This window comes from Pseudomonas sp. TE3910, from assembly GCF_056279025.1.
In genome coordinates this window covers 2227959-2282509 of record NZ_JBWBQN010000001.1, presented here as the reverse complement: position 1 = coordinate 2282509, position 54551 = coordinate 2227959, and the positions used below count along the sequence as shown (strand labels likewise).

General features: G+C 59.6%; 54 protein-coding genes and 2 pseudogenes (2 of these 56 cut by a window edge). 24 read left to right on the top strand and 32 right to left on the bottom strand.

Annotated elements, in window-relative coordinates; all coding sequences use genetic code 11:
* From ACZ9H3_RS10300 to metG, 6 genes and pseudogenes are all read right to left on the bottom strand, one after another.
* On the bottom strand, positions 1 to 442 hold the 5' portion of the coding sequence (locus ACZ9H3_RS10300; RefSeq protein ID WP_330523160.1) for an Rnf-Nqr domain containing protein. The gene continues 77 nt to the left of window position 1, outside the view; the window shows 442 of its 519 coding nt (coding positions 1–442); its start codon is at positions 440 to 442; the stop codon falls past the left edge of the window.
* Positions 435 to 1053: pseudogene (locus ACZ9H3_RS10295) on the bottom strand (RnfABCDGE type electron transport complex subunit G). Before ACZ9H3_RS10295 ends, ACZ9H3_RS10300 begins: the two are co-directional and overlap by 8 nt.
* On the bottom strand, positions 1050 to 2036 hold the full coding sequence (locus ACZ9H3_RS10290; RefSeq protein WP_476220635.1) for an RnfABCDGE type electron transport complex subunit D: 987 nt from the start codon (positions 2034 to 2036) through the stop codon (positions 1050 to 1052). Before ACZ9H3_RS10290 ends, ACZ9H3_RS10295 begins: the two are co-directional and overlap by 4 nt.
* 10 nt (positions 2037 to 2046) lie before the next feature.
* Positions 2047 to 2871: pseudogene (rsxB, locus tag ACZ9H3_RS10285) on the bottom strand (electron transport complex subunit RsxB); the annotation flags it as partial.
* Positions 2868 to 3452 carry an Rnf-Nqr domain containing protein gene (locus ACZ9H3_RS10280; RefSeq protein WP_476220633.1) on the bottom strand — a complete coding sequence of 195 codons (585 nt, stop codon included), beginning with the start codon at positions 3450 to 3452 and terminating at the stop codon, positions 2868 to 2870. The gene ACZ9H3_RS10280 and the pseudogene rsxB, both read right to left, overlap by 4 nt.
* 93 nt (positions 3453 to 3545) lie before the next feature.
* Positions 3546 to 5585 carry a methionine--tRNA ligase gene (metG, locus tag ACZ9H3_RS10275; RefSeq protein ID WP_102053390.1) on the bottom strand — a complete coding sequence of 680 codons (2040 nt, stop codon included), beginning with the start codon at positions 5583 to 5585 and terminating at the stop codon, positions 3546 to 3548.
* 152 nt (positions 5586 to 5737) lie between these two features.
* On the opposite strand from metG, the gene apbC reads away from it, so the two are divergent.
* Positions 5738 to 6832, top strand: a complete 1095-nt coding sequence (gene apbC / locus ACZ9H3_RS10270; protein WP_409278408.1) for an iron-sulfur cluster carrier protein ApbC — start codon at positions 5738 to 5740, stop codon at positions 6830 to 6832.
* 122 nt (positions 6833 to 6954) lie between these two features.
* Here apbC and ACZ9H3_RS10265 read toward each other — a convergent pair whose 3' ends face one another.
* The gene (locus ACZ9H3_RS10265) at positions 6955 to 7164 is read right to left on the bottom strand and encodes a cold-shock protein (RefSeq protein WP_009396490.1); all 210 of its coding nucleotides are present in this window, start codon (positions 7162 to 7164) and stop codon (positions 6955 to 6957) included.
* Between the two features lie 351 nt (positions 7165 to 7515).
* Between ACZ9H3_RS10265 and dcd the strand changes: the two genes are divergently transcribed.
* Together dcd and ACZ9H3_RS10255 are read left to right on the top strand one after the other, a co-directional pair.
* Positions 7516 to 8082 carry a dCTP deaminase gene (gene dcd, locus ACZ9H3_RS10260; RefSeq protein WP_065760448.1) on the top strand — a complete coding sequence of 189 codons (567 nt, stop codon included), beginning with the start codon at positions 7516 to 7518 and terminating at the stop codon, positions 8080 to 8082.
* Positions 8083 to 8175: 93 nt separating this feature from the next.
* Positions 8176 to 8403 (top strand): hypothetical protein, encoded by a 228-nt coding sequence (locus ACZ9H3_RS10255; protein ID WP_065760447.1) that lies wholly within the window; start codon positions 8176 to 8178, stop codon positions 8401 to 8403.
* A 22-nt stretch (positions 8404 to 8425) separates the two neighbouring features.
* On the opposite strand, the gene ACZ9H3_RS10250 is transcribed toward ACZ9H3_RS10255, so the two are convergent.
* From ACZ9H3_RS10250 to ACZ9H3_RS10200, 11 genes are all read right to left on the bottom strand, one after another.
* Positions 8426 to 9190 carry an ABC transporter ATP-binding protein gene (locus ACZ9H3_RS10250; protein WP_065760446.1) on the bottom strand — a complete coding sequence of 255 codons (765 nt, stop codon included), beginning with the start codon at positions 9188 to 9190 and terminating at the stop codon, positions 8426 to 8428.
* A 9-nt stretch (positions 9191 to 9199) separates the two neighbouring features.
* Positions 9200 to 10315 (bottom strand): succinylglutamate desuccinylase/aspartoacylase family protein, encoded by a 1116-nt coding sequence (locus tag ACZ9H3_RS10245; protein ID WP_330523157.1) that lies wholly within the window; start codon positions 10313 to 10315, stop codon positions 9200 to 9202.
* Between the two features lie 8 nt (positions 10316 to 10323).
* Entirely contained in the window at positions 10324 to 11034 is a 711-nt protein-coding gene (locus ACZ9H3_RS10240) for an ABC transporter permease (protein WP_065760444.1), read from the bottom strand.
* Positions 11031 to 11759: an ABC transporter permease gene (locus tag ACZ9H3_RS10235; protein WP_065760443.1), complete on the bottom strand. Its 729-nt coding sequence runs from the start codon at positions 11757 to 11759 to the stop codon at positions 11031 to 11033. Before ACZ9H3_RS10235 ends, ACZ9H3_RS10240 begins: the two co-directional genes overlap by 4 nt.
* Positions 11760 to 11890: 131 nt before the next feature.
* Positions 11891 to 12673: a transporter substrate-binding domain-containing protein gene (locus ACZ9H3_RS10230; RefSeq protein ID WP_102053386.1), complete on the bottom strand. Its 783-nt coding sequence runs from the start codon at positions 12671 to 12673 to the stop codon at positions 11891 to 11893.
* A 386-nt stretch (positions 12674 to 13059) separates the two neighbouring features.
* Positions 13060 to 15501, bottom strand: a complete 2442-nt coding sequence (locus ACZ9H3_RS10225; protein ID WP_476220626.1) for a penicillin acylase family protein — start codon at positions 15499 to 15501, stop codon at positions 13060 to 13062.
* A gap of 116 nt (positions 15502 to 15617) precedes the next feature.
* Positions 15618 to 16262 (bottom strand): glutathione binding-like protein, encoded by a 645-nt coding sequence (locus ACZ9H3_RS10220; RefSeq protein WP_330523154.1) that lies wholly within the window; start codon positions 16260 to 16262, stop codon positions 15618 to 15620.
* A 126-nt stretch (positions 16263 to 16388) separates the two neighbouring features.
* The gene (locus ACZ9H3_RS10215) at positions 16389 to 16592 is read right to left on the bottom strand and encodes an SEC-C metal-binding domain-containing protein (protein ID WP_083199829.1); all 204 of its coding nucleotides are present in this window, start codon (positions 16590 to 16592) and stop codon (positions 16389 to 16391) included.
* Between the two features lie 5 nt (positions 16593 to 16597).
* Positions 16598 to 17071, bottom strand: coding sequence for an LEA/WHy family protein (locus ACZ9H3_RS10210; protein WP_065760439.1), 474 nt, complete (start codon positions 17069 to 17071; stop codon positions 16598 to 16600).
* 4 nt (positions 17072 to 17075) lie between these two features.
* Positions 17076 to 17552: a YchJ family protein gene (locus tag ACZ9H3_RS10205; RefSeq protein ID WP_065760438.1), complete on the bottom strand. Its 477-nt coding sequence runs from the start codon at positions 17550 to 17552 to the stop codon at positions 17076 to 17078.
* A 4-nt stretch (positions 17553 to 17556) separates the two neighbouring features.
* Positions 17557 to 18051, bottom strand: a complete 495-nt coding sequence (locus ACZ9H3_RS10200; protein ID WP_065760437.1) for a DUF6231 family protein — start codon at positions 18049 to 18051, stop codon at positions 17557 to 17559.
* Positions 18052 to 18179: 128 nt separating this feature from the next.
* Between ACZ9H3_RS10200 and ACZ9H3_RS10195 the strand changes: the two genes are divergently transcribed.
* From ACZ9H3_RS10195 to ACZ9H3_RS10185, 3 genes are all read left to right on the top strand, one after another.
* Positions 18180 to 18866, top strand: a complete 687-nt coding sequence (locus ACZ9H3_RS10195; protein WP_102053383.1) for a PA1041 family peptidoglycan-binding anchor lipoprotein — start codon at positions 18180 to 18182, stop codon at positions 18864 to 18866.
* A 196-nt stretch (positions 18867 to 19062) separates the two neighbouring features.
* The gene (locus tag ACZ9H3_RS10190) at positions 19063 to 19338 is read left to right on the top strand and encodes a DUF1145 domain-containing protein (RefSeq protein WP_102053382.1); all 276 of its coding nucleotides are present in this window, start codon (positions 19063 to 19065) and stop codon (positions 19336 to 19338) included.
* Positions 19331 to 20089: a hypothetical protein gene (locus ACZ9H3_RS10185; protein WP_102053381.1), complete on the top strand. Its 759-nt coding sequence runs from the start codon at positions 19331 to 19333 to the stop codon at positions 20087 to 20089. The genes ACZ9H3_RS10190 and ACZ9H3_RS10185 overlap by 8 nt, the downstream gene beginning before the upstream one ends.
* 77 nt (positions 20090 to 20166) lie before the next feature.
* Here ACZ9H3_RS10185 and ACZ9H3_RS10180 read toward each other — a convergent pair whose 3' ends face one another.
* Positions 20167 to 20631 (bottom strand): CopD family protein, encoded by a 465-nt coding sequence (locus ACZ9H3_RS10180; protein ID WP_330523151.1) that lies wholly within the window; start codon positions 20629 to 20631, stop codon positions 20167 to 20169.
* 97 nt (positions 20632 to 20728) lie between these two features.
* Here ACZ9H3_RS10180 and dinG point away from each other — a divergent pair, with 97 nt between their 5' ends.
* The 5 genes from dinG to pdxH all read left to right on the top strand — a co-directional run bounded on the left by dinG (position 20729) and on the right by pdxH (position 28196).
* Positions 20729 to 22873 carry an ATP-dependent DNA helicase DinG gene (gene dinG / locus ACZ9H3_RS10175; RefSeq protein WP_065760432.1) on the top strand — a complete coding sequence of 715 codons (2145 nt, stop codon included), beginning with the start codon at positions 20729 to 20731 and terminating at the stop codon, positions 22871 to 22873.
* Between the two features lie 81 nt (positions 22874 to 22954).
* Positions 22955 to 25153: a beta-galactosidase gene (locus ACZ9H3_RS10170; protein WP_476220620.1), complete on the top strand. Its 2199-nt coding sequence runs from the start codon at positions 22955 to 22957 to the stop codon at positions 25151 to 25153.
* A 150-nt stretch (positions 25154 to 25303) separates the two neighbouring features.
* Entirely contained in the window at positions 25304 to 26449 is a 1146-nt protein-coding gene (locus tag ACZ9H3_RS10165) for a serine hydrolase domain-containing protein (protein ID WP_065760430.1), read from the top strand.
* Between the two features lie 100 nt (positions 26450 to 26549).
* Positions 26550 to 27530 carry an OmpA family protein gene (locus ACZ9H3_RS10160; RefSeq protein WP_330523148.1) on the top strand — a complete coding sequence of 327 codons (981 nt, stop codon included), beginning with the start codon at positions 26550 to 26552 and terminating at the stop codon, positions 27528 to 27530.
* An 18-nt stretch (positions 27531 to 27548) separates the two neighbouring features.
* Positions 27549 to 28196, top strand: a complete 648-nt coding sequence (gene pdxH / locus ACZ9H3_RS10155; RefSeq protein WP_065760428.1) for a pyridoxamine 5'-phosphate oxidase — start codon at positions 27549 to 27551, stop codon at positions 28194 to 28196.
* Here the strand turns inward: pdxH and ACZ9H3_RS10150 are convergent.
* Complete coding sequence (locus ACZ9H3_RS10150) at positions 28193 to 28429, bottom strand: hypothetical protein (RefSeq protein WP_065760427.1); 237 nt, start codon at positions 28427 to 28429, stop codon at positions 28193 to 28195. The two genes, pdxH and ACZ9H3_RS10150, sit on opposite strands and share 4 nt — an antisense overlap.
* A gap of 150 nt (positions 28430 to 28579) precedes the next feature.
* Here ACZ9H3_RS10150 and ACZ9H3_RS10145 point away from each other — a divergent pair, with 150 nt between their 5' ends.
* Positions 28580 to 29044 (top strand): outer membrane lipoprotein, encoded by a 465-nt coding sequence (locus ACZ9H3_RS10145; RefSeq protein ID WP_065760426.1) that lies wholly within the window; start codon positions 28580 to 28582, stop codon positions 29042 to 29044.
* A 70-nt stretch (positions 29045 to 29114) separates the two neighbouring features.
* Here ACZ9H3_RS10145 and nhaA read toward each other — a convergent pair whose 3' ends face one another.
* The gene (gene nhaA / locus ACZ9H3_RS10140; protein WP_330523147.1) at positions 29115 to 30296 is read right to left on the bottom strand and encodes a Na+/H+ antiporter NhaA; all 1182 of its coding nucleotides are present in this window, start codon (positions 30294 to 30296) and stop codon (positions 29115 to 29117) included.
* A gap of 225 nt (positions 30297 to 30521) precedes the next feature.
* Between nhaA and ACZ9H3_RS10135 the strand changes: the two genes are divergently transcribed.
* On the top strand, positions 30522 to 31616 hold the full coding sequence (locus ACZ9H3_RS10135; RefSeq protein ID WP_065760585.1) for a PLP-dependent cysteine synthase family protein: 1095 nt from the start codon (positions 30522 to 30524) through the stop codon (positions 31614 to 31616).
* 56 nt (positions 31617 to 31672) lie between these two features.
* Here ACZ9H3_RS10135 and ACZ9H3_RS10130 read toward each other — a convergent pair whose 3' ends face one another.
* From ACZ9H3_RS10130 to ACZ9H3_RS10120, 3 genes are all read right to left on the bottom strand, one after another.
* Positions 31673 to 33286: an NAD(P)/FAD-dependent oxidoreductase gene (locus ACZ9H3_RS10130; RefSeq protein WP_099775592.1), complete on the bottom strand. Its 1614-nt coding sequence runs from the start codon at positions 33284 to 33286 to the stop codon at positions 31673 to 31675.
* A gap of 103 nt (positions 33287 to 33389) precedes the next feature.
* Positions 33390 to 34055 carry a COG3650 family protein gene (locus tag ACZ9H3_RS10125; protein ID WP_065760583.1) on the bottom strand — a complete coding sequence of 222 codons (666 nt, stop codon included), beginning with the start codon at positions 34053 to 34055 and terminating at the stop codon, positions 33390 to 33392.
* Between the two features lie 70 nt (positions 34056 to 34125).
* On the bottom strand, positions 34126 to 34725 hold the full coding sequence (locus tag ACZ9H3_RS10120) for a short chain dehydrogenase (RefSeq protein ID WP_476220614.1): 600 nt from the start codon (positions 34723 to 34725) through the stop codon (positions 34126 to 34128).
* A gap of 98 nt (positions 34726 to 34823) precedes the next feature.
* Here ACZ9H3_RS10120 and ACZ9H3_RS10115 point away from each other — a divergent pair, with 98 nt between their 5' ends.
* A complete protein-coding gene (locus tag ACZ9H3_RS10115; RefSeq protein ID WP_065760581.1) occupies positions 34824 to 35732 on the top strand; it encodes a LysR family transcriptional regulator in 909 nt (302 codons plus the stop codon).
* A gap of 75 nt (positions 35733 to 35807) precedes the next feature.
* On the opposite strand, the gene ACZ9H3_RS10110 is transcribed toward ACZ9H3_RS10115, so the two are convergent.
* The 5 genes from ACZ9H3_RS10110 to ACZ9H3_RS10090 all read right to left on the bottom strand — a co-directional run bounded on the left by ACZ9H3_RS10110 (position 35808) and on the right by ACZ9H3_RS10090 (position 40806).
* Positions 35808 to 36509 carry an ABC transporter ATP-binding protein gene (locus ACZ9H3_RS10110; protein ID WP_065760577.1) on the bottom strand — a complete coding sequence of 234 codons (702 nt, stop codon included), beginning with the start codon at positions 36507 to 36509 and terminating at the stop codon, positions 35808 to 35810.
* Entirely contained in the window at positions 36510 to 37277 is a 768-nt protein-coding gene (gene livG / locus ACZ9H3_RS10105; RefSeq protein ID WP_065760576.1) for a high-affinity branched-chain amino acid ABC transporter ATP-binding protein LivG, read from the bottom strand.
* A complete protein-coding gene (locus tag ACZ9H3_RS10100) occupies positions 37274 to 38530 on the bottom strand; it encodes a high-affinity branched-chain amino acid ABC transporter permease LivM (RefSeq protein ID WP_065760575.1) in 1257 nt (418 codons plus the stop codon). Before ACZ9H3_RS10100 ends, livG begins: the two co-directional genes overlap by 4 nt.
* Positions 38527 to 39450, bottom strand: a complete 924-nt coding sequence (gene livH / locus ACZ9H3_RS10095) for a high-affinity branched-chain amino acid ABC transporter permease LivH (RefSeq protein ID WP_065760574.1) — start codon at positions 39448 to 39450, stop codon at positions 38527 to 38529. Before livH ends, ACZ9H3_RS10100 begins: the two co-directional genes overlap by 4 nt.
* A gap of 228 nt (positions 39451 to 39678) precedes the next feature.
* Positions 39679 to 40806: a branched-chain amino acid ABC transporter substrate-binding protein gene (locus tag ACZ9H3_RS10090; RefSeq protein ID WP_065760573.1), complete on the bottom strand. Its 1128-nt coding sequence runs from the start codon at positions 40804 to 40806 to the stop codon at positions 39679 to 39681.
* Positions 40807 to 41169: 363 nt separating this feature from the next.
* On the opposite strand from ACZ9H3_RS10090, the gene ACZ9H3_RS10085 reads away from it, so the two are divergent.
* Entirely contained in the window at positions 41170 to 41475 is a 306-nt protein-coding gene (locus ACZ9H3_RS10085) for a DUF2288 domain-containing protein (RefSeq protein ID WP_065760572.1), read from the top strand.
* A gap of 212 nt (positions 41476 to 41687) precedes the next feature.
* Here ACZ9H3_RS10085 and ACZ9H3_RS10080 read toward each other — a convergent pair whose 3' ends face one another.
* Positions 41688 to 43871 (bottom strand): hypothetical protein, encoded by a 2184-nt coding sequence (locus ACZ9H3_RS10080; RefSeq protein WP_454240043.1) that lies wholly within the window; start codon positions 43869 to 43871, stop codon positions 41688 to 41690.
* A 206-nt stretch (positions 43872 to 44077) separates the two neighbouring features.
* Between ACZ9H3_RS10080 and ACZ9H3_RS10075 the strand changes: the two genes are divergently transcribed.
* Positions 44078 to 44965 (top strand): NAD(P)-dependent oxidoreductase, encoded by an 888-nt coding sequence (locus ACZ9H3_RS10075; protein ID WP_476220607.1) that lies wholly within the window; start codon positions 44078 to 44080, stop codon positions 44963 to 44965.
* A 78-nt stretch (positions 44966 to 45043) separates the two neighbouring features.
* Here ACZ9H3_RS10075 and rapA read toward each other — a convergent pair whose 3' ends face one another.
* On the bottom strand, positions 45044 to 47890 hold the full coding sequence (rapA, locus tag ACZ9H3_RS10070) for an RNA polymerase-associated protein RapA (protein WP_102053369.1): 2847 nt from the start codon (positions 47888 to 47890) through the stop codon (positions 45044 to 45046).
* A 129-nt stretch (positions 47891 to 48019) separates the two neighbouring features.
* Here rapA and ACZ9H3_RS10065 point away from each other — a divergent pair, with 129 nt between their 5' ends.
* The 8 genes from ACZ9H3_RS10065 (at position 48020) to ACZ9H3_RS10030 (ending at position 53459) form a co-directional block, all read left to right on the top strand.
* The gene (locus ACZ9H3_RS10065) at positions 48020 to 48703 is read left to right on the top strand and encodes a M949_RS01915 family surface polysaccharide biosynthesis protein (protein ID WP_099776762.1); all 684 of its coding nucleotides are present in this window, start codon (positions 48020 to 48022) and stop codon (positions 48701 to 48703) included.
* A 123-nt stretch (positions 48704 to 48826) separates the two neighbouring features.
* A complete protein-coding gene (locus tag ACZ9H3_RS10060; protein ID WP_065760568.1) occupies positions 48827 to 49150 on the top strand; it encodes an aspartate-semialdehyde dehydrogenase in 324 nt (107 codons plus the stop codon).
* A gap of 78 nt (positions 49151 to 49228) precedes the next feature.
* A complete protein-coding gene (locus ACZ9H3_RS10055; RefSeq protein ID WP_099775586.1) occupies positions 49229 to 49387 on the top strand; it encodes a hypothetical protein in 159 nt (52 codons plus the stop codon).
* 136 nt (positions 49388 to 49523) lie between these two features.
* Positions 49524 to 49640, top strand: coding sequence for a cytochrome c oxidase subunit CcoM (ccoM, locus tag ACZ9H3_RS10050; RefSeq protein WP_281182074.1), 117 nt, complete (start codon positions 49524 to 49526; stop codon positions 49638 to 49640).
* 258 nt (positions 49641 to 49898) lie between these two features.
* Positions 49899 to 51887, top strand: a complete 1989-nt coding sequence (locus ACZ9H3_RS10045; RefSeq protein ID WP_476220602.1) for an FUSC family protein — start codon at positions 49899 to 49901, stop codon at positions 51885 to 51887.
* The gene (locus ACZ9H3_RS10040) at positions 51874 to 52080 is read left to right on the top strand and encodes a DUF1656 domain-containing protein (RefSeq protein ID WP_065760567.1); all 207 of its coding nucleotides are present in this window, start codon (positions 51874 to 51876) and stop codon (positions 52078 to 52080) included. Before ACZ9H3_RS10045 ends, ACZ9H3_RS10040 begins: the two co-directional genes overlap by 14 nt.
* An 11-nt stretch (positions 52081 to 52091) precedes the next feature.
* Positions 52092 to 52949: an efflux RND transporter periplasmic adaptor subunit gene (locus ACZ9H3_RS10035; protein ID WP_102053366.1), complete on the top strand. Its 858-nt coding sequence runs from the start codon at positions 52092 to 52094 to the stop codon at positions 52947 to 52949.
* A 186-nt stretch (positions 52950 to 53135) separates the two neighbouring features.
* Positions 53136 to 53459 carry a DUF2025 family protein gene (locus tag ACZ9H3_RS10030; protein WP_065760565.1) on the top strand — a complete coding sequence of 108 codons (324 nt, stop codon included), beginning with the start codon at positions 53136 to 53138 and terminating at the stop codon, positions 53457 to 53459.
* 82 nt (positions 53460 to 53541) lie between these two features.
* On the opposite strand, the gene ACZ9H3_RS10025 is transcribed toward ACZ9H3_RS10030, so the two are convergent.
* A protein-coding gene (locus ACZ9H3_RS10025) for a diguanylate cyclase (RefSeq protein WP_099775583.1) crosses the window boundary here: on the bottom strand, positions 53542 to 54551 show its 3' portion. The gene runs 55 nt beyond the window's last position; the window shows 1010 of its 1065 coding nt (coding positions 56–1065); its start codon lies off the right edge, out of view; the stop codon is at positions 53542 to 53544.

Below are 54551 nucleotides of genomic sequence, written 5' to 3'. Positions count from 1 at the left end.
GGAACAGGGCCCCAGGGGTGAGATGGGCCAGGCGCATACCGCTGCCCATCAGCTCACGAGCCACACCCAGGCTGATACAGAGTGCAGCGAACCCGAGTAACAGGCTCAGCGGGAGGCGCCAGCTTTTGGCGTGTCCCAGCGCATGCTCGAACAGCACGCACTGCAGCGCGATCAGTGCGGTGTAAAGGCCCAGGCTCTGGTAAAGCACCAAGGCGTAGGCGCGTAGGCTCAGTTCCAGGCAGGTGACGATTGTCGCAGCCAAAAGCATGCTGGCGACTTCTGCACCGATACCCGTCAGTAGCCGCCTCAGGGGCGTCATACCGAGGCGATGCAACAATATTGCCAGTAGGCTGAGCGCTGCTATCGAAGCGCCCTGCAGGAGCGTTTGCGTGGCGCCCAGCAGCGGTGCCAGGCTTAGGCCGGCAAGCCAGTGTCTATTCATCTGTGGCCCCTTCGAGTAGGTCTTTGGCATGCTCATCGAAGTAGCGCAGGGCGTCATGTAGCGGCCTGGATCACGGCGCGAGAGGTCACACTTGCGCCGGCCAGTTGGTCGAACTGGCCATTATCGCGTTTCAGTGCCCAGGCGGCATCGGGCGTAGTCGTGAGCCCATGGCCGATGAAGTGCTGCAGCCAGGTGTTACCGGGTTCTACAAGCTGCGCGCCAAGGCCCGGGGTTTCCTGTTGTTGCAGGACTTTCAGGCCCATCAGCCGGCCGCTGGGGTCTATGGCAATCAGTATGTCCAGCGCGCCGCCGTAGCCCTGCGTACGACTATGCAGTACCACGGCGCTCGGCTGCCCGCCAAGTAGCGCGCGGTAGCCTGCGCGCAGTGTGCTGTGTGCCAGGCGGGTATCGCTCAGGCGGATGGGGTGTTGCAAGGGGCTATTGTCATAGGACTCAGCGGGCAGCACGCTTAGCCATGTCTGTGCCTTGAGTTGTTCCTGTGCGACCCTGATCGGCGCGGCAGCGTAGTGATGCCAGGTCATGCTGACCGCGACTGCCAGTAACGCAAGGGCAGCCAGCAGCATGCCGCTGCGCAGTCCTGTACGCTTCATGTTGCCTCCCGTTCCCAGCGGCCGGCCCAACGTTCAATGGCTGGCACCGCAAGGTTCATCAGCAGCACTGCGAACGCTATGCCGTCGGGGTAGCTGCCCCATGTTCTGATCAGGTAGATCAATACCCCGACTCCCGCGCCGAACAGCAAGCGGGCCTTGGGGCTCCTGGGGCCGGACACCGGTTCTGTGACAATGAAGAACGCCGCGAACAGGGTTGAGCCGGATAACAGGTGCAGCAGTGGCGAGCCGTGGGAGTCGGAGCCCGAACCGTTCCAGCAGAACAAACTGATGATAAACAGACTGCTCAGCAGCCCTATGGGCGCATGCCAGCTGAATACCTTGCGCTGGAGCAGGAACACGCCGCCCAGCAAGAAGCCAAGGCTGGCCCACTCGGTACCTTTACCGCCGAAATGGCCAAATCCGGGGTGCTGGGCGAACAACTCATCCATGGTCAGGCTTCTGTTGTTGCGCAAGCCATCCAGTACGGTGGCTTGTACCCAAGCGTCGGGTTGTGTGCTGCTGGCGATACCAAACACCTGGTGCAGGCTGCTGCCAAGGTCCAGCGGTTGGGGGGCAGGCCACTGGGTCATCGCAACCGGGAACGACAGCAAGACCAGGGCATAGCCAAGCATGGCGGGATTGAATGGATTCTTGCCCACACCGCCGTACAGGTGTTTGCCTATCGCAATCGCGCTACTGGCGGCGATCATCGGCAACCACCAGGGCGCATAGGCGGGCAGTGCAATGGCCAGCAATGTCGCGGTGACCAGGGCGCTGCCGTCGCTTAACGCGACCCGAACAGGGCGCTGCATCAGCATGAGCAAGCCAGCCTCGGTTGCCAGCGCTCCGACGCTGGTCAGCAGCAGGTTGAGCAGCAAGCCCCAGCCGTGCAACCAGAGCAACGCCATAAGCCCTGGGGAGCAGGCCAGCAGCACCAGCCCCATGGTGGAGCGCAGACGCTCGCTGACATCAGCCGCGGCCATGCTCGCTCACTGCCTGGAGCGATTCAAGGTGCGCTTGCGCAGCCTGAGATTCGCGCTCCAGTTCCAGTAATTGGGCATGCTGGGCGTCGCTCGGGGTTTCACCGAACGCCGTACGGGCCTTGTTCAGCTGGGCGCGACTCATGGCTGCGGCGATCTTCGCCTGCTTCAGGGCCGCATCGGCTGCGGCGATCTTTTGAGCCTTGACGCGTTCGATAGCTGCCTTGATTGGGTCATCGGTTGCCGTTTCGGTCGTGGCATTGGCCGCTGGGCGTTGGCTGCGGGCAAGGCGTTCGGCTTGTTTGCGAGCCTCGTCACGCTGCAGGCGTGCATTGCGCTGTTCGTAACGTTGCCTGGAGTGGTCACGCTTGGCGGTTCGTGCAGCCCGTTGCTCGGCATCGGTTGCCAGCCCGCCAACGATGGGGATGATTGCGCTGTTCGCCGGTAAGGGCAGCAAGTCGATGCAGTCGACCGGACAGGGCGCAACACACAGGTCACAGCCGGTGCATTCGGTGCTGATGACCGTGTGCATCAGTTTGGCTGCGCCGACAATCGCATCCACCGGGCAGGCCTGGATGCATTTGGTGCAGCCGATACATTCCGCTTCCCTGATGTAGGCGACCTGAGCCGGTGCGCTGCCGCGCTCGGGGTCCAGCGCTAGAATCGGTACGTCAAGCAGCTCGGCCAGGGCGGCGATCGTTTCGTCGCCGCCTGGCGGGCATTTGTTGATGGCCTCGCCCTTGGCCAGGCCTTCTGCGTATGGGCGGCATCCGCCGTGGCCGCATTTGCCGCATTGGGTCTGTGGCAGCAGGGCGTCGATGCGTTGAATCAGACTCATGATGTAAACAATCCGTTGAGGCCGAGAAAGGCCATGGCCATGATACCGGCGCCAATCAGCTCCAGTGGCAGGCCGCGAAAGGACTCGGGTATGGCGTCGTTGTCGAGGGTACGCTGTCTAAGGTCGTCGAGCAGTATCAGTACCAGCCAAAAGCCCAGGCCGCTGCCTATGCTCAAGGCTATGACCTGCAGCACGTCGAGTTCAGGGCTACTGGCGGTGAGGCTCAGCGCCAGCACGCCGGCATTGCCAAGCAGCAGAGGCTTCAGACCCGTCTGCGACAGTTGGGGCTGCCAGCGACTGACAAGGGTAAGCAGTGGCGTGATCAGTACGATGCACAATGGCAGGAACACGAACAGGCGCAGATAGTCCAGCTGCAAGGGCAGGAGCAGGTAGCGATAGAGGAGCTGACCGATCAGGGTGCTGCTCAGCATCAGCAGGCCGGTGGTCAATCCCAGTGCATGGATCTTGTGTCGGTCTGCAGCGCCATCAATACGCAGGGCGGGATCAAGGGCCAACCCCTGGTGCAGGACGATGTTGTTGATCAATGCAGCGCCGATGAGCGTAACGATCAGTTCTGTCATTGGAGGGCCGAAAAATCAGGGCTGTCCGCCATTATCCGGCAACGACGAGGGGAAGAGAACGCCCCGGTCTGAGATGACCGGGGCGGATATCACTTATTTGATGCGTTGACCCGGTTTTGCACCGCTGTCCGGGCTCAACAGGTAGATCTCTTCACCGCCAGGGCCGGCAGCCATTACCATGCCTTCGGAGATGCCGAAGCGCATTTTGCGTGGTTTCAGGTTGGCGATCATCATGGTCAGCCGACCTTCCAGCTTGGCCGGATCCGGGTAGGCCGACTTGATGCCGGAGAACACGTTGCGCTGTTCGTCACCGATGTCCAAGGTCAGGCGCAGCAGTTTGTCGGCACCTTCCACTGCTTCGGCCTTGAGGATCAAGGCAACACGCAGGTCGACCGCCGCAAAGGCGTCGAAGTCGATCTCCGGCGACAGTGGATCCTTGGCCAACTCGCCGTTGCCAGTTGCTACGCTGGTCTGGGTCGCTTCCAGGTCTTCTTTGCTGGCAGCCGTCATGGCCTCGACCTTGAGCGGGTCGATACGGCTCATCAGGGCCTTGAACGGGTTCAACTTATGGTTGACGAGGCGGGTCTGATGGTCGGCCCAGGTCAGAGGGGCAACGTTCAGGAACGCTTCGGCATCGGCGGCCAGTACTGGCAGCACCGGCTTGAGGAAAATCACCAGTTGGCGGAACAGGTTAACGCCTTGGGCGCAGATCGCCTGGACTTCTTCCTGCTTGCCTTCCTGCTTGGCCAGTGACCAAGGTGCCTTGTCGGCAATCCAGGCGTTTGCGCGGTCGGCCAGGGCCATGATCTCGCGCATGGCGCGGGCGAAATCGCGGTTCTCGTAGGCTTCGGCAATGCCGGGTGCGGCGGCCAGGAAGGCTTCGGTCAGTTCCGGTGCTGCGTCGCCATCGACCATCACACCGTCGTTGCCCTTGTGGATGAAACCGGCGCAACGGCTGGCAATGTTCACCACCTTGCCAACCAGGTCGGAGTTGACCTTCTGTACGAAATCTTCGAGGTTCAGGTCGAGGTCGTCCACGCCGCGGCTGAGTTTGGCGGCGTAGTAGTAGCGCAGATATTCCGGCGACAGGTGATCCAGGTAGGTGCGGGCCTTGATGAAGGTGCCGCGCGACTTGGACATTTTCTGGCCGTTGACCGTCAGGTAGCCGTGGACGTTGATGCCGGTAGGCTTGCGATAGCCGGCACCTTCGAGCATGGCAGGCCAGAACAGGGCGTGGAAGTTGACGATGTCCTTGCCGATGAAGTGGTACAGCTCGGCTTTCGAGTCCTTGTTCCAGAACGCGTCGAAGTCGAGCTCCGGGCGGCGTTCGCAGAGGTTCTTGAAGCTGGCCATGTAACCGATCGGCGCATCCAGCCAGACGTAGAAGTATTTGCCTGGCTCGTCCGGGATCTCGAAGCCGAAGTACGGTGCGTCACGGGAGATGTCCCACTCCTGCAGGCCGGCATCGAGCCATTCGGCGATCTTGTTGGCTACCGCGTCCTGAAGGGTGCCGCTGCGGGTCCAGCTCTGCAGCATGGCCTGGAAGTCTGGCAGCTTGAAGAAAAAGTGCTGGGAGTCTTTCAGTACCGGTGTGGCGCCGGAGATTGCCGACTTGGGGTTCTTCAGTTCAGTTGGTGCGTAGGTGGCACCGCATTTCTCGCAGTTGTCGCCGTACTGGTCTTCTGCCGCGCATTTCGGGCAGGTGCCCTTGATGAAGCGGTCGGCCAGGAACATTTTCTTGTCCGGGTCGAAATACTGGGTGATCGAGCGGGTTGCAATGTGCCCGGCGTCGCGCAACTTCAGGTAGATATGGCTCGACAGCGCCCGGTTCTCTTCGGCGTGGGTCGAGTGGAAGTTGTCGAAGTCCACCAGGAAGTCAGCAAAGTCGCTGCTGTGCTCAGCTTGCACGCCGGCAATCAGTTGCTCGGGAGTGATGCCTTCTTTTTCGGCGCGCAGCATGATTGCCGAGCCGTGGGCATCGTCAGCGCATACATAGATGCACTGGTTACCGCGAAGCTTCTGGAAACGCACCCACATGTCGGTCTGGATGTATTCGAGCATGTGGCCAAGGTGAATGGAACCGTTGGCATAGGGGAGGGCGCTGGTGACTAGAATCTGGCGTGGCTCGGACATGGGGGCTCGGCTACTTTCGGCTACAAGAGATGAAACGAAGATCGGTCACTATAAAACGCCGGGAAATATATTTCACCCCGTGCACGTATCTGGGCGTGTTTCACGGGTTAGCATAGTGACCTGTTTTGCTCAGTCTTTTATCGGGAGTCTCCATGAGTGCCGTCACTCGCGCAGCCGTCGAATCCGTCCTTCGTCAATACACCGACCCTTACCTGAACCAGGATCCGGTCAGCGCTGGCTGTGTCCAGGCCATCGATATCCAGGGCGAGCGCGTCAGCGTGAAGCTGCAACTGGGCTATGCCGCCGGGCTGTTCAAGAAAGGGTGGGCGCAGGTGCTGCAGACCGCCATCGAAGGGATGGAGGGTGTCGCTGCGGCCACGGTCGAGATCGACTGCGTGATCGCCGCACACAAGGCCCAGGCGCAGATTCCGGGGTTGGCCAACGTCAAGAACATCGTTGCCGTAGCCTCCGGCAAGGGCGGCGTCGGCAAGTCGACAACAGCTGCCAATCTGGCGCTGGCGTTGGCCCGCGAGGGTGCTCGTGTGGGTATTCTGGATGCGGACATCTATGGTCCGAGCCAAGGTGTGATGTTTGGCATCCCCGAAGGCACCCGACCGAAGGTCAAGGACCAGAAGTGGTTCGTGCCACTTCAGGCTCACGGTGTTGAGGTCATGTCCATGGCATTCCTGACCGACGACAACACACCGATGGTGTGGCGCGGCCCGATGGTCTCTGGCGCCTTGCTGCAATTGGTGACACAGACCGCATGGGACAATCTGGATTACCTGGTGATCGACATGCCGCCGGGCACGGGCGATATCCAATTGACCTTGGCGCAGAAGGTGCCGGTGGCGGGTTCGGTTATTGTGACTACGCCTCAGGATCTGGCCCTGCTGGATGCCCGCAAAGGTGTGGAAATGTTCCGCAAGGTGAACATTCCGGTGCTGGGTGTGGTTGAGAACATGGCCGTACACATCTGCTCGAACTGTGGTCATGCCGAGCACCTGTTCGGTGAAGGCGGTGGCGAGAAGCTGGCGGCACAGTACGGGGTCGAGTTGTTAGCGTCATTGCCGTTGTCGATGCTGATTCGCGAGCAGGCTGATAGTGGTAAGCCAACAGCCATCGCCGAGCCCGAGAGCCAGATCGCCATGGTGTACCAGGAACTGGCTCGTCAGGTCGGTGCACGGATCGTGCTGCAGGAAGCCGCAACCCCGGCGATGCCGAGCATCACCATCAGCGAAGACTAATGCCTGTAGGCGCCGGCGATACTATCGCCGGCAATGCCGGTTATTTCAGTGCCGGGCAAACTGAGGGCATAAAAAAACCCCGCCTGTTGAGGGCGGGGTTCTTTCAAGCTAAAAAGCGGAAGTTAGATAACTTCTACTTCTTCAGCCTGCATGCCTTTCTGGCCGCGGGTAGCGACGAAAGAAACCTGCTGGCCTTCTTTCAGGCTCTTGAAGCCGTCAGCCTTGATGGCTTTGAAGTGTACGAACAGGTCGTCACCGGATTGTGGAGTGATGAAGCCGAAGCCTTTTTCATCGTTGAACCACTTAACGGTACCGGTTTGGCGATTGGACATTGGATGTCTCCTTGGACAAAGTTAACTACGGTTCAGGAAACGCCCTGGCCGAGACTGAGTGCAAAGAGCAGGAAAATTCATGAAGATGTGTTGATCGAAATCTTGCATCAGGTAGAGATTCTCAGTGACATTGTGCAGCACAGTGACGTCACCTTAACCCTTTTTCCAGAACGTGCCAATGGTCTTGTTGAGCTTTCGCACAAATGCATGACTGACGGTGCATGTCGCGCCTGTCCAAGTGCCATCCGGCCGCTATCTGACGGCCACCGCTGCACGGAACTTTGAACCCGGCGCCCGGCCCGGTAAGATGCGCATCAGATTTTTTCACCTCGCTATTTTCAGGACACCGCCATGAGCATCAAATCGGACAAGTGGATTCGCCGCATGGCGCAAGAGCACGGCATGATCGAGCCTTTCGTCGAGCGCCAGATGCGCGGTGAGGGTGCCGACCGGCTGATCTCCTTTGGCGTCTCCAGCTACGGCTACGACGTGCGTTGTGCCGACGAGTTCAAGGTGTTCACCAACATCAACTCGGCGACCGTCGATCCGAAAAACTTCGACGCCGGCAGTTTTGTCGACATCAAAAGTGACGTTTGCATCATTCCGCCGAACTCCTTCGCCTTGGCACGCACGGTCGAGTACTTCCGTATTCCTCGCAATGTGCTGACCATTTGCCTGGGCAAGAGCACCTATGCCCGTTGCGGCATCATCGTCAACGTAACGCCGCTGGAGCCGGAGTGGGAAGGTCACGTCACCCTGGAGTTCTCCAATACCACGACGTTGCCGGCCAAGATCTACGCCAATGAGGGCGTGGCACAGATGCTGTTCCTGGAGTCAGACGAAGAGTGTGAGGTGTCGTATAAGGACCGTGGTGGCAAGTACCAGGGCCAGCGTGGCGTGACCTTGCCGCGCGCCTGAGGCGACGAAGCGAGGGAATTCCGGGTGTATGCTGTACTCCAATGAAGGCCGCCGGCGCACACTACGTGTACCGGCCCTGATTGGGAGTGACTGATGAAAATCGACCCGACCCTCAGCGCCAAGCTGGCGATACTGCAGCCCAACCAGGTTGGTGTGCTGGCATGGTCGCTGCTTGCGCACCCACATCCTGTCAGTGCAGGCGGGATCCCCGGCCAGCCGGACCCCGACACCCCGAATACCCCTGAGCCGGGCACGCCACAGCCGATGGAGCCGGGCGAGCCGACGTTGCCTGACGAGCCGCCGCCAGCGCCTGTGGCTTGAGCCGTCGTCCCTTCACGTTACCTTACTTCAGGTTGCCGCTGAGGAACTGACGCAGGCGTTCACTTTTCGGGGCTCCCAGTACCTCCTGCGGCGACCCTTGTTCCTCGACCAGCCCTTTGTGCAGGAACAGAACCTGGCTTGAGACTTGCCGTGCGAAGGCCATCTCGTGGGTGACCATGATCATGGTGCGACCTTCCTCGGCGAGCCCCTGAATTACCCTTAGCACCTCGCCAACCAGTTCCGGGTCGAGCGCGGAGGTCGGTTCGTCGAACAGCATCACTTCCGGCTCCATGGCCAGCGCACGGGCGATGGCCACGCGCTGTTGTTGACCGCCGGAGAGAAAGGCCGGGAATTGCTCCGCCAGTTGCGGGGCGAGGCCTACTTTGTTCAGGTACTTCCGGGCGCGTTCCTCTGCTTCGTGTTTGCTCACCCCGAGCACGCGGCGTGGCGCCATGCTGACGTTCTCCAGCACGGTCATGTGGCTCCACAGGTTGAAGTGCTGGAATACCATGGCCAGCCGTGTGCGGATTCGTTGCAGCTCATCAGGATCGGCGACGTGCATGCCGTGACGGTCATGACGCATTTCAACGGGTTTGCCATCAAGGGTCATACGACCATCATCAGGCTGTTCCAGAAAGTTGATGCAGCGCAGGAAGGTGCTCTTGCCCGAGCCACTGGCGCCGATCAGGCAGATGACATCACCTGCGTTGGCTTTTAGCGAAACACCCTTCAAGACATGATGTTCGCCATAGCTTTTGTGCAGGTCTTCGATTGTCAGTTTGTACATGCGCGGCTCTCAAGGCGATAACAGGTAGCCGCTGCGGTAGGCCTCACGACCTGCCACGTGGGCAATGACCATGCCGGCAGTTGCCATGCGTCGTAACGAGCGCGCATAGAGCAGGCCGGGTTGCGTGTTGCATACCGGGGTTACGCGATCGTTGAGCGGGTCGATGACCTCGGCGATCAGCTCGCCTGCCTGCAGGTATTGGCCCGGTTTGGCGTGGAACACCAATAGTCCCCCCAATGGTGTTGCCACCGGCTCTACGCCTGCCAGCGGCGTGGCGGGGTAGCGCAGCGCGGGCAGTGGGGCCGCTTCGCCTTCGATGGCACCGGCATGTACCAGGTAGCGCAGGATCGCTTCACAGTCGGTCTGGGCCAGTGGGTGGCTAACGTCGCCTTGACCCCGTAGCTCTACCGTGACGGAGAAGCTGCCTTGGGGGATCGGGTAATGCTTGCCGAAGCGCTGTTGCAGTTGCCACCAGACAAGGGTGAAACACTCGTCGAAGGATTGGCCGCCGGAGTCGGTTGCCAGCAGGCTGGCCTGCGCGCCAAGGTAGCGCGACAGCGGCTCGACCTTCGGCCAGGCCTCTGGCGTGGTGTACAGGTGTTCGACGGCCTCGAAGTCGCAGTGCAGATCGAGGACCATATCGGCATCGCATGCAAGGCGCTGGAGGGTCAGGCGCTGCGACTGCAGGGGTGTCAGGGCTGAATGCTCTTCCAGGGCCCGGCGCAGGCTTTGACGGATCAGCTCGATGTTGTGTTGTGCATCCTGCGTCAGTCTGGCCTCGATCTGATCGCCGATCACATCGCTGAGATCGACGAAGTTTCGATTGAAGTTTTCCCCGCTTTGCAGCTCGTAGCGGCCCAGTGGAACGTCCATGAGCACTTGTTCGAGGCCCACCGGGTTGGCAATGGGTACCAGAACGATTTCTTGTCGCAGGCGCCCCTGGGTTTCCAGTGTGCTCAAACGCTGCTTCAAGTGCCAGGCCACCAGCATGCCGGGCAGTTCGTCGGCATGCAGTGACGCCTGGATATAGATTTTACCGGCGCCTTTGGGGCCGAAATGGAAGCTGTGGATTTGCCGGGCGATACCTGGTACCGGGGCCAGGATTTCGTGGGTTTTGTGATGCATGAACAGTCCTAGTGAGCAGGGCCTAGAAAGGCCAGCCAGCGTCGTTCGGCCAAGCGGAACAGGCCCACAAGGGCGAAGGTCACGCTCAGGTAGATCAGTGCCGCGATACCGAACGACTGAAATGTCAGAAATGTAGCCGAGTTGGCGTCGCGGGCGACCTTGAGGATGTCCGGGATCGTGGCGGTAAAAGCCACGGTGGTCGAGTGCAGCATCAGGATCACCTCATTGCTGTAGAACGGCAGCGAGCGCCTAAGGGCCGACGGCATGATGATGTAAGCATAGAGTTTCCAGCCGCGCAGGCCATAGGCTTTGGCTGCCTCTACCTCGCCATGGGCCATGCTGCGGATTGCTCCGGCGAAAATCTCCGTGGTGTAGGCGCAGGTATTCAGGGCAAACGCCAGGATGGTGCAGTTCATCGCGTCGCGAAAGAAACTGTCGAGCAACGGTTGCGCGCGCACGGCCGCGATGCTGTAGATGCCGGTGTAGCAGATGAGCAGTTGGATATATAGCGGGGTGCCACGAAACAGGTAGGTGTAGAACTGTACCGGCATGCGGATCCAGAAAGACCGCGAAACCCGTGCGATCGACAAGGGAATGGAGACGAGAAAGCCGATCAGCAGCGAGGCCGAGAGCAGCCACATCGTCATCGCCAGCCCAGTGATATGGGTGCCGTCTGTGTAGAGAAAAGCACGCCAGTATTCCTGCAGCAGTTCGATCATCGTAGTGCCTCCCGGGTACCTGCGTTGTAGCGCCGTTCAAGCCAGCGCAGGGCAACGTTCGAGGCACTGGTGATCATCAGGTAGATCAACGCCGCCAGCACCAGGAAGTAAAACAGCTGATAGGTACTCTTGCCGGCGTCCTGGGCTGCCTTGACCAGGTCGGCCAGGCCGATGATCGACACCAGTGCGGTGGCCTTGAGCATGACCATCCAATTGTTGCCGATACCCGGCAATGCATAACGCATCATTTGCGGAAAGACCACAAAGCGAAAGCGCTGGAAGCGTTTGAGTCCATAGGCTGTCGCCGCTTCGACCTGGCCACGGGGAACCGCGAGAATCGCACCGCGAAATGTTTCGGTGAAGTAGGCGCCATAGATGAAGCCCAAGGTGATGACCCCGGCCGCGAACGGGTCGATCTCGATGTAATCCCATTCCAGCGCTTCGGTCAGGCTGGTCAGCCAGGTTTGCAGGCTGTAGAAAATCAGCAGCATCAGCACAAGATCGGGTATTCCACGAATCAGTGTGGTGTAGACCTGAGCGGTAATCCGTAGCACGCGTACGGAAGAGAGTTTGGCGCTGGCGCCGAGCAGGCCCAGGCCGACGCTGACCAGCAGTGACATCAGCGACAGATTGATGGTCATCCAGGTGCCTTTTAACAGCAGTGGGCCGAACCCCTTCAAGCTGAATGCCGAGAGCCCCAGATGCTGCAGCAGGTCTTCGAACATGACATGACCCTATGGCCGTGGTGAAAAAACAGTATTCGGCAGTGCAGGAGCCGACGGCACTGGCGATTCAGGCGTATGCACTGAACCGCCAGTGCGCAGGAGCCTCCCTTGGCAAGGCCGGCTTCTGCGGCTTACTTGCCGCTGTACAGGTTCAGGTCACCAAAGTGTTTTTTCTGCAGTTTTTCGTAGGTGCCATCATCGTGTAACGCTTTGATACCTTTGTTGAGGAGTTTTTGCAGCTCGCTGTTACCTTTGCGGATACCGATGGCTGTCTTGGACGGTAGCAGTTCGCTGTCGACGGGCTTGCTGACTTCATAGCCGCTGCCCTGTGGGGTTTTCAGGAAGCCCAGTTCAGCCTGCAGCATGTCCTGGATCGAGGCATCGAGGCGTCCAGAGATCAGGTCGGCGTAAACCTGATCCTGGTTTTGATAGGCCTGGGTCTTCACCCCGGCCTTGTCCAGAACGGCCTTGGCGTAGGCTTCCTGAATGGTGCCTTGTTCATAGCCGACGGTCTTGCCGGCCAGTGAGGCCGGGTCGGCGCTCAGGCCTGCGCCTTTCTTGAAAACCAGCGAGGTTGGGCCGGAGAACAGTTCATCGGAGAAGTCGATCGCTTTTTCTCGAGCGGGCGTGACTGTCATCGACGAGATCACACCGTCGAACTTGTTGGCCTTGAGGCCCGGAATCATGCCGTCGAAGTCACTTTCAACCCACTTGCATTTGACCTTCAACTCCGCACAGATAGCATTGCCCAGATCAATATCGAAGCCCACCAGGCTGCCATCAGCGGCCTTGGATTCAAACGGTGCGTAGGAAGGGTCGACGCCGAAGCGCAACTCCTTGTACTCCTTGGCCATAGCAGTGTTAGCGGCCAGGCACAATGCAAGTGCGGAAAGCGTCAGCCATGCTTTTTTCATTGTGTTGTCCTTGCGTCCGAGGGGGTGCTTTAAGTGTGTCCCGGCCGTTACCGACCGAAGTGAGACATCAATGTGATAGCAAATTTCGCACCATATCTGCGCATGGCCTTAGCAGGCGCTGAACCGGGCCTGTCGCAAGGAGACTGTAGTACCTTTAATGCTCAGGAATGGAGCAATGTAAGAGGCCAGGCGCACCGAGAGCGCCTGACTGTTGCTTTCAGGCCTCAATAGCGTGCGTCGACCGCTTTCCCAGGATTGGGGCAATCCTTGATGTTTTTTGATGTGAGTATCAGGCGCAAAGCCGAGGCCAAGCTGGCCCCGGCTTTGTAGGGGGATGCACCGTGGCGCGCCCTTGATCGGGGCAAGGGCGCAAGGCGGTTATGAGGCTATCGACCCGGCACCAAGGTCAGGCGTTTGCTGCCATAGGCACGTTCGAAGTTTTGTGTCTGCATCGGGAAGCTGACGTAGCGGCCTTTGAACCAGGCATCCAGCCCGTCGGCAAAGTGGCTGCTGGCTGGGTTGCCCGACTGCCCGCTGCTACTGATGCCTTGCAGGGGTTCGGCCAGGCCGAAATCCACCACCATGCGCATGGACGGCATCAGGCGCGCATTGAAGTCCTGCCCCCAGGCATAGGCTGAACTGTTCAGCGTGGTGTGGTCTCCGCCAGCGGCCAGCGGCCCACGGTTGAGCGTATCGCCCAGGCCATGGAAGCTGGCGATCGGCCAACGGTACTGATGCAGCTTGCCCCATTGCCAGGTACGGTGGTCGCTACCCATTTCGCGCTCACCGACGTTGATCGCAGCCGCCAGGCTACGCGCGAGAATCGTCGGTTTGTCCTCTTTCTGCGCGGTGTTGCGGTCATCCCAGAATGGGCTGTCGTCACGTCCGAGCAAATGATCGGCCTGTGCCGAGTAGGAAAGCCGGGCGTTACTGATAAAGGCCTGCCAAGCAGCACCGGTCTCCGGGCCCAATTCATCGAGGAAGGTCAGTTTGGCACTTTCCTGCAGGAACAACTGGTACAGCGCTGCGTCAGCCGAGGTGGCACTGAGACGGCCATCAAAGGCCATCAGGCGGTCGTAGGCTTCGCGGGCCTTGGCGCGTTGATCCTGAGGCAGGGCGTCGATAGCCTGTTTCAAAGGCTGGGCCATGCCCGGTGCCTGGAACATGCTTTTGAGCTTGGCAGCGTACAGCGTGGTTTGGTCGTTCTGCATGGTCATCAGGCTACGGCTGTCATGTTTGCCGTTGGCTGCCATCTGCGCCAGGCGCTCCGCACGCTCGGGGTAGTACCAGGTGTTGGACAGTTGCATGCCGTAACCGCGCGGTACGCTGCGCTGGTTGGCGTTGCCCAGCCAGCCCTGAGGCGGGTCCTGGTCATAGGGATGGAGCATCGGGTCGGCATAGCCGTCCCAGTCGTAACGTCCTTCCCAGCCGGGCGAAGGCAACAGACCCTGGCCTTCACGGCGGTTGGGGAAGTGGCCGGTGACCTGCCAGCCGATATTGCTGGCATCGGCAAACACCAGGTTCAGTGCCGGAGCACCAATCTCGCGGCTGGTCTCAAAGGCGCCTTCGACGTTGGCCTTGCGCGACAGGTCGAAGAACGCATCGAGGCTCTTGTCGCCTTTGAGCGCCGGGGTTTGCAAGGCAAGGGCGAGGTTTGCATTCTGCGCCGGATTTAGCAGGACGCCGTGACGGGTGTCATACAGGGTTTCGCGGATTGGGCGCTGACCCTTGATGAAGAATGTTTCGTTACGGGCCATGGCCGGTTGCCATTTGCCGTCTACCTGATAGAACAGGCGGTTCCCTTCACGGCGGATTTTTTCCAGGAACAGGTCCTGGTTATCGCCCATGACCGCACTGGTGCTCCAGGCCAGTTTGCCGTTGAATCCAGACAGGACCAGTGGAAGGCCTGCAAGGGTGAAGCCGGCAGCCTGATATTTCGGTGCACGGATTTGTACCGGGCTCAAGGCCCATGCACCTTGGCTGTCACTGGCCAGCAGGCTCTTGCCACTGCGGCTATGCGGCGCGGCTATGGCCCAGTTGCTGGAGCCGGGGGCGCCGAGCAGGTTGAATGCAGCCAACTGCTGGCTCACGGCGTTGAGTGCAGACAGGTTGGGCAGTTGGCTGCTCAGGTTCAGTCCGCCAAGTTTATCGGCTTCAGCGTGTGGAAGTGGTTCATCCGGATAGTTCGGCAGCAGCCAGGCCAGTTTGTCGCTGCCGACTTTCTGCGCCAGTACCAAGGCCGCGAGTTCTTCCTGCAGGTTCACCGACTGGCTGAAGTTGTAGAGGCAGAAAATCAGCGCCGAGTCTTCTGGCTTCCAGTACTCCGGACGGTAGCCGGTCTGGGCCAACGGGGCTGGCAACTTGTCGCGGTAGCGGAACAGATAGGCGTTGACCCCGCGTGCATAGACTTCAAAGAAGCGTTTGAGGCGTGGTGAGGCGTCGGCGTAGAGCTGGTTGGCGCTCTGCTTCAGGTTGACCGCACGCATCAGGCGGTCGACTTCCAAGGCATCTGGGCCGGCCATTTCTGCCAGGCGTCCTTGGGCCAGCAGACGCATGCCAACCATCTGACCAATACGGTCGCCGGCCTGCACATAGCCCAGGGTGAAGAGTGCGTCATGGAAGGTGCTGCTCTCGATCAGCGGCATGCCCATGGCATTGCGCCGCACCGAAACGTTTTGCGCCAGGCCCTTGAGAGGCTGTACACCCGTGGTCGGCGGTACGCTGTCGTGGTAGCCGCCCATCTGGCAGCCGCCGAGGCTGAGTAGCCCGAGCATCGCTGCGGCAACGCCGAATCGGGGAAGAAAAGGGGGTAAGGCTGGCGAGGCCATGGTAAGGCTCCTGCAGGGTATGGCGGCGGAAAGGCGCTACGTTAGTGAGCGCGACCACACCATGCAAGCGGGGGCACAGCCTTTATTTTCAACGTGCTGCACCCCTTGCCTGTGACTCAGGGTTGCGGCGGGTTGATCTTTTCGACCAGGGCATAGGCCCGCTGTGTGGCAGGACGTGCCTTGATGCGCTCGAACCAGGCCTTGAGTGCCGGGAAATCATCAAGGTTCTGGCTCTGCCACTGATGGGAAACAATCCACGGGTAGATGGCCATGTCGGCGATGCTGTACTCGGCTCCAGCGACGAACGGTCGGTCGGCCAGGCGTTTGTTCAGCACACCATACAAGCGCGCGGTTTCATCCACGTAGCGTTTGATTGCATAAGGGATTTTTTCGGGCGCGAACCGGCTGAAGTGGTGGTTCTGGCCGGCCATCGGGCCCAAGCCGCCCATTTGCCAGAACAGCCATTGCAGGGTTTCCTGGCGGCCACGCAGATCCTTGGGCAGGAAGTGTCCGGTTTTTTCCGCAAGGTACAGCAGGATGGCGCCCGATTCGAACAGCGACAGCGGCGCCTGATGGTCGGCCGGATCATGGTCGACGATCGCTGGAATACGGTTGTTCGGGGCGATCTTCAGGAAGTCGGCAGCGAACTGTTCGCCTTTGCCGATGTTGATCGGGTGAATGCGGTAGGGCAGCCCGGTTTCCTCAAGAAACAGGGTAATTTTGTGGCCATTGGGGGTAGTCCAGTAATACAGGTCGATCATGGCACGCTCCGTCGAGGGTTCGGCAGCGACAATGTCGCTGCCGCCAGGCTGCGCTTGGGCGCAGCGGTCGCCTTATGGATATCACAAGGTGCGACCTCGATGCAGCGTTGATCTACACGGCTGGCCTCAGGCCCCGTGGCACTTCTTGAATTTCTTGTTGCTGCCGCATGGGCATGGGTCGTTACGGCCAACGTCCTTCAGGGCATTGCGTACAGGCTCTTGAGGCGCGTGGTTGCAGTGCGGGCCATGGACATGACCATGGTCGTGATCGTGGTGATGGTCATGATCGTGGTTGCAATCGGGGCCATGAACATGAGGTTGCTGGGTCATTGCGGTTACTCCGGAATAAAATCTCCGGGAATTATCTCACCACTGCGTGATAAGTGCAGGCTGCGTGGCCAGAAAAATCCGCTGCTCAGGTCGCCATCCAGTCGGTAGTGGATCGGTCGTTCAGGATGCTTGAGCAGCTTGACGACGTCCTTGAGGTGTTCCCAGAGGTTGGTCCTTATTGGCACCTTGAATGTCTTGTGACTGTGGGCGGCCACATTGACCCACTGGTCGGACTCGCCCTCGGCCAGCGTCAGCTCATTCAGCCGCACCTTGTAGCGCAGTGCCCTGACCAGCAGACGTGAATCGTTGGGGTTGTCGATGCGAAAATGCAGTACGAACTCTTGTTGCAGCAGACGTGCCTTGACGGTTTCGACCTTGACCAGATGAACCTCTGGGTCTTGGTAGGGAGTTCCGAACCAGCTCGCACAGCCACTCAATAGTAGAAGGCTTATCAGCATGAGGCTGGTTCGAATAGGCATCAGGCTAGCTTCCTAGATAGCTGGCACAGCACTTCTTGAACTTCTGTCCGCTAGCGCAGGGGCAAGGGTCATTGCGCCCGGCTTTCAATCCAACCGTCGGGTCGATGAAGTACCAGGTACCCTTGTTCTGCACAAATGCCGAACGCTCGCGATGGGCGTGCTCACCGGTGCTGTCATGCCAGCGTGCGGTGAAGGTCACGAAGGCATGTTCCGGTTGCCCGCCAAAGACTTCCGCAGATTCCACGTCCAGCCCCAGCCAGGTGCTCTGCGTACTCCACTCGGCAATGGCGTTGCGGTCCAGGCCTGCTTGCTGAATGGGCAGGGTGGTTGCCACCAGGTAATCGACCAACCCCAATACGTAGGCGCTATAGCGCGAACGCATCAACGTCTGTGCGTCAGGGGCCGGCGAGCCTGCGTGATAGTGGCCGCAGCAGGCATCCAGCAGGTTGCCGCTGCCACAGGGACAAACCGTGACACTCATTGTTCTACCACCAGTACTTTCCAAAATTCTGCGGGTTGGCCCAGAACTTGGCATTCAGCCAGTCCGGAACCTGCTTGTATTCTCGTAGATCATAGGTGAACAGGCTTAGCACCTGCTCGTCGCGTTGGAAGCGTTCACTGGCCTGGAGGGCCAGGGCGAAGAAGTCGGTGTCTTTCCAGCCGCACGCGGGCAGGTCGGCCAGTACCGCAACCCGACTGGCGTTGAGGTTTCGGATACCGCCCAACAGTTCCAGGCCTTGGCGTCTGGGCAAATGCTCCAGGCAGTCGACCAACAGTGCCAAATCAAAGCGTTGCGAGGCGAGTTCAAGGGGGAGGGGGCCAGGATTGGTGACGTGAATCTCAGCCTGCGGGTGGGCTTGCGCGAACGCATCCAGAGCCGGGAAACGGCTGCCTACGACCAACAAGCGTTGCGGTGCCTGGCGCTCCAGCAGAGCAGCCAATGCCTGCTGTGGGGTGCGTTGGGAAAAACTCTCGGTCATCAGCAGTCCTCAAATCAGATAATCCAAGACTACACTGAGTCATGGCTTATTGCTGGCGGAGTTGGGGTGTGCGGTCTTTACTCAACTGAGCATCGGTTATGCACCGATTCCCCGAGGAGACGCATCAAATGAGCATAGTACGCACAGCATTACCTCTGGTTCTGCTAACCAGCGTGTTGACTGGTTGTGCAGGTTTGCAAAAAACCGACTGGCCTAAGTGTGCCGCCGTCGGAGGCGTCGGCGGCGCTGCGTTGGGTGCAATCGAGAGTTCCAGCTGGGCAGGCTGGGGCGCGTTGCTCGGTGGCGGCCTGGCAGCCGGCTACTGCTGGGCCAATGGCGACGGTGACGAAGATCACGATGGCGTGCCGGACAGCCGCGACAAGTGCCCGGGCACACCGCGCGGCGTTCAGGTCGATGCCAACGGTTGTCCACCTGCACCGGTTGTTGAGCAACCGGTAGTGGTCAAGGAAGAAGTGATCGTTATTCGTGATGTCCACTTCATGTTCAACTCAGCCAAGCTGACCGCCGCGGATAAAATGCGCCTGGACAAGGTTGCCAGTCGTCTGAAAAGCGAGGCACCGGGCGCCAGGCTGAGCGTGACCGGGCATACCGACAGTGTCGGCAGCGATGCCTACAACCAGAAACTGTCTGAGCGCCGCGCTTATTCAGTGACCGATTATCTGGTTGAAAGCGGCGTACCGCGCAGTAGCTTCGTATCGGTACGGGGCGCAGGCGAAAGTCAGCCAGTGGCTGATAACAAAACGGACGATGGCCGCAGCATGAACCGCCGGGTGGAAATCCGGATCGAGCGCTGAGCCTCTATCAGGCCCACGGCTCAAGACGTGCCGTGGGCCTGCCGTTGTCTCTGTATCAACGTGAATACCGAATCCTTTCCGATGACGCTACCCTCTGGCGCAAGTCGGGAGGCAGGGTTACTGTTGCAGGCGATGCCAAGGGATTGAGGTCTTGGTATTGCCAATAAAAAGAACAAGTCGAGAGGGGCGGGCGCGTATGAAGGTGTTCTGGGGCCTGGGCAAGGCCTTGACAGTGGTGTTCTGGTGGGTGGTGTTGATGAATCTGCTCAGTCCTGCGGAAAAACCCTTCCACCTGCTGATCAACGCCGCTGGGGCGACAGTGTTGGCATTGCATGTCCTGGAAGTGCTGGTGTTCAACCGTCTTCTGCGTGAGCGCAGCCATCGTTGGTTCGACCGTCTGCAGATCCTGCTTGTCGGTATTTTCCACATCCAATCGATACCGGCACCGCGCCAGGAGGCAGGTCATGCGTAAATTCATGGTGTTGCTGACATTGGTCAGCCCATTGGCAATGGCCGAGAGCCTGAGTGTCGGAGCGCATTCAGTACTGCGTCTGCCCAACAAAAGCAGCGTGGTTCAACTCGAACGCCTTGATGTGGCGGACTACGGGACCTTGCTGTTGCCGGCCAGTTTGACTGAACTGAATGTCGGCTCGTTGCGCCTGGGCCGAGAGGCGCGGATCGCGGTTGTACCGGCTGGGCAGGCGCTACGTATTGAAGCTGGCGCTGCCGAGTTGGCGGATGGCAGCCAGATCCTTGCCCACGGTGCCCCCGGGACATTCGAGAAAGCTGCCATGCCGGGACGAGACCTTGAGTTGCGCCTGCATCGTTTGCAGGCCGCGCAACTGTCGATTGACGCTCGCGGAGGGGCAGGTGCGCCTGGGTATGTCGGGCTTGATGGGGCCAATGGCAAGGCCGGTGGCTGTACCTGGGGGCAGGCTGAACCCGGGGCGAACGGCCAGAACGGTGGTGATGGCCATGACGGCGCAGCAGGTGGGCGTGTGCTGTTGGCGCTGCCCGCCAGCTACCCCGAGGCTCAGATCAAGGTGCGAGTGGATGGTGGGGCGCCGGGCCTGGCTGGGGCTGCCGGTAAACCGGGGAAAGGCGGGGCGAGCAAAGGGTGCTTTGTGTACCGTACCCAAGGCGGCGCAAGCGGCAAACCTGGCGCACCAGGGCAGCCCGGTTTGGCGGGCGCGGCAGGCGCCTTCACACTGAAGCGTTTGTAAAACCCTCGGCGGGGGCGGCACGTACGCAGCGTCTGTAGCGCTGGCACGCTCGCCTCCTGCCGATCAGCCTTGTGAGATCACACCAGCAGACGTGAAGAGGCCACCGCTACCACGGCCAGGCCCAGCAACAGGTTTACGCCGACCAGTCGACGAATCCGCCCGAGTACACCGGCACCTGCCGACCAGTCTTCAGCCTGCACGGCCTTGCGCAGTGCAGGCAGCAGCAACGTCTGGATACGAATAAACAGCGCCAACATGGCGATAGCGCCGCCAATCATCACCTGTACATAGCGTGGGGCCGTTTCAAAACCGGCAAAGCGCAGGTGCAGCATGCCCATGCCGCTGATCACCAGCACCGCGACGGCAATCCAGACCCACACGAAAAAACGCTGAAACACTTCTACCCAGAGGCGCAGGCGAGCAGGGCCGTCCAGGGCGGCAACAGCGGCCGGGCGCAGTACCAGCCAGGCGAAGAACATGCCGCCGACCCAGACCAGGGCGGCCAGAACATGCAGGCTATAAGGGATGGCAAAGGCGGTCATCAGGAACTCCGTTCAGCGCAAAGGGCAATAGCGGGTTATGATAGCGGCCCAATCGAAACACTGAAAATATATCCAGCCCTTCGGGCGCCCCGACACCATGATCAGCAACGAACTCAAATCCCAAATTCAGGGCGCCTACTCGCGTTTTCTCGAAGCCAAGAGCCTCAAACCGCGCTATGGCCAGCGCCTGATGATTGCCGAAGTCGCCAAAGTATTGGGCGATATCGAGTGCGACGACGAGGGACGACGCAGCGGCGACCCTGCGGTGGTGGCGGTCGAGGCCGGTACCGGTACGGGTAAAACCGTGGCCTACAGCCTCGCTTCGATTCCGGCGGCCAAGGCTGCTGGCAAGCGCCTGGTGATTGCCACCGCCACGGTTGCCCTGCAGGAGCAAATCGTATTCAAGGACCTGCCGGACCTGATGCGCAACAGTGGCCTGAACTTCAGCTTTGCCCTGGCAAAGGGGCGTGGGCGCTACCTGTGCCTGTCCAAGCTCGACCTGCTGTTGCAGGAAGGCCATGCACAGTCGGCGACGGCCCAGTTGTTCGAGGAAGAAGGCTTCAAGATCGAGGTGGACGAAGCCAGCCAGAAGCTCTTCACCAGCATGATCGAGAAACTTGCCGGCAATAAATGGGACGGTGACCGCGACAGCTGGCCTCAGGCTCTGGAGGATCAGGACTGGGCACGGTTGACCACTGATCACAGCCAATGCACCGGCCGACATTGCCCGAATTTCCAGCAATGTACCTTCTACAAGGCCCGTGAAGGCATGGGCAAGGTCGATGTCATCGTGACCAACCATGACATGGTCCTGGCCGACCTGGCCCTGGGCGGTGGTGCAGTGCTGCCCGATCCGCGCGACACTATTTATGTCTTCGACGAAGGGCACCACCTGCCGGACAAGGCCATTGGCCATTTCGCGCACTACACGCGTTTGCGCTCAACCGCCGACTGGCTGGAGCAAACGGCCAAGAACCTGACCAAGCTGTTGGCCCAGCATCCACTGCCGGGCGATCTCGGCAAGCTGATCGAACAGGTGCCGGAGCTAGCGCGAGAGATCAAGACGCAGCAACAGTTCATGTTCACGGCCTGCGAGCAACTGGCGGATTTCCGTGCCGGTGAAGACATGGAGGGCCGTGAGCGCCCGCGTCACCGCTTTGTGGCAGGCGTGGTGCCTGAGCACATGCGGGAAATGGGTATCGAGCTGAAGAAAGGCTTTTCGCGCTTGAACGACCTGTTCACCCGCCTGACCGAGTTGCTCAAGGAGGGTATGGATGGCGAGGTGAACATCGGCATCGCCAGCCATCAGGCTGAAGAGTGGTACCCGCTGTTCGGCAGCCTGTTGATGCGCGCCCAAGGCAACTGGGAGCTGTGGACTGCCTTTACCGCCGAAGATCCTGAGGACAGCCCGCCCATGGCGCGTTGGCTGACCTTGGCTGAAAGCGGCGCATTGTTTGACATTGAGGTTAACGCCAGCCCGATCCTTGCCGCCGAAATGCTCCGGCGCAACCTCTGGAGCGTGGCCCATGGCGCACTGGTTACTTCCGCTACCCTGACAGCCCTGGGTAAATTCGACCGTTTCCGCATGCGTGCGGGTTTACCCAAGGCCGCTGTGACTGCGGTTGTGCCGAGCCCGTTTCACCATGTCGACGCAGGCGTGCTACGTGTGCCTGATTTGCGCGCCGACCCGCGTGATGCGGCTGCACATACAGCCGCGATCATCCGCGACCTGCCTGAGTTGGTCGAAGGCTCGCGGGGCTCGCTGGTGCTGTTCTCGTCGCGTAAACAGATGCAGGACGTCTTCGATGGCCTGGACCGTGATTGGCGCAAGCAGGTGTTTATCCAGGGCAACCTGTCCAAGCAGGAAACCTTGAACAAGCACAAGGCGCGGGTGGACGGTGGCGATTCCAGTGTGCTGTTTGGCCTGGCCAGTTTTGCTGAAGGTGTCGACCTGCCGGGGGCCTACTGCGAGCATGTGGTCATCGCCAAGATCCCCTTCGCGGTACCCGATGACCCGGTTGAAGCCGCGTTGGCCGAATGGATCGAAGCGCGAGGCGGTAATCCGTTCATGGAGATTGCTGTCCCGGATGCGTCCTTGCGCCTGATCCAGGCCTGTGGTCGCCTGCTGCGTACAGAGGAAGACCGCGGCATCATTACCCTGCTTGATCGTCGCGTGGTCACCCAACGCTATGGCAAGGCTATTCTCAATGCATTGCCACCGTTTCGCCGGGAAATTTCCTGACGCCCGGAGCTTAATGTACCTGGGCGTTGTCTATCACTGAGATCAAGGCCCACCCGGGTCATCAAGGAGAGCTCCAGCCTTATGCTTCACCGCACCCTGCCTGCCGTATTCGCCCTGTTGTTCGCTCAGCCGCTTCTGGCCGGGCAACAGACGCTGTTCAGCTTCGTTCGTCCGACCGCCGTGGTGCAGGTCGCGACCGAGGATGCCAGCTTGCCGCAGTACAATGCAGAGCAAACGGCGGAAGGCGAGGTGCTGCGGCGTGTGGTTTTCAACCCGGCGCAGCGTCCGAGCCTGCGCCTCAGCCCGCAGACGGGAGCCTGGGACTGGTCAAATGCAAGCGCCATGACCTTGCGCCTGCAAAGTGCAATGGATTGGGCGTTGACGCTGGATGTCACGCTCCAGAGCAGCGATGGCAAGACCCTTACCAGTCGCATCGACCTGCCTGCCGGCCCTGCGCAGACTGTATGGGTGCCGCTCAAGGCCAGTTCACCGCTGAGCCAGGGCATGCGTGCCGGGCCGCCGATGCCCTGGGTGCATGAGGGCCAGCGCGTGTTGCTGACCAGCAGTGCGGGCGAACTGGACCTCTCGCAGGTGGTGTCAGTGACCTTGTCGATGACCAAGCCCAATGTCGTCCAAAGCGTGCTCATCGAGCGTTTCGGCACACAGGACGACGATCAACTGCAAAAGGCCGCTTATGCCGGCATTATCGATGGCTATGGCCAGTTCAGTCGCGGTCGCTGGCCTGAGAAGGTGACCAGTGATGAGCAACTGCGCAGCGCTGCTGCCAAGGAACAGCAACAGCTCAAGGGGTGGCTGGTTGAGCGTGCCAAGTTGCCGCTAGATACCTTCGGTGGCTGGAAGGGCGGGCTGGCCTTTGAGGCCAAGGGCTTCTTTCGTACCGAGAAGCGCGACGGTCGCTGGTACCTTGTCACACCTGAAGGGCATCCGTTCTACTCGCTAGGGGTCAACACCGTGGCTGCAGACGGTGGCCGTACCTATGTCGAGGGCCGTGAGGCGATGTTTACGAGCCTGCCGCAAGGCCAGGAGCGGTTGGCGTCCCTCTATGGTGAAGGGAACAATCACGATGGCAATGGTTCCTCCCGTGGTCGCGCGTTCGATCAGGGCCGTTGGTTCGATTTCTATGCTGCCAACCTTGAGCGCAGCTACGGCCAGCCCTGTGCCGATGCCAGTCACTGTCCTGCGGTGAGCCTTGATGCCAAGCGCTGGCAGTCTCATGCCCTCGACCGATTGCAGGCCTGGGGCTTCAACACCTTGGGTAACTGGAGCGACCCGGCCTTGGGGCAACTTGGTCGCGTGCCTTACACCCTGCCGCTGGCCATCGTGGGCGACTACAGCAGTATCAGTACCGGGATGGACTGGTGGGGGGCCATGCCCGACCCGTTTGATCCGCGTTTTGCGATGGCGACCGAGCGCGCAGTGGCCATCGCTGCGCGTGATCACCGGGATGATCCGTGGTTGATCGGATACTTCGCGGATAACGAACTGGCCTGGGCGGCACCGGGCGACGACCCGAAGGCCCGCTATGCCTTGGCGTTCGGTACATTGCGCCAGACTACGGACGTGGCCGCCAAGCGCGCATTTCTCAAGCAACTGCGAGACAAGTACCGCAACCAGGAGGGGCTGTCCAAGGCCTGGGGCATCCAGCTGACGGCCTGGGAACTCATGGAAGACCCGGGATTCGAGGCGCCACTGCCTAATCCTGAGCACCCCGAGATAGAAGCGGATTACCAGTATTTCCAGAAGGTATTTGCGCAAACCTACTTCAAGACCATCGACGACGCGTTGAACTGGCATGCGCCCAACCACCTGTTGCTGGGCGGCCGCTATGCGGTGAGCAGTCCGGAGGCGGTTGCAGCCTGTGCCGAGTACTGTGATGTGATCAGTTTCAATTTCTACACACCCACGCCTCAAGATGGCTATGACTTCACTCAGCTCAAGGCACTGGACAAGCCGGTACTGGTGTCTGAGTTTCAGTTCGGCTCACGGGACCGTGGGCCGTTTTGGCCCGGGCCAATGGAGGTTGCCCGGGAAGAAGACCGAGGGCCTGCCTATGCGAACTTCCTCAAGGCCGCTTTGGCCGAGCCTATGATTGTTGGCGCGCACTGGTTCCAATACATGGACCAGCCTGCCAGCGGACGTTTGCTCGACGGTGAAAACGGTCACTTTGGTCTGGTCGGCATTACCGATGTACCGTTCCAGGGTTTTATCGGTGCCGTACGCAAGGCCAACCTGCAGGCTCAGGAACAGCTCGCCAAGTAGGGTTCAACTCTCGGCTCCTGCGGTTGTTGCAGGAGCCGATCTGGGCGGTATTGTCCCGCGCAACCATTCGCCAGCTATCTGTTCCCAAATCGGCGTCAGGCTGGAACAATGCACGCCATTTAGAACACGGGTTGTGCAGGGAGTCGGCAGGTGCAGATTCAGGGTCATTACGAACTTCAGTTCGAAGCGGTACGCGAAGCCTTTGCCGGCTTGTTCGACGATCCTCAGGAGCGCGGCGCAGCGCTGTGTATTCAGGTTGGCGGAGAGACGGTGGTCGATCTTTGGGCCGGTAGCGCTGACAAGGACGGCGAGCAGGCCTGGCACAGCGACACCATCGCCAATGTGTTCTCCTGCACCAAGGCCTTTACTGCCGTGACTGCACTGCAACTGGTCGGTGAGGGCAAGTTGCAGCTCGACGCGCCAGTGGCGCGCTACTGGCCGGAGTTCGCAGCGGCAGGTAAAGAAGCCATCACCCTGCGCCAGTTGCTTTGCCATCAAGCCGGCCTGCCTGCCATCCGTGAATTACTGCCTGCCGAAGCGTTGTACAACTGGCAGACAATGGTCGATACCCTTGCCGCCGAAGCCCCCTGGTGGACGCCCGGTACTGCCCATGGCTATGCCGCGATTACCTTCGGTTGGCTGGTTGGCGAATTGATTCGCCGCGCTGATGGTCGGGAGCCGGGTACCTCAATCGTTGCACGTACCGCACGGCCATTGGGCCTGGATTTCCACATCGGCTTGGCCGATGAAGCGTTTCACCGCGTTGCTCACGTCGCCCGTGGCAAAGGTGTGATGGGGGATGAAGCGGCCCAGCGCCTGCTGCAAGTGACCATGCGCGAGCCCCAGGCATTATCGACACGAGCGTTTACCAACCCGCCTTCGGTGCTCACCAGCACCAACAAGCCAGAGTGGCGCCGTATGCAGCAGCCAGCGGCCAATGGTCATGGCAATGCCAGAAGCCTGGCCGGTTTCTATGCCGGTTTGCTGGAGGGCAGCCTGCTTGAGGCGGAGCTTCTGGATGAGTTGACCCGCGAGCACAGTATCGGCCAGGACCTGACCTTGCTGACGCAGACCCGGTTCGGCCTGGGCGTGATGCTGGATCAACCAAACGTTCCCAATGCCACCTTTGGCCTCGGGCGCAGGGCGTTCGGGCACCCGGGAGCGGGTGGTTCGGTTGGCTTTGCCGACCCTGAATACGATGTTGCCTTTGGCTTTGTCACCAACACCCTGGGCCCCTATGTGTTGATGGACCCGCGTGCCCAGAAACTTGTACGGGTGCTAGCGACGTGCCTGTGACCAGTCATGTCGACCAGGTGCTGGAACCCATGGCCCATTTTGCTTTCCAACGGCCCGGCTGTATCGGCCGATTCTTAATCCTTTTTACGGTGTATCGTTGATGTACTCTCATAAAACGCTCGCGCTTGCTTTGTGCCTTGCGGTAACCGGATGCGCCCAGCACCCGCAGAACGCTTCGGCGAAAAACGACCATGGCTGGTGGCCATTTGGTGGTAGCGAAAAGGTTGCTGATCAGGATGTGAAAAAAGCGATCGATGAGAAAGTGGCCAAGGCCGACGCCAAGTCTGAAAGTGAGAGCCACGGGTGGTGGCCATTTGGCGAGAGCAAGAAGGTAGATGCACCTAAAGCCTTGAAGATGCCTGATCCGAAGGTGACCCAGGCCTGGCTCGACAACTATGAACCGCGCTTGCGTGAAGCGATCAAGGGCAGCAAGTTCGAACTGGAGCGCCGTGATAATGTGCTGGTCATCACTGCGCCGGTTGACAGCTCATTCAACCCTGATCGCCCTGCAATGTTGCTGCCGGTCACGTTAGGGCCGATCACTCAGGTGGCCAAGGTCATCGAGAGCGATCCAAAAACAGCTGTTTTGGTCGTGGGGCATGGTGATACCAGCGGTGCGACAGCGGCTAACCAGAAGACCAGCCAGGAGCGGGCACAGTCGGTGGCAGCGATTTTCCGTCTCAGCGGCCTGCAACGTGACCGCTTGATGCTGCGTGGCATGGGCTCGTTGATGCCGCGTGCGGCCAATGACAGCCAGAAAGGCCGTGCGTTGAACCGTCGGGTGGAGATGGTACTGACCCCGCAAGACACCATGTTGGCGTTGCTCAGCAAGTACAGTCAACCAACGCCAAGCCCGGCTGAGCTGGTTGCGGTACAGGATGCCAAAGCACCGGCCAAGGTCGCAGCCAAACCATCGGCCAAGACGCCGACCAAGAAAGCCGCGGCGGCCAAGAAAACCGTAGCGAAGAAGAACACCGCGGTGAAGAAGGCTGCAGCCAGCAAGCCAGCTGCCAAGCCAACGGCCAAGAAAGCGCCAGCGGCGAAGGATGTTGCTGCCGTCAGTACCGCGAAGACCAACTGATCGTCAAGGAACGCTGCTATGACCCAGACTCTGGCCGATATGCGCCGTGACTACACCCGTGATGGACTGGCTGAAGCCCAGGCACCGAGCGAGCCGTTCGTTCTGTTCCACCAATGGTTCGCTGAAGCTGTTAAAACCGAACAGCCACCTGTAGAGGCCAACGCCATGACCCTGGCGACGGTCGATGCAGATGGCCGTCCACATTGTCGCGTGTTGTTGCTCAAGGGGCTGGATGAGCAGGGTTTCACGTTCTTTACCAACTATGACAGCGCCAAGGGCATGCAACTGCTGTACAACCCTTATGGCGCCATGACCTTCTTCTGGCCAGCCCTGGAGCGGCAGGTGCGCATTGAAGGCAAGGTGGTCAAGGTGTCGCCACAGGAGTCCGATGCGTACTACCAGGTTCGCCCTTTGGGCAGTCGCCTGGGGGCCTGGGCTTCACCGCAGAGCCAGGTGATTGCAGACCGTGCAGAGCTCGAAGCGTTGCTCAAGGACACTGAGCAGCGCTTCAGCGACAGCCAGCCGCATTGCCCTGAGCATTGGGGCGGTTACCGTTTGCTGCCCGATCGCATCGAATTCTGGCAGGGGCGTCCAAGCCGTTTGCATGACCGCCTCAACTACCGCTTGGTGGATGGGCACTGGGTCCGTGAGCGCCTGGCGCCTTAACTCGCCTGATACCCGGCAGCTTCGCGTTCCAGCCAGGCTGCCAGGTCACGGCGTTTGACCTTCTGGGTCTTGGCGCTGTCTAACCGCTGTAGCATGTACTCGCGCTTCAGGGGATCGCTACCTGCCAACGAGAGCGCCAGGTCACGGTCCGACCAGCGCTTGATGCGGACGTAGAGCCACCAGTGGAAGTACAAACCCGCGACGGTAGTGGCCGCGATGATGAAGTAATCCATGTTTATCCTTGCGCAGTAAAAACAGTTTTTACAGACCGGTCGATGGGCCGCCTGTACGGATGCTGTATGGAAGCAATTTTATACTGCCGCTGTCGTGACAGCCGTCAACGCGCGGAGTCTAATGGCAACTTGTCTTTTGGAGATGATCCTATGCGTAAATCTGTTCTGCTGGTAGCGTCCGTGACCACCCTGTCACTGCTTCTTGGTGGTTGTGCGTCCAGCCTGACCGGTGACTCCTACTCCCGTGATGAGGCTCGGCGCGTGCAGACCGTACGCATGGGGACCATTGAGTCTCTGCGACCGGTGAAAATCGAAGGTACCAAGACGCCCATCGGTGGTGGTGCGGGTGCCATCGTTGGTGGCGTAGCCGGCAGTGGCGTTGGTGGTGGCCGTGGCAGCGTGGTGGCCGCCGTGATTGGCGCGGTTGCCGGCGGCCTGCTCGGCTCTGCGGCAGAAGAGGGCATTACGCGTACTCAGGGTGTTGAAATCACCGTGCGCGAAGATGACGGGAGCATGCGCGCCTATGTGCAACAGGTTCAGGAAAACGAGATTTTCCGCGTGGGTGACCGTGTACGCATCATGACCGTCGACGGCACCAGCCGCGTGACTCGCTGATACCCCGGCGCATAAAAAACAAAACCCCGACGCGGCTTGGCCGGTCGGGGTTTTTTATTGCCTGCGTGTTTCAGGCCTTGGCGGTCTTGCGGCTGGCCATTGCCGTGATTGCATAACCGATCAGTGCGGCAAGGATCGAGCCAGTCAGGATACCCATTCGGTCCATGCCGGCAAATTCGCTGCTACCCGGCTCAAACGCCAGCGAGCCGACGAACAGGCTCATGGTGAAGCCAATGCCGCACAGAACCGCCACGCCGAGAATCTGCCCCCAGTTGGCGCCGGTCGGCAAGGCCGCGAGGCCAGTCTTTACGGCTATCCAGGTCAGGCCGAATACACCAACGGTCTTGCCCAGCAGCAAGCCGACGGCGATGCCCATGGGCACGTGGTGGGTGAAGCTCTCTACCGTGACACCGGCCAATGAAACGCCTGCATTGGCGAAGGCAAACAGCGGCAGGATACCGAAGGCGACCCATGGGTGCAGGGCGTGCTCCAGGCTCATCAGCGGAGACGGCTCGGCGTTTTTCGTGCGCAGCGGGATACACAGTGCCAGCGTGACGCCTGCCAGCGTGGCATGTACGCCACTCTTGAGTACACAGACCCAGAGGATCAGGCCGACGATCATGTAGGGGCCAAGCTTGATGACGCCCAGTCGGTTCATCGCGATCAGTGTCAGCAGGCAGGCGCCCGCCAACATCAGCGACAGGCTCGACAGCTCACCGGAGTAGAACAGGGCGATGACAACGATCGCGCCCAGGTCATCGATGATCGCGAGGGTCATCAAGAACAGCTTGAGCGATACCGGGACCCGCTTGCCGAGCAGCGCGAGCACGCCCAGGGCGAAGGCAATGTCGGTCGCGGTAGGGATAGCCCAGCCCGCCACGGCAGCCGGGTTGTCCTTGTTCAGGAACCAGTAGATCAGCGCCGGTACAACCATGCCGCCAATCGCAGCTGCGCCGGGCAGAACCACTTGCGAGGGTTTGGACAGGTGCCCGTCAACCAGCTCGCGCTTGACCTCAAGGCCAATGAGCAGGAAGAACAGCGCCATCAGGCCATCGTTGATCCACAATAGCAGAGGCTTGGCGATTTTAAGCGCGCCGACCTGGGCAACGACAGGCACCTCGAGCAGGCCATTGTAGAGAAAGGACAGGGGTGAATTGTTGACGATAAGTGCCAGGGCGGCTGCAGCAATCAGCAACAGACCGCTGGCAGCTTCCAACTGAAAGAAACGAGTGAAAGTGCTACGCAGAGGCAAGGTCGCTCTCCATCCTGAAATTCAAAAAAGGGATACACCCTAACCTGTGAGCTTAGGCATTAAAACAAAAATTATATTCTTTTTTGTTATAAGCTGTTGCTCAGCATTAGGACGGCCAGCCTAGCAGTCGAGTCGGAAATTTGAGTGCAGCCGTATCTGTCTGTCTTGTAGGAATTTTCCTTATGACCCGCTGGGGTCATTGACCACAACCCATGAGAGTCCAGTATGAGCAACCAACGTCAGTGGGCGCGTGAAGCCATTCGAGTCATTGAAGCAGACTTTCAGCGTAGTGCTGATACTCATCTGATTCCTTTGCCACTGCCTGGATTTCCAAGCGTTGAGCTGTACTTCAAGGACGAATCCAGCCATCCAACGGGCAGCCTCAAGCACCGTTTGGCCCGCTCGCTGTTCCTGTATGCGCTGTGCAACGGCTGGTTGCGCCCTGGTGCGCCGGTTATCGAGGCATCCAGCGGTTCCACGGCGATTTCTGAAGCCTACTTTGCCCGGCTTCTGGGGCTGCCGTTCATTGCGGTCATGCCGGCCAGTACGTCCCAGGAAAAGATCGCACAGATCGCTTTTTACGGTGGTCAGAGCCATCTGGTACAGGATCCCACGCAGATCTATGCAGAGTCTGAACGCTTGGCCCGCGAGAGCGGCGGGCATTTCATGGACCAGTTCACCTATGCTGAACGCGCCACCGACTGGCGGGCGAACAACAACATTGCCGAGTCGATCTTTACCCAGATGCGCTTTGAGCGCCATGCAGAGCCTGCCTGGCTGATATCCAGCCCAGGAACCGGCGGCACTACCGCGACGTTGGGGCGCTATGTGCGCTACCGCCAGCATGCCACCCGGGTGTTGTGTGCCGATGCCGAACGTTCAGTGTTCTTCGAGAGCTATTGCAGCGGTGACCGCTCGTTGCGGCTGGAGTGTGGTTCGCGCATCGAAGGCATAGGTCGGCCAAGGGTTGAAGCCTCGTTTCTACCGCAGGTCATCGATGCGATGGTCAAGGTGCCCGATGCCTTGTCGCTGGCGGCCATGCATTACCTGGCACAGCGTCTTGGCCGGCATGTCGGCGGTTCCAGCGGGACCAACCTGATCGGCGCGTTGGCGGCGGCGCAGCATATGAAGGCTGCGGGGGAGGCGGGGTCGATTGTTGCCATTCTGTGTGACAGTGGCGAGCGCTATGCCACCACTTATTACGATCAGGCCTGGTTGAATGGGCAGGGGTATCAGCTTGACGGCCTGATTGCAGCCGTCGCCGCCTGCGCAGAGCGCGCAGAGCCCCTACCGGAAAGCGTGTTGCACGCTGGTCTGTAGAGCCCCCGTACAGCTGTCGGCACCTGCAATCCGCTTGCAGGCACCGACAGATCGGATCAGTCGTTGAGGCCCAGCATCTGCCGCGCGACGGCTTCGGCGATACGAATGCCATCGACGCCGGCAGAGAGAATGCCGCCGGCATAACCGGCACCTTCACCAGCCGGGTACAGGCCTTTGATGTTCAGGCTTTGCATGTCCGCACCACGGGTGATTCGTAGCGGCGAGGAGGTGCGCGTCTCGATCCCTGTGAGCACGGCATCGTGCAGGTTGTAGCCTTTGATCTGGCGGTCGAAGGCCGGAAGGGCTTCGCGGATCGCTTCAATGGCGAAGTCCGGCAGGCTTGGCGCCAGGTCGCCCAGGCTTACACCTGGCTTGTAGGAAGGCTCGACGCTACCCAGTGCGGTAGAGGGGCGACCTGCGACAAAATCACCGACCAGCTGTGCCGGGGCCTGATAGTTGCTGCCACCCAGTACATAGGCATGCGCTTCCAGGCGCTCCTGCAGCTCAATGCCTGCCAGCGGGCCACCCGGGTAGTCTTGTTCGGGGGTGATACCCACGACAATACCGGAGTTGGCGTTGCGTTCATTGCGCGAGTACTGGCTCATGCCATTGGTGACCACGCGGCCAGGCTCGCTGGTCGCAGCGACCACGGTACCGCCTGGGCACATGCAGAAGCTGTAGACCGCCCGACCGTTCTTGGCGTGGTGAACCAGTTTGTAATCGGCTGCGCCGAGCTTGGGGTGGCCGGCGTATTTGCCCAGGCGCGCCTTGTCGATCAGCGATTGCGGGTGCTCGATACGGAAGCCGATCGAGAACGGTTTGGCCTCCATGAACACACCACGGGCGTGCAGCATACGGAAGGTATCACGGGCACTGTGGCCCAGGGCCAGAACCACATGCCGGGAATGCAACTGTTCGCCGTTTTCCAACACCACACCCTGCAACTGATCGTTGTCGATCAGCAGGTCGGTAACCTTCTGCTCGAAACGAACCTCGCCTCCGAGCGCCTGAATCTCATGACGCATGTTTTCGACCATGCCGGTCAGGCGGAAGGTACCAATATGCGGTTTGCTGACGTAGAGGATCTCTTCTGGCGCGCCGGCCTTGATGAACTCGTTCAGCACTTTGCGGCCGTGGTGATGCGGGTCCTTGATCTGGCTGTAGAGCTTGCCGTCGGAGAAGGTCCCGGCACCGCCTTCGCCAAACTGCACGTTGGATTCTGGGTTCAGTACGCTTTTACGCCACAGGCCCCAGGTGTCCTTGGTGCGCTGGCGTACTTCCTTGCCGCGTTCAAGGATGATCGGCTTGAAGCCCATCTGGGCCAGCAACAGGCCTGCAAAGATCCCGCAGGGGCCGAAGCCAACCACGATCGGGCGCTCGGTCAGGCCTTCAGGGGCTTGGCCCACCGGCTTGTAGCTGACATCCGGAGCGGGGCCGATGTTGCGGTCATCGGCGAACGTTTGCAGCAGCGCGGCTTCGTCACGCACGTTCACATCGATGGTGTAGATGAACAGCAGTTCGGTGTTCTTCTTGCGCGCATCGTAGCTGCGCTTGAACAGGGTGAAGTCCAGCAACTGGTCATCGCTGATGCCCAGGCGTTGCACAATGGCTTCGCGCAGGGCTTCGTCAGTATGGTCCAGCGGCAACTTCAGTTCAGTGATTCGTAGCATGACAGGGTCCAGTATCCCGGCCATGGAAGGGCCGGCAGCTTTGCACAAACCGCCAAGTATAAGCCTTTCATCAGCGCTTCAGGCAGGATAAACGCGCCGACGGTCAGTCGTTGCGTGAACCACCGTAGTAACCGCAGCCACGCAAGGTCTTGCCGTTGATACGCAGCTCTGCACTCAGGTGCTGTACAGCGCCTGTCATGCTATCGACGCAACGTTGCGGCGCTACCCACAGTTCTACGCGTTGGCCATTGGCTTCGCTACTCAGGTTGAAGCGGCCATCGGGCAGTTGTTCTTCCAGATAGGGCAGTGCCAGGGAGGCTTCCTGAGGGCGGTCAAGCACCATGCCCTTGCCACTGACCTTCATGCTCCAGTCGGGTTCATGGCCGCTGGCGCGCAAGGTCAGGCGCTTGAAGTTGGGGTCGCTGCAGGCGCTGTTGGAGCGCTCGACCCGGTACAACTGGTGTACGTTGAACTGGCCATCGTTGCCGCTGTTGCTACTGAGCGTACCGCGTACGTCGGCAAACAGTGCGCCGGGCTCGCTGGCCAGGGTAGCGGCTTCCTGCAAGAGGCTGGTGTTGCCGCTGTCCTGAACCACAAAGCGGCGGCTTTCTCCACAGGGTTGGAACAGCAGCTTGCCGCCCTCGGCCTTGAGCTCACCCTGCAGACGGGTCATTCCCGCCGTAGAGACCGAGGTCTTCTCGGCAAACATCTGGCAACCGGCGAACAACGGCAGCAGGGCGGCTAACAACAGGGAAGGGGCGACACGCATCGAAAGAGCTCCAGGTCTCAACCGGAAAAGTGTCGCCACGTTACTCAGGCTGGCGCTCAATCTCAAGGGTTTAGCCAACGTGATAGGTTTGGCCGGTCTGCAGGCCTTCTACGCTCTTGGCATAAGCCAGTGCTACATCGGCAGCGGGCACAGGCTTGAACCCGCGGAAGTAAGGGGCGTATGCAGACATGGCTTCGACCAGCACGTTCGGGCTGACCGAGTTGACTCGCAGGCCGCGCGGCAGTTCGATAGCGGCTGCCTTGACGAAGGCGTCGATGGCGCCGTTGACCAGGCTTGCCGAGCTGCCGGTGCGGATCGGGTCGTGGCTGGTGATGCCGGTGGTGAAGGTGAAGGAGCCGCCATCATTGATGAACTCGCGGCCGATCAACAGCAGGTTGACCTGGCCCATGAGCTTATCGTTCAGGCCCAGGGCGAAGTGCTCCTCGGTCATATCCTCCAGTGCGGCGAAGGTCACGTTGCCCGCTGCACAGACCAGGGCATCGAAACGGCCGGTCTGTTCGAACAGTGACCGAATAGACGCGCTGCTACTGATATCCACCTGGTAGTCGCCGCGGGTGCGGCTAATGCGCAGCACGTCGTGGCGCTGTTCCAGCTCGTTTGCCACTGCCGAGCCAATGGTGCCGCTGGCACCGATCAACAGAATTTTCATCGCACGCTCCTTTGGGGGAATGGCCCAAGTCTACGGTGGATTTTTGCGTCGATAAGCGTGCTAATAGGCAACCTTTTGTTTTTCTATGGAAACAATCCATGAGTGAGCTGGACGATTTGGCGGCCTTCGCTGTCTTGATGGATGCCGGTAGTTTCACCCTGGCCGCAGGGCAGTTGGGGTGGAGCAAAGGGCAATTGTCGAAGCGGATCAGTCAGTTGGAAAGCAGCCATGGGGTGAAGTTGCTGCATCGCACGACCCGTCGCCTGAGCCTCACGGCCGCCGGCGCCATGCTGTTGCCGCAGGCCCAGGCATTAGTCCGGCAGATGAATGGGGCAAGGCAGGCCTTGGCCATGCTTAAGGATGACCTGTCTGGCCCCGTGCGATTGACGGTGCCCGTGTCGCTGGGTGAGACCTTCTTTGAAGGCTTGTTGCTCGAGTTCACCGAGACGCACCCTCAGTTGCAGGTAGAGCTTGAGTTGAGCAATAGCTATCGGGATCTGTTGGGTGAAGGTTTCGATCTGGCGATTCGTACCGAAGTCCAGAGCGATGCCCGGTTAGTTGCCCGGCCATTGTTGGCCATGCAGGAACTGACGTGCGCCAGCCCCGCGTACCTGGAGCGCTTTGGTGAGCCGAAGACCCCAATGGCGTTGAGCGAGCACCGCTGCCTGCTGAACAGTCACTACCGTGGTCGCGAGGAGTGGTTGTATCACCAACAACACGAATTGCTGCGTGTGCCGGTCAGCGGTTCCTTTGCGAGTAACCATTACAGCTTGCTGAAAAAGGCGGCTTTGCTCGGCGTCGGGATTGCTCGCCTGCCGTCTTACATGCTGGCGGCAGAGTTGAGTAACGGCCAACTGCATTGGTTGCTCCGGGACTTTCAGACCCGTAGCACGCCGCTGTTTCTTGTACATCCCTACCAGAGCGCAATGCCGAAAAAGGTTCAGGTACTGGCCGACTACCTGAGGCGCTGGTTTCAGCGTGGCAGTACCGTATTGGGGCAGTTGTGAGTGCGTGGCGTAAGACGGTTGGGCAAAAAAACGATCCCGAAGGATCGTTTTTTCATTGACCGCTAAAAACGGTTATCAACCGCCCAGGTAGGCATCACGCACTTTCGGATCGGTCAACAAGGTTTCCCCTGTCCCTTCCATCACCACCCGACCGTTCTCCAGCACGTAGGCACGGTCGGCGATCTTCAACGCCTGGTTGGCGTTCTGCTCCACCAGGAACACCGTCACGCCATCACGGCGAAGTTGTTCGATGATGTCGAAGATCTGTTGAATGATGATCGGCGCCAGGCCCAGTGATGGCTCGTCGAGCAGCAACAGCTTCGGTTTGCTCATCAGCGCACGGCCGATGGCAAGCATCTGCTGCTCGCCACCGGACATGGTGCCGCCGCGCTGGCTGAAGCGTTCCTTGAGCCGTGGGAACAGGTGCAGCACCTTGTCCATCTGCTCTTCGTAGTCGCCCTTGGCAGTAAAGAAACCGCCCATGGCCAGGTTTTCCTCGACGGTCAGACGAGAGAACACGCGGCGACCTTCCGGAACCACCGCAATGCTCTTGCGCATGATGCGGGCAGAGTCCTGGCCAACCAGCTCTTCGCCCAGGTAACGGATGCTACCGCTGTGGGCTTGCGGCGAACCACAGAGCGTCATCAGCAAGGTTGACTTGCCAGCGCCGTTGGCGCCGATCAGGGTGACGATTTCGCCCTGGCGGATCTCAACGTTGACGCTGTGTAGCGCCTGGATCTTGCCGTAGAAAGTGGAAACGTTTTCAAACTGCAGCATTTACGCTTCCCCCAGGTAGGCTTTGATCACTTCAGGGTTATCGCGGATCTGTTCCGGTGTACCGTCGGCCAGCGGGGTGCCCTGGTTGATCACAACGATGTGGTCGGAGATGCTCATGACCAGCTTCATGTCATGCTCGATCAGCAGGACCGTGACGTTGTGCTCTTCGCGCAGCACACCGATCAGTGCCTTGAGGTCTTCGGTTTCCCTTGGGTTCAGGCCGGCAGCGGGTTCGTCGAGCATGAGGATCCGTGGACGGGTCATCATGCAGCGAGCGATTTCCAGGCGACGCTGCTGACCGTAGGCCAGGGTACCGGCCGTACGGTTGGCGAACTCGGTGAGGTTGACCTTGTCCAGCCAGAAGTGCGCGTACTCCATCGCTTCGCGCTCACTGCGGCGAAAGCCTGGGGTCTTGAGCAGGCCGGCGAGGAAGTTGGTGTTCAGGTGCCGGTGCTGAGCAATCAGCAGGTTTTCCAGTGCGGTCATCTCTTTGAACAGACGCACGTTCTGGAAGGTTCGTACTACGCCCTTGCGGGCGATCTGGTGACCGGCCAGGCCCTGGATCGGCTGGCCGTCGAGCAGAATCGTACCCGCGCTGGGCTTGTAGAAACCGGTCAGGCAGTTGAACACCGTGGTCTTGCCGGCACCGTTCGGGCCGATCAGGGCAACCACTTGTTTTTCCTTGACGGTCAGGGCCACGCCGTTGACCGCCAACAAGCCGCCGAAGCGCATGCTCAGGCCGCTGACTTGAAGAATTTCGCGGCTCATCGACGCAGCTCCATGTGAGGACGTTGCATAGGCAGCAGACCTTGCGGACGCCAGATCATCATCAACACCATCAGGGCACCGAACATCAACATGCGGTACTCGCTGAAGTCACGCATCAGTTCGGGTAGCAGGATCATCACAATGGCCGCGAGAATCACGCCCAATTGCGAGCCCATGCCGCCCAGCACGACGATGGCGAGGATGATCGCCGACTCGATGAAAGTGAACGACTCCGGTGTCACCAGGCCTTGGCGCGCGGCAAAGAAGCTGCCCGCGAAGCCGGCGAAGCAAGCACCCAGCGTGAAGGCCGAAAGCTTGATCACGGTAGGGTTCAGGCCCAAGGCACGGCAGGCGATTTCGTCTTCGCGCAGGGCTTCCCAGGCACGACCGATCGGCATGCGCAGCAGACGGTTGATCACGAACAGTGCAAACAGCGCCAACAGCAATGCCACCAGGTACAGGAAAATCACCTTGTTGATCGAGTTGTACTGCAGGCCGAAGTAATCGTGGAAGGTCTGCATGCCCTCGGCGGCCTTGCGTTCAAAGGTCAGGCCGAAGAAGGTTGGCTTCTCGATGTTGCTGATACCGTTGGGGCCACCCGTCAGCCCGGTCAGGTTACGCAGGAACAGGCGGATGATTTCACCGAAGCCCAGGGTCACGATTGCCAGGTAGTCACCGCGCAGGCGCAGTACCGGGAAACCGAGCAGGAAGCCAAAGGTGGCTGCCATCAGGCCGGCAATCGGCAAGCAGATCCAGAAGCTCAGGCCGTAGTAGTGCGACAGCAGCGCGTAGCTGTAGGCGCCGACGGCGTAGAAGCCGACATAACCCAGGTCGAGCAGACCGGCCAGACCGACCACGATGTTCAGGCCCAGCCCGAGCAACACATAGATCAGGATCAGGGTGGCGATATCGACCGCACCACGGGAGCCGAAGAACGGCCAGATCAGCGCCGCGACGACCAAGCCGAGGATGATCCAGCGCTGGGTACGCGGCAGGGTCAGGAAGTTGCTGACCTTGGGCGATACCAGCGAGCCTTTCGGCGCGGACCGCATCAGTGCGCTCCACTGCTTGTCGAACAGCACACGCAGGAACATCAGCACCGAACACACGGCGATCACGGTGAGGGTGAGAGGACCAGTGCCCTGAACTTCCAGGTTGATACCGACGATGCTCAGTTTGAGCCCCAGTACCGGGAAGGCCACGGCCCATACCAGCAAGGCGCTGAAAAACGCCGATTTGAGATGTCTGTTCATACTTTTTCAACCTCCGGACGGCCCAGAATGCCGGTCGGCCGGAACAACAGCACCAGAACCAAAAGGCCGAATGCCACAACGTCCTTGTACTGGTCACCGAAGATATCGGCGCCAAAGGCTTCAGCCACCCCGAGCACCAGCCCACCGAGCATGGCGCCCGGAATACTGCCAATGCCGCCCAAGACCGCTGCGGTGAAGGCCTTCAGGCCCACCAGGAAACCGGCGTTAGGGTTGATCACACCGTACTGCATGCTCAGCAGCACGGCCGCCACGGCTGCCAGTGCGGCACCGATGACGAAGGTCAGGGCGATGATGTTGTTAGTGTTGATCCCCAGCAGGTTGGCCATCTTGATGTCTTCGGCACAGGCACGGCAGGCACGGCCCAAGCGCGAACGGGAGATGAACAGGGTGAGGCCGGTCATGGCCACCAGAGTGACCACGAACACTAGAATCTGCATGTAGGAAATCAGGACTTCCTCAGCACCACCTGGGCCGAAGGAGAAACTCCCCGGAATCAGGTTGGGAATGGACTTGTCCTTGGAGTCCTGCGAGAGCAGTACCGTGTTTTGCAGGAAAATCGACATACCAATGGCAGAAATCAGCGGGATCAACCGGTTGCTGTTACGCAAGGGACGGTAAGCGACCCGTTCAATACTGTAGCCATAGGCACTGGTCACGACGATCGTCGCAAGAAACGCGGCGGTCATCAGTAGCGGCAGAGAATCAAGCCCCATCATGGCCAGCCCGGCAAGGACGATGAAGGCCACGTAAGAACCGATCATGTAGACCTCGCCATGGGCGAAGTTGATCATTCCAATGATGCCGTAAACCATTGTGTAGCCAATGGCTATCAAGGCATAGGTGCTGCCAATGGTCAGACCATTAACCAGCTGTTGGAAAAAGTGATAGATCTCAGGCATTACAGCGCTCCTAAAAACCTGATACGCATTTCACTGGTGGGGGAGCCCCGTGTGGTGCCTTGTGGTCTTTGGCCACTTCGGTACCAGCACCTGCCAGCGAACCGCTGGTGACGGTTTTAAGATTTTCAGGTGAACCAGCTCCCGGATCGCGGGAATCAGGTCCATGAACCTCGTAAAACAAAGCCCACTGCTCGCACAGTGGGCTTCTTAGTCAATGGTCAGACTGGGTTATTGAGGCGAAACTTCGGTTTTAGGTTTGCCGAAATGCCATTGGTAGACCACGAATTTGAAGTCTTTCAGGTCGCCTTTGTCGTCGAAGGACAGGTCGCCCGTCGGGGTCTTGAAGGTGCCCGCGTGGATAGCAGCAGCTACCTTGGCAGTGTCTTCGCTCTTGGCGGCCTTGATGCCTTCAGCAATCACTTCTACAGCCGAGTAGGCCGGGAACACGAACGGGCCGGTCGGGTCCTGCTTCTTGTCGGCGAAGGCTTGTACCAGTGCCTTGTTGGCAGGGTCCTGATCGAAGGATTTCGGCAGGGTAACCAGCAGGCCTTCGGAGGCGTCCTGGGCGATCTGCGAGATGGAGTCGTTGCCGACGCCTTCTGGGCCCATGAACTTGGCGTTCAGGCCTTTTTCCTTGGACTGACGCAGGATCAGGCCCAGCTCTGGGTGGTAGCCGCCGTAGTAGACGAAGTCGACGTTGGCTTGCTTGAGCTTCTGGATGATCGAGGAGAAGTCCTTGTCGCCAGCGTTCAGGCCTTCAAAGACGGCAACCTTGGTGCCTTTCTCTTCGAGGGTTTTCTTCACGGCGGTGGCGATACCTTCACCGTACTGCTGCTTGTCATGCAGAACGGCAACGACTTTCGGCTTCACATGGTTGGCAATGTAGTTGCCAGCCGCTGGGCCCTGGGCGCTGTCCAGACCGATGGTGCGGAAGATCATCTTGTAGCCACGGGAAGTGATATCCGGGCTGGTGGCTGCCGGGGTGATCATGATCACGCCTTCATCTTCATAGATGTCGGAGGCAGGTTGGGTGGAGCTGGAGCACAGGTGGCCGACGACAAACTTGACGCCATCGTTGACCACTTTGTTCGCTACGGCCACGGCTTGTTTAGGGTCGCAAGCGTCGTCGTATTCCTTGGCTTCGAGCATCTTGCCGTCGACGCCGCCCTTGGCGTTGATCTGCTCAATGGCCATTTTGGCACCGATGAACTGCATGTCGCCGTACTGAGTGACCGGACCGGTCTTGGGACCTGCGATGCCGATCTTGATGGTATCGGCGGCAAACGAATGGCTGGCAACCCCGGCCAGAACCATTGCGGCAAACAGCTTGGAAATCTGCTTAGTAGCCTTACTCATAGTGCTCCACTCATTCTGTTGTATTTTTTATAGTCCTGGCGGCCAAAGCTACAGGACCGGATCAGGTTCTCCGTCGAGGCCTCGCCTCATACCGCAGACCCGAATTTCCCCGGCCTTACCCCCGGCAACTGTACCGGTACAGTGTAGAGCGCCGCTTCATCGCTTGAAAAGCGGGCTCGCAGAGGCAAAACCTGGGCGCGGTCGCTTAATTGACTGAAAGTTATAAAAAAGCGTCTTCAGTTTTGCCCTATATGTCGGCAATCCTTGGCTTTTCCTGCACTCACCGATCAATTGCTTATTTGAAACTGGGTTTTCTGCAAAAATACCGGCTTTTAGCAGCCGAATTATTTCTGGTAGGAACCCATGACTGATGAAGTAAGCACCCTCTATGCCAAACTGCTCGGCGAGACCGCGGTCATTGAGTGGAAAGCACTGGAGCGTTTTTGGGCCAAGGGTGACCTGATTTGGGTCAAGCCGACACTGGACCTGATCGAGGTCGCCGAGGCGATGGCCGAAAACCGGGGCGAAGCCTTTGCTGCATGGCACGCTGAGGGTGCTGTCGGCAAACTCTCTGATGAGCAGGCGCTAGACCTTCAGGCGCGAGATCCGCAGATATGGGCGGTGGTGGTTTCCCCCTGGATCGTGATTCAGGAAAAACCGGCGCCCTGATTTGGTGCGCAAAAATGCACAGTGGCTCATGGTTGGTGCGCGGTACTGTTCAGCCGGGGTGACACTTGGTAACAGTCCAGCGACTTCAAGGGGTGTCGGTAACAGTCCGTACCGATTGATAAGAGCCGCTTTGCGGGTGAGGAAGGTCTGCGCAGCCATCGAGGCTGCGCAGATCTTGGCGCCGGCGAAACCGGGCCCTGATCACGGGTATCTCAGTAATCAACCTTGCCTGTATGGGTGTTGAGGGAGATAACCCGTGTCTTGCCAATCCGGTGACGGTAAATTTCTCGCAGGTATTTCACCGCTTTCTTCACGCATTCGCGTGAAAGCCGGATGTCGTTGATCGAGACAAACTTGCTCTTGTCATTGATCAGCTCACGGTACTTCTTCTCATACATCGGCTTGATCGCGTACCAGTTGGTATCGAGGATCTTGGCCGGATTCTCGAACTCGTTGAGCAGCTCATCGATGTGGTTTTCGTCGAAGTGATCGCTGGTGATGAAGTCGAGCATGGCGTTGTCCAGCGTATCGTCGAAACGGTACGGGTTACGCGCAAAGCAACGCTTGATGAAGGCCACGATCAGCGTCAGGAAGTCGTCCGACAGGCACGGGCTCTTGGCGATCAGGGTGGTCAGCGACAGGTTGGCAGAGGCGCCGATGACCAGCGCATAGCGCTTGAGCGTCGTATTGGGGAACAGGCTGTTGAGGTGGGTCTTGAGCCGGTTCAGGTCCATGTAGGAGAGCTTGTAGTCCTTGGGCAGCGAGACGATCGAGACCACCGATGAGCAGTTCTTGAAGAAATGCAGATCATGCAGTGCCGCTGCGTCATAACCTGAGGTCTTGTACTGCTCCAGGGCTGCGCGGTAGCGCTTGGACTCAATCGGCAAGAGGCTGATGCCTTCAATGGCCTGGGTCTGCTTGTTGAAGTGCGGCAAGTCGATGGAGCGGAAAAACAGGTCGTCGATATCCAGGCGAGGCTGCTCTTTCTCGAACACCTTGAACTTGTCCGAGCTCGGGGCCTGCTGTTCCGGTACCACTGATTCGGCGTAGGCAATGGCCACCGGGCCTGCCAGGCTCATGAACAGGTCATTGGCATCCAGGCGGATGGTTTCGCCAATATCGATACCGGCGCGACGGAAGTAGGCCTGATCGTAGTCGGTGGTTACCGCCTGGGCGGTAAGGATGTTGAAGATCTGCTGCGAGATGTACTGGTTAGCGTGCTTTTCCATCGCATTGACATCAATGTTCTGGATAGTGCCGTCATCGCTTTCTTCGGCATAACGCATGATGTCGTTGGAGATCAGCATCATCGCGTTCCAGGGGCGAATACGGCCCATGACACTGGCTTCGCTGCTGTCTTCATTGTCGAAGTTGTAGGAAAAGTCCCATTCTTCCGAGAGATACTTGCACAGCAGGCGTCCGGCGTTGATGTGCAGGGCCTCGGACATCTCGCTACGGTGGTCGGAGATGTTCGGCAGTACGCAGATACCGCTGGTGAAGATCGGCTCAAAGACGAACGAGTGTCCGCTCTTGCCGTCATTCTCGTCAGCCGGTTTGGTGTCGAATGTCTTGTTCATGTAGGAGTACTGCTGGGCCAGGCCGAACTCCGAGGCCATGCCCGAGCCGGTACCACCACCGGCGCTGAAAATGTAGAAGTACAGGCGCGACTGGTTGGCTTTGATGCCACAGGAGTCGATCAGGTACGAATGGATCAGCTTCCAGTCAGTACTGGAGAAGCGCTGGGTTTCCTTGTTCAGGATGATCTTCGCCAGGTACTGACCCAGGATCGGTGCGTTACCGGCGCCCCCGGCATGAACCTCGGACAGGTCCATGATTTTCATTTTGCTGTAATCGCGGATAAAACCGCTGGTCTCGCCTTTGCGCGAGAAACGGATGCGCCCGGCGATGTCTTTGTCCAGGTCGCCCAGCATCACCAGTGGTTCAACCAGAAAGACCGGTTTGCTGCTCTTGTTCTGCACCAGACGCAGGTTGTTGCGGATCCATCGCGCCGGGCTGTAGCTGATGTCGTTGCTGACCCTTTCCTCGTTGTTGAACTCATTGAGGTAGAAGGTGCGTGCGTTGTAGACCAGTTCTGCGACGTCCAAGGCAATGTTCGAGCCGCAACGGCCCAAACCGATCAGACAGACCGATGGGAACTGTTGATCAAGGCGCAGTTGGCTTTCATCTTCCTGATGTGGGCTTGGCGGAAAGACCAGGTCGCGCAGGCCGTCGAGGTTGTCGAGGATGCGCTGGATGTCGGTTTCTGTGTAGTACAGGTACTGCTGTGGGTTCAGCGTGCGAGTGCCGTAGTATTCCCTAGACCCTGTAGCAGTGTACGTGGCAGTAGACGACATCAGTTCGGAAACCACATTGGCAGGAGTGTTCTTGGAAGTCATTGTGTGCCGTGTGCCTTGGGGGGATGGCTGTTCAAAGGGAACATCATAGAGTACTCACGGAACCGGTTGTGCGGGTTTAGTCACGAGCCGTCTGTGTGAGTCCTGGGATTTTCCCTAAAACTCTGTAGGTAAATTTTTCTGTTTACGCCTGCAATCTTGATCGTCCAATTGCGCAACTTCTTTAATCAAACTTTCTGGAGTGTTTCATGAGTGTTGCACGACCTTCGTTGGGGTTTGCTGGTATCGGTCTTATGGGGCTACCCATGTGCAAGCGGCTTTTGGCGGCCGGCTACCCGTTGACGGTGTGGAATCGTTCACCGGAAAAGTGTGCAGACTTGGTTGCCGCGGGGGCTCGCCTGGCCACTACACCTGCCGAATTGTGCCAGTACGCCGATGTCGTGATGCTGTGTTTGGCCGACACTGCGGTGGTCCGTGAGGTTGTGTTTGGTGAAAACGGCGTGGCCAATGGTGCCAGGGCCGGGCAGTTGTTGGTGGATTTTTCCAGTATTGAGCCTGGTGCCACCCGTGAGATGGCTGCCGAGCTGGCGGCGCTCAACGGCATGAGTTGGCTGGATACACCTGTGTCAGGAGGCACACCGGGCGCTGAGGCCGGCACCCTGGCGATCATGGTCGGCGGTGCTGCGCAGGACCTGGCGCGGGTGCAGCAGGTTTTACTGACCCTGGGCCAGCGTGTTACCCATATGGGGCCGGTTGGAGCAGGGCAGGTGACCAAGGCGTGCAATCAGATGATTGTTGCCTGTAATGCGTTGGTGATCGCTGAAGTGGTAGCGCTGGCCGAGCAGTCTGGGGTTGATGCACGCCTCATTGCCGAAGCCCTTGCTGGCGGTTTTGCCGACTCCAAGCCCTTGCAGATTCTCGCGCCGCAAATGGCCGAAAGCCATTTTGAACCGGTCAAGTGGCATGTGCGCACCTTGCTCAAGGACCTTGATACTGCCGTCAAGTTTTCGCGTGAGCAGGGTTCAGCTACGCCCATCAGCGGGCTTGCTGCCCAATTGATGCGTCTGCATGGTAGTCAGGGGTACTTGCAAAAAGATCCGGCAACCCTGGTGCAGCTGTATCGGCGCAAGGACTGATACCAAGGCCGGCGTCTACAGCACACTGTTCATTGTGCTGTAGACGCCGGGTTTGCCAGCAAGACGTTCCGATACCGATCAGCCGGCAACCAGTACCCGGATGGCTTCCAGGCGCAGTGCAGCTTTTTCGAGCATGGCCAGGCCATCTCTACCTTGCTTGCGCAGGGCTTCGATTTCGCTGTCGCGTACGCTCGGGTTGACGGCCTGGAGGGCGGTCAGGCGTGCCAGTTCTTCTTCGGTCTCGGCAGCCAGGCGACGCTGCGCTTCGGCTACGCGTTCGGCATGACGCGGCATGATCTTGGCTTCGCCTGCGTTGATCCGTGGCGCCAGCACATCGCGCTGAGCCTGGATGAACTTGTTTGCGCTGGCCTTGGGCACACTCTCCAGTTGGTCGTTCAGGGTTTCAAACGAGACCCGCGCGGCCAAGTCGTTGCCGTTGGTGTCGAGCAGGCAGCGCAAGGCGGCTGGTGGCAGGTAGCGGCCCAACTGCAAGGCGCGTGGCGCTACCACTTCGCTGACGTACAGCAGTTCAAGCAGCACGGTGCCAGGCTTGAGCGCCTTGTTCTTGATCAAGGCTACAGCGGTGTTACCCATCGAACCGGACAGGACGAGGTCCATGCCACCCTGCACCATAGGGTGTTCCCAGGTGAGGAACTGCATGTCTTCCCGCGACAGCGCCTGATTGCGGTCGTAGGTGATGGTCACACCTTCGTCGTCGCCGAGCGGGAAGCTGGCGTCGAGCATCTTCTCGCTTGGCTTGAGGATCAGGGCGTTTTCCGAATGGTCTTCGCTATCGATGCCAAAGGCGTCGAACAGGGTTTCCATGTAGATCGGCAGGGCGAACTGGTCATCTTGTTCCAGGATCGCCTCGACCAGTGCCTGGCCTTCGCCGGCACCACCGGAGTTGAGCTCCAGCAGGCGGTCGCGACCGCTGTGCAGCTCGGCCTCAAGGCGCTCGCGTTCGGTGCGCGCCTCAGTGACCAGCGCTTCCCATTGCTCGACATCAGTGTCTTCCAGCAGCGGCAGCAGGCGCGGGCCGAACTGATGCTGCAGGGCGTTGCCGGTAGGGCAGGTGGCCAGGAAGGCATTCAGGGCCTGGTGGTACCACTGGAACAGGCGCTCTTGCGGGCTGTCTTGCAGGTACGGCACATGCAGTTCAATGGTGTGCTTCTGGCCGATACGGTCCAGGCGGCCAATACGTTGTTCGAGCAGGTCCGGGTGAGCGGGCAGGTCGAACAGTACCAGGTGGTGAGAGAACTGGAAGTTGCGGCCTTCGCTGCCGATCTCTGAGCAGATCAGTACCTGAGCACCGAATTCTTCGTCGGCGAAGTAGGCGGCGGCACGGTCGCGCTCCAGGATGCTCAGGCCTTCGTGGAAGACCGTAGCTGGAATGCCGGAGCGCACACGCAGGGCGTCCTCCAGGTCCATGGCGGTTTCGGCGTGAGCACAAATCACCAGAACCTTGACCCGCTTGAGCATCTTCAGGGTATCAATCAGCCAGTCAACCCGTGGGTCGAAGTGCCACCAGCGTTCGTCTTCGCCGGTGTCGCCTTGGGCCTGGAATGAGACTTCCGGGTACAACTCGGCATGTTCGCCCGGAGACAGCTCCATATATTGATCGGGGCAGGGCAGCGGATACGGGTGCAGTTGGCGCTCAGGGAAGCCCTGGACTGCGGCACGGGTGTTACGGAACAGAACTCGGCCGGTACCGTGACGGTCGAGCAGCTCGCGAATCAAGCGGGCGCTGGCCTGTGTATCGCCGTCGTTGACCGCCGCCAACAGGGCTTCGCCCTCGGCGCCCAGGAAGTTCTGGATGGTCGCGTGGGCCTTGGGTGACAGGCGGCCTTCATCGAGCAGCTCCTGGACGGCTTCGGCTACCGGGCGATAGTGCTCGCTCTCGGCGCGGAAGGCGGCCAGGTCATGGAAGCGGTTCGGATCAAGCAGACGCAGACGGGCGAAGTGGCTGTCCTGACCGAGTTGCTCAGGGGTTGCTGTCAGCAGCAGAACGCCAGGAATAATCTGGGACAGTTGTTCAACCAGCGCATACTCAGGGCTCACCTGATCTTCGTGCCAGACCAGATGGTGGGCTTCGTCGACTACCAGCAGGTCCCAGCCCGCGGCAAACAGCGCATCCTGGGCTTTTTCGTCTTCGCTCAGCCACTCCAGAGCCACCAGGGCCAGCTGGGTGTCTTCAAATGGGTTGCTGGCATCGCTTTCGATGAAGCGCTCGGCATCGAACAGGGCAACCTGCAGGTTGAAGCGACGACGCATTTCCACCAGCCACTGATGCTGGAGGTTTTCCGGTACCAGGATCAGCACGCGGCTGGCACGGCCCGAGAGCAGTTGGCGATGGATAACCAGGCCGGCTTCGATGGTTTTGCCCAGGCCCACTTCGTCGGCCAGCAGAACCCGTGGCGCAATACGGTCAGCAACTTCGCGGGCAATGTGCAACTGGTGGGCGATGGGTTGGGCGCGCGCACCACCCAGCCCCCACAGTGACGACTGCAACTGACGGCTGGTATGTTCCAGCGTGTTGTAACGTAGCGAGAACCACGGCAGTGGGTCGATTTGCCCTGCGAACAGACGGTCACTGGCCAAGCGGAACTGGATGAAGTTCGACAGCTGGGTTTCCGGCAGGGTGCAGGCCTGATTCTGGCCATCCAGTCCGTGGTAAACCAGCAGACCGTCGACATCATCGACCTCACGCACGGTCATCTTCCAGCCTTCGAAATGGGTGATCTGGTCACCAGGCGAGAAGCGCACCCGTGTCAGTGGCGCATTGCGCAGGGAGTACTGGCGAGTGTCGCCAGTGGCCGGGTAGAGCACGGTCAACAAGCGGCCGTCCTGTGCCAGAACGGTCCCCAGACCTAGCTCGGCTTCGCTGTCGCTGATCCAGCGTTGCCCCGGTTGATACTGCTGCGCCATACTGCCTGACTCCCGCCATGAAAAGCCGACTATCTTAACGGATAGGTCTCTGTAGACCAAAGAGTCTAGCAACTTCGTCGACGAAATCTGCCGATGCTGCATGACCCGCAACAGAAGGACTGTCTTGCCATGTCTGTAAAGCGCTTGTGGTTACTTCGTCCTTTCATCGTGAGCGGCCTGGTACTGCTTTCAGCCTGTGGACAGGGCGGCTTTGAAGTGCTTGCACCATTGCCCGCTGCGCAGATTGATGCGCTGGGTGTCGACGCCCCGTTGAAGACGGTGCATTTTCGCGACAAAGACGGTGAGGGCTTGCTGGTATTGAGCCGTACCGACGGCCAGGCAACCGACGAAGAAACGGCTGAGGATGTCGATAAAGTGGTGTTGATCGCGACACTCTATGGTCGAACGACGGCCGATGAACCGTTCAAGTCGCGCTGGCAGATCGACAACGAAACCACCTGCGCTGGCTTGGACCTTGATGTCGGGTTCTACCCGGATGTCACGGAGGTCAGTGACCTGAACAATGATGGGGTGGCGGAGTTGACGATCGCTAGCCACGCCTTCTGCGGCGGAGGTATCGACCCTCACGCTATCATGGTCGAGTTGCGTGAGGGGCAGGCGTATTACGCCATCGAAGGGCAGTCGCTGGTAAATGTGCCTGGTGACGGTTCATACGGGGGTGAGCGCAAAGACAGCCCGTCGTTGACGAATGCCCCCAAAGTACTGCGTGATCATCTGGAGGCTGTCTGGAGCAAAGTCTACAAGCGCCCCTGGAGCCATATCGACGGTGGTGGCGACAACGCGGCTCAATAGCGGTGCCAGTCGCCCAGGCTATACTGATCGTTCAGGACGCCCATCTCATCAGGCGCGAATGTGCTCGTCTCGGCTCAAGGTAATGGGGTTGCGGCCGACACACTGGCGACAGGAGACCCACCCATGCTGCCGCCTATCATCCCGCTCAGTGCTGCGCCCGTAACCTCGCAACTGGATCCGGTCAAGCCGACGCCGGACATCCCACCCGTGGTGCCAGCCCAACCGAGCTCCGGTGATGGCAGCATTAACCTGAAGCAGCGTGACCCGGAACAGGACACCTACTTAATGCGTGAGCAACAGCGCCGCCAACAGCGTCGCCGCAGAGATCACGACGAGCAGTACGATGCCGTACCGGGCGACGAAGTCAATGCCGACAATACGGTGCCGGTGGCGCCGCTGATGGGTGAGCAGCCACGTCAGGGGCTGCTGGTCGACATCGAAGTCTGAAGAAACACCGCTGTACTGGTCAGCGCGAGCCTTAGCCTTCATTATTGCCACTTCTGCCGTCAGCGTTTCGAGCTAACCATGAGCCAAGACAATCTGATCGACTTCGGTGCCGAGCGTGCCAAGCGCGTTCACGACCTCAACGAGAAGCGCCTGAATGAAGTCCGTCAGGCATTTGAACAGGCCATGCCGTTGGGCAAGGGCAAGAAAAAGCCCAAGGGCAAACCCAAGAAGCGTTGAAAACTTGATGCAGGTCAACCCTGCACCTGCCTCGCCCCCAGCTCTGGTGGGCGCTATTGACCTCGGTCAATTTTCCCTCCCGCCTTATTCGCTAACTTAGGCTCCATCAAACAGGTGCAGGCGAATGGAGGCCGATATGTTCTTCGATAATGTGGTTATCGCTGGCGTTGTGACAGTCGGGCTGATGCTGCTCTTCTTCGCGGGCCTGGGCATTTTCATCTGGAAGGATTCGAGCAAACGCAAATCGCGTTGATTCTTCCGATACAACGAGCACGCAAGGCATTTAGGGCGACTTCGGTCGCCCATTTTTTTTGCCTGAAAAAAACCAGGCGCTCGCGCTAGCACGCTTCTGCAGGCATGGGTATCGCTTGCAAGGTCGGCGGGCAAGTGGGTGATGATGGCGCGGAAACAAACTGCTGGACGAATAATAGTTAGCTAGCTAATAATCTGGCTCTGATTCATTGCCGCTTAACTGTCTATCGTTAGATTACTGTTCATCAAGGTTCGTCTCGTGCCGATCACTCTGCAGGCCCTGTTGGCGCCGAACATGCGCGCTGTGCAATTTGCCCTGAAGACGCTTCTGGGCGGTGGGCTGGCGCTTTGGCTAGCGTTGCGTTGGGGGCTTGAGCAGCCTGCCTGGGCATTGATGACAGCCTTTATCGTTGCCCAGCCGCTATCAGGAATGGTGGTGCAGAAGGGGTTGGCCCGTTTGCTGGGGACCCTGGTTGGCACGGTCATGTCGGTGTTGTTCATCGGCCTTTTTGCGCAGACGCCGTGGTTGTTCCTGTTGGCCTTGGCCTTATGGTTGGCACTGTGTACGGCCTGCTCGACACTGTTGCGCAGTGCTTGGGCTTACGCCTTCGTGCTGGCCGGTTACACCGTGGCCATTATTGCACTGCCGGCGGTTGATCATCCGTTGTTGGTGTTCGATCAGGCCGTGGCACGTTGCACCGAGATTTGCCTGGGCATCTTATGTGCCACCCTGACCAGTGCGCTGCTCTGGCCATTGCGGGTTGAACAGCAACTGGCCGGGCAAGCGCGTCAGGCATGGGTGAATGGCATGCAGGCCGCGAGAGCTTCCCTGATCGGCGAAGAGCAGGACCGTAGAGAACTGCTGGATATTCTTGGGCGCATTGTTGCGGTCGATTCGCAGCGTGAACATGCCTGGTTCGAGGGGCATCTGGGGCGTGAGCGGGGGCGGGCCATTCGCGGCTTGAGCCAGACGTTGCTAGTTCTGCTGCGTATAGCGCGTTCGGTGCGACGCCAGTGGCGACAGCTGGATGAGCGCGAGGCAGCACAGGTGGCACCTTGGTTCAGCAAGGTTTACGAGGCCCTGGCAGCGCCGGATCTGGCTAGCCTGTTGCTGCTGCGCCAACGTGTTTGGGAGGCTGCCAGTGATCAGGCGCGCAGCTCTGCAGAACACTACTGTCTGGCCCGGTTGACGCTGTTGCTGGATAAGATCATGAACGCCACCGTCGCGCTACATGCGGTTGAGGAGGGTAAGGCGCCGGCCGACCTGCCTGACAGCCTGGCAGTGCACCGCGATCTACCGTTGGCATTGTTGTTCGGTTCGCGCAGTGCGCTGGCGTTCCTGGCGATGGCCAGTTTTTGGCTGGCCACTGGCTGGCTATCAGCGCCGGGTGGCTTGGTGCTGACCTGCGTGGTCTGCAGCCTGTTCGCCAGCCGCGAAAATGGTGCGCAGATCGGTCTGAGCTTCTTGCGGGGAATGCTGCTCGCTATTCCGACAGCGTTTTTCGTGGGGCAAATCCTGCTGCCACAGTGGAGTGGTTTCCCCATGTTGTGCATGGCGATGGGGGTGCCGTTGTTTTTCGGCGCGCTAGGTATGGCCAATCCGAAAATCGGCGCTACGGCCACCTCGTACAGCCTGCATTTCATCGTCCTGGTCGCGCCACTCAACGCCATGCATTTTGATGTGGCGGTGTTCCTCAACAGTGCCCAGGCGATGATGGTCGGTGTCGGCGCTGCAGTGTTGGCGTTCAAACTGCTGGTGTTACGTGATCCCGCCTGGCATGGCCGCCGTCTGCGGGCTGCGACGCAGAGCGACCTGGTGCGCTTGACCCGGCGTGATCTACGGGATGCGGAAACCTGGTTTGGCGGGCGTATGGCAGATCGTCTGCTACAGATGGCGCGACACTACGCCGCGTTGCCGGTGCAAGCACGTGAGCGCTGGGACGATGGCCTGCATGGGCTGGATATCGGTGATGAGTTGCTGCACTTGCGCATGTGTCTCGAGGTTGCCCAAATGCCTTCGCTTCAGGCTCAGCGTGCGTATCTACAGCAGCTTGAGCAGGTGCTGGCGCTGGGGCCAGGGGCTGGTCGTGAGGGACTATTGGATGAAGCCAGTGCGACTTTTATCGCGGTGTTGCAGCGACAACCGTCAAGTGACCCTCTGCGCCTGGCGATAGGTGCTGTACTGCAACTGCAAAAGAGCTGGGGCAAATGGTGCCTTCGGCAGGAGGAACTGCATGGGTTTGCGTGAGTGGGCAGTGGGCGGCGTGCTGCTCAGCCCGTTTTTGGTGTACGTGCTGTTGGCCTTGCTGCTGACGGGTGTGCTGCGTCTGCTGCTAAGGCTGACCCCTTTGGGCAGTTGGGCATGGCATGAGGCGCTGTTCGATTGTGCGTTGTTTGTTTGTATCCTGACCCTGATCACGCGTGTGCTCGGGCCTCTGTAAGGAGTTTGACCATGCGTGCTTATGTCCGTGTTGCCGTGACCTTGTGTCTGGTCGTTGTCGCGGTGTTTGCCGGGCTTGAATTGTGGCGTTACTACATGCTCACACCCTGGACCCGTGACGCAAAGATTCGTGCCGATGTAGTCATCATCGCCCCGGACGTTTCCGGGTGGGTGCGAGAACTCAAGGCCCATGACAACCAGGCGGTCAAGGCGGGTGATCTGCTGATGTCGATTGATCGGGACCGCTTCGAGGCGGCACTTGAAAAGGCCAATGCGGTCGCCGAAACCCGCCAGCATCAACTGCGCTTGCGCGAGCAGGAAGCTTCACGTCGTGCGGCGCTGGGGCCGCAAGCGATCAGTGCCGAGTTGCGCGAAAATGCCCAGATCATTGCTGCTGTTGCTCGTGGTGAACTGCGTGAAGCCCGGGCGGAGGTAAAGGCTGCCGCGTTGAACCTGGCGCGTAGCGACGTTCGGGCGCCCCGCAGCGGGCACATCACCAACCTGCGGCTGGCTGAAGGTAACTACGTCAACGCCGGCCAACCGGTAATGGCACTGGTGGATGATTCGACCTTCTATGTCCAGGCCTACTTCGAAGAAACCAAACTGCCGCGCATCAAGGTCGGAGCGCCGGTGAAAGTCTGGCTGATGAGCGCTGGTGAGCCAATGCAAGGCCATGTCGAGAGCATCAGTCGCGGCATTACTGACCGCAACGCTACCCCCGACAGCCAGTTACTGGCCGAAGTCGAGCCTACCTTCAACTGGGTGCGTCTGGCCCAGCGCATTCCGGTGCGGATCAAGCTCGATCAGGCTCCCAAGGACGTCATCCTGAGTGCCGGCATGACTGCCAGCGTTCAGGTTCAGGAGAACTGAAGTTTCAGTGCTATGGGGCAGTGGAGGGTGACACGCCCTTACCCGGAATACAGAGCATCAAAAACCTTTTCCGACGCAGGCTTATTTCCATTAGGCTAAGTCGCATCAATTCCCCAGCAGAGGGAACCTCGGTGTTTTTTCCGTTGCCAGGCGTGCCATTCCTTTTCTGTATCAGTGAGGTTGGACATGCACATCACGTCCCAGGACATTTGCGCCGCAGCCGATCAGCTCAAGGGCTTCGTCGGTTTCAATCGTAAGCTCGATAAGCACATCGTGCGATTCAGCGAGGACTCATTTGGCATGGACGTGGCTGAAGACAGCATCACGCCCAGCAGTGAGTTCGTCTGGAGGCGCAGCAGCGATGAGGTCATGACACTGGGGCGTGATCTCATCGAGGTGTTGTTGGCGCAGAACATCGACGAGCGGCTAAACATCAGTGAGCCTCTACGGGTCTATCTGCGGCGTAACGATCTTCCAGAGATCTCGGCGCGGCGCCGCATAGTGGCTTGAGTGTTCTGCCAAGGACAATGAACGCGTCTATAACCGCCAGCGATCAGGTCAATACGCACGGGGAGATGCCGCGGGCCTCAGGCTAGGCTAACGCTGGCGTATGTCGTGCAGCGGCGAAGCTGACTTGATTGCGGCCGTTGTTCTTGGCGCTGTAAAGCGCTTTGTCGGCTTCATCGAGCCAGCTCACTGGGTCGTCGAATGTTTCGTGGCAAAGGGCCAGGCCAATGCTCAGGGTGATGCGCAGATCGGGTAGCTGCTCGTTGCGGTAGGCACTGATTTTTTCGCGCAGGCGTTCCATGATCTGAACGGCTTGCTCTATGTCGATGTTTGGCAGGATCACGCAGAACTCATCGCCCCCATAGCGCCCGGCCAGGTCGTCTTCACGCAGGTTTTTCTTTATCTCGGTGCCCAACTGGCGCAATACACAGTCACCGACGACATGACCGTACGTGTCATTGATACGCTTGAAGTGATCAATGTCGATAATGGCAATAACTGCTTGCCGACAGTCCTGCTGGCATCTCTGAAACTTGAGCTGTAGGGCGTCTTTCCACGAACCATGGTTGAGCAGGCCGGTCAGGCTGTCGGTGCGGCTCAAGGTACTCAAGGCACGCTTGTGTTCGGCTAGCTTGATTGCCAACTGGTAGCAGACGCCTCCCACTGCCAGCGGGTAAAGGGTGAGCATCGGCAGGCAGGCATAGATCTGCAGTGAGGTGCTGTGCAACTGAAGGCCGGGGCCGAACAGGGCAATAGACACGGCCATGCCCGTACCTTGAGCCAGCAGCCCTGACAGGCACAGACGCTTGCCGCCAGCGGCCACATTGTTCATCGTCATCATCGAAAGGATGGTTACGCTGGGCAGCGGGTTGAATTGCATGGTTGCGGCCCAGAATCCACCCATCAACGAGTCGACCAACAGGTTTCGGCGTTCAGCGTCGTAGGGTGTTCTGGATCTCAATGCGATTCGATAAGCAATGTGCGGCCAAGCCAGGCCGTTGATAAACAGCAGCACCCAGACCCATGGCGCAACGGAAACACTGCCCAGTGCTGCCCAGACACTGAACAGGCCGATCCCCAGGCCGATGATGCGTG

Excerpts from the sequence above, each read along its gene's own strand:
- ACZ9H3_RS10290 (WP_476220635.1), bottom strand. The coding sequence starts at position 2,036 with ATGGCCGCGGCTGATGTCAGCGAGCGTCTGCGCTCCACCATGGGGCTG.
- ACZ9H3_RS10280 (WP_476220633.1), bottom strand. The coding sequence starts at position 3,452 with ATGACAGAACTGATCGTTACGCTCATCGGCGCTGCATTGATCAACAAC.
- metG (WP_102053390.1), bottom strand. The coding sequence starts at position 5,585 with ATGTCCGAGCCACGCCAGATTCTAGTCACCAGCGCCCTCCCCTATGCC.
- apbC (WP_409278408.1), top strand. The coding sequence starts at position 5,738 with ATGAGTGCCGTCACTCGCGCAGCCGTCGAATCCGTCCTTCGTCAATAC.
- ACZ9H3_RS10265 (WP_009396490.1), bottom strand. The coding sequence starts at position 7,164 with ATGTCCAATCGCCAAACCGGTACCGTTAAGTGGTTCAACGATGAAAAA.
- dcd (WP_065760448.1), top strand. The coding sequence starts at position 7,516 with ATGAGCATCAAATCGGACAAGTGGATTCGCCGCATGGCGCAAGAGCAC.
- ACZ9H3_RS10255 (WP_065760447.1), top strand. The coding sequence starts at position 8,176 with ATGAAAATCGACCCGACCCTCAGCGCCAAGCTGGCGATACTGCAGCCC.
- ACZ9H3_RS10250 (WP_065760446.1), bottom strand. The coding sequence starts at position 9,190 with ATGTACAAACTGACAATCGAAGACCTGCACAAAAGCTATGGCGAACAT.
- ACZ9H3_RS10245 (WP_330523157.1), bottom strand. The coding sequence starts at position 10,315 with ATGCATCACAAAACCCACGAAATCCTGGCCCCGGTACCAGGTATCGCC.
- ACZ9H3_RS10240 (WP_065760444.1), bottom strand. The coding sequence starts at position 11,034 with ATGATCGAACTGCTGCAGGAATACTGGCGTGCTTTTCTCTACACAGAC.
- ACZ9H3_RS10235 (WP_065760443.1), bottom strand. The coding sequence starts at position 11,759 with ATGTTCGAAGACCTGCTGCAGCATCTGGGGCTCTCGGCATTCAGCTTG.
- ACZ9H3_RS10230 (WP_102053386.1), bottom strand. The coding sequence starts at position 12,673 with ATGAAAAAAGCATGGCTGACGCTTTCCGCACTTGCATTGTGCCTGGCC.
- ACZ9H3_RS10225 (WP_476220626.1), bottom strand. The coding sequence starts at position 15,501 with ATGGCCTCGCCAGCCTTACCCCCTTTTCTTCCCCGATTCGGCGTTGCC.
- ACZ9H3_RS10220 (WP_330523154.1), bottom strand. The coding sequence starts at position 16,262 with ATGATCGACCTGTATTACTGGACTACCCCCAATGGCCACAAAATTACC.
- ACZ9H3_RS10215 (WP_083199829.1), bottom strand. The coding sequence starts at position 16,592 with ATGACCCAGCAACCTCATGTTCATGGCCCCGATTGCAACCACGATCAT.
- ACZ9H3_RS10210 (WP_065760439.1), bottom strand. The coding sequence starts at position 17,071 with ATGCCTATTCGAACCAGCCTCATGCTGATAAGCCTTCTACTATTGAGT.
- ACZ9H3_RS10205 (WP_065760438.1), bottom strand. The coding sequence starts at position 17,552 with ATGAGTGTCACGGTTTGTCCCTGTGGCAGCGGCAACCTGCTGGATGCC.
- ACZ9H3_RS10200 (WP_065760437.1), bottom strand. The coding sequence starts at position 18,051 with ATGACCGAGAGTTTTTCCCAACGCACCCCACAGCAGGCATTGGCTGCT.
- ACZ9H3_RS10195 (WP_102053383.1), top strand. The coding sequence starts at position 18,180 with ATGAGCATAGTACGCACAGCATTACCTCTGGTTCTGCTAACCAGCGTG.
- ACZ9H3_RS10190 (WP_102053382.1), top strand. The coding sequence starts at position 19,063 with ATGAAGGTGTTCTGGGGCCTGGGCAAGGCCTTGACAGTGGTGTTCTGG.
- ACZ9H3_RS10185 (WP_102053381.1), top strand. The coding sequence starts at position 19,331 with ATGCGTAAATTCATGGTGTTGCTGACATTGGTCAGCCCATTGGCAATG.
- ACZ9H3_RS10180 (WP_330523151.1), bottom strand. The coding sequence starts at position 20,631 with ATGACCGCCTTTGCCATCCCTTATAGCCTGCATGTTCTGGCCGCCCTG.
- dinG (WP_065760432.1), top strand. The coding sequence starts at position 20,729 with ATGATCAGCAACGAACTCAAATCCCAAATTCAGGGCGCCTACTCGCGT.
- ACZ9H3_RS10170 (WP_476220620.1), top strand. The coding sequence starts at position 22,955 with ATGCTTCACCGCACCCTGCCTGCCGTATTCGCCCTGTTGTTCGCTCAG.
- ACZ9H3_RS10160 (WP_330523148.1), top strand. The coding sequence starts at position 26,550 with ATGTACTCTCATAAAACGCTCGCGCTTGCTTTGTGCCTTGCGGTAACC.
- pdxH (WP_065760428.1), top strand. The coding sequence starts at position 27,549 with ATGACCCAGACTCTGGCCGATATGCGCCGTGACTACACCCGTGATGGA.
- ACZ9H3_RS10150 (WP_065760427.1), bottom strand. The coding sequence starts at position 28,429 with ATGGATTACTTCATCATCGCGGCCACTACCGTCGCGGGTTTGTACTTC.
- ACZ9H3_RS10145 (WP_065760426.1), top strand. The coding sequence starts at position 28,580 with ATGCGTAAATCTGTTCTGCTGGTAGCGTCCGTGACCACCCTGTCACTG.
- ACZ9H3_RS10135 (WP_065760585.1), top strand. The coding sequence starts at position 30,522 with ATGAGCAACCAACGTCAGTGGGCGCGTGAAGCCATTCGAGTCATTGAA.
- ACZ9H3_RS10130 (WP_099775592.1), bottom strand. The coding sequence starts at position 33,286 with ATGCTACGAATCACTGAACTGAAGTTGCCGCTGGACCATACTGACGAA.
- ACZ9H3_RS10125 (WP_065760583.1), bottom strand. The coding sequence starts at position 34,055 with ATGCGTGTCGCCCCTTCCCTGTTGTTAGCCGCCCTGCTGCCGTTGTTC.
- ACZ9H3_RS10120 (WP_476220614.1), bottom strand. The coding sequence starts at position 34,725 with ATGAAAATTCTGTTGATCGGTGCCAGCGGCACCATTGGCTCGGCAGTG.
- ACZ9H3_RS10115 (WP_065760581.1), top strand. The coding sequence starts at position 34,824 with ATGAGTGAGCTGGACGATTTGGCGGCCTTCGCTGTCTTGATGGATGCC.
- ACZ9H3_RS10110 (WP_065760577.1), bottom strand. The coding sequence starts at position 36,509 with ATGCTGCAGTTTGAAAACGTTTCCACTTTCTACGGCAAGATCCAGGCG.
- livG (WP_065760576.1), bottom strand. The coding sequence starts at position 37,277 with ATGAGCCGCGAAATTCTTCAAGTCAGCGGCCTGAGCATGCGCTTCGGC.
- ACZ9H3_RS10100 (WP_065760575.1), bottom strand. The coding sequence starts at position 38,530 with ATGAACAGACATCTCAAATCGGCGTTTTTCAGCGCCTTGCTGGTATGG.
- livH (WP_065760574.1), bottom strand. The coding sequence starts at position 39,450 with ATGCCTGAGATCTATCACTTTTTCCAACAGCTGGTTAATGGTCTGACC.
- ACZ9H3_RS10090 (WP_065760573.1), bottom strand. The coding sequence starts at position 40,806 with ATGAGTAAGGCTACTAAGCAGATTTCCAAGCTGTTTGCCGCAATGGTT.
- ACZ9H3_RS10085 (WP_065760572.1), top strand. The coding sequence starts at position 41,170 with ATGACTGATGAAGTAAGCACCCTCTATGCCAAACTGCTCGGCGAGACC.
- ACZ9H3_RS10080 (WP_454240043.1), bottom strand. The coding sequence starts at position 43,871 with ATGACTTCCAAGAACACTCCTGCCAATGTGGTTTCCGAACTGATGTCG.
- ACZ9H3_RS10075 (WP_476220607.1), top strand. The coding sequence starts at position 44,078 with ATGAGTGTTGCACGACCTTCGTTGGGGTTTGCTGGTATCGGTCTTATG.
- rapA (WP_102053369.1), bottom strand. The coding sequence starts at position 47,890 with ATGGCGCAGCAGTATCAACCGGGGCAACGCTGGATCAGCGACAGCGAA.
- ACZ9H3_RS10065 (WP_099776762.1), top strand. The coding sequence starts at position 48,020 with ATGTCTGTAAAGCGCTTGTGGTTACTTCGTCCTTTCATCGTGAGCGGC.
- ACZ9H3_RS10060 (WP_065760568.1), top strand. The coding sequence starts at position 48,827 with ATGCTGCCGCCTATCATCCCGCTCAGTGCTGCGCCCGTAACCTCGCAA.
- ACZ9H3_RS10055 (WP_099775586.1), top strand. The coding sequence starts at position 49,229 with ATGAGCCAAGACAATCTGATCGACTTCGGTGCCGAGCGTGCCAAGCGC.
- ccoM (WP_281182074.1), top strand. The coding sequence starts at position 49,524 with ATGTTCTTCGATAATGTGGTTATCGCTGGCGTTGTGACAGTCGGGCTG.
- ACZ9H3_RS10040 (WP_065760567.1), top strand. The coding sequence starts at position 51,874 with ATGGGTTTGCGTGAGTGGGCAGTGGGCGGCGTGCTGCTCAGCCCGTTT.
- ACZ9H3_RS10035 (WP_102053366.1), top strand. The coding sequence starts at position 52,092 with ATGCGTGCTTATGTCCGTGTTGCCGTGACCTTGTGTCTGGTCGTTGTC.
- ACZ9H3_RS10030 (WP_065760565.1), top strand. The coding sequence starts at position 53,136 with ATGCACATCACGTCCCAGGACATTTGCGCCGCAGCCGATCAGCTCAAG.